51 protein-coding genes and 1 riboswitch (2 of these 52 only partly in view) are annotated in these 56,827 nt (G+C 61.2%); of the genes, 23 read left to right on the top strand and 28 right to left on the bottom strand.

Annotated elements, in window-relative coordinates:
- Positions 1-719 carry the 5' portion of a phosphoribosylamine--glycine ligase gene (purD, locus tag AB6803_RS20630; RefSeq protein ID WP_371110643.1) on the bottom strand. It extends 553 nt beyond the left edge of the window, so 719 of the gene's 1,272 nt are visible here — the first part of the coding sequence; it begins with the start codon at positions 717-719; its stop codon lies beyond the left edge, outside the window.
- A gap of 245 nt (positions 720-964) precedes the next feature.
- On the opposite strand from purD, the gene AB6803_RS20625 reads away from it, so the two are divergent.
- On the top strand, positions 965-3,274 hold the full coding sequence (locus AB6803_RS20625) for a Tex family protein (RefSeq protein WP_371110642.1): 2,310 nt from the start codon (positions 965-967) through the stop codon (positions 3,272-3,274).
- A gap of 145 nt (positions 3,275-3,419) precedes the next feature.
- Complete coding sequence (locus tag AB6803_RS20620) at positions 3,420-4,679, top strand: class I SAM-dependent methyltransferase (protein WP_371110641.1); 1,260 nt, start codon at positions 3,420-3,422, stop codon at positions 4,677-4,679.
- A gap of 87 nt (positions 4,680-4,766) precedes the next feature.
- Here the strand turns inward: AB6803_RS20620 and AB6803_RS20615 are convergent, their stop codons facing one another.
- The gene (locus AB6803_RS20615) at positions 4,767-5,183 is read right to left on the bottom strand and encodes a hypothetical protein (protein WP_371110640.1); all 417 of its coding nucleotides are present in this window, start codon (positions 5,181-5,183) and stop codon (positions 4,767-4,769) included.
- A 106-nt stretch (positions 5,184-5,289) separates the two neighbouring features.
- Positions 5,290-5,724: an Ig-like domain-containing protein gene (locus AB6803_RS20610; RefSeq protein ID WP_371110639.1), complete on the bottom strand. Its 435-nt coding sequence runs from the start codon at positions 5,722-5,724 to the stop codon at positions 5,290-5,292.
- Between the two features lie 307 nt (positions 5,725-6,031).
- Here AB6803_RS20610 and AB6803_RS20605 point away from each other — a divergent pair, with 307 nt between their 5' ends.
- Together AB6803_RS20605 and ubiA are read left to right on the top strand one after the other, a co-directional pair.
- Positions 6,032-6,805: a MipA/OmpV family protein gene (locus AB6803_RS20605; protein WP_371110843.1), complete on the top strand. Its 774-nt coding sequence runs from the start codon at positions 6,032-6,034 to the stop codon at positions 6,803-6,805.
- A gap of 64 nt (positions 6,806-6,869) precedes the next feature.
- Positions 6,870-7,829, top strand: a complete 960-nt coding sequence (ubiA, locus tag AB6803_RS20600; RefSeq protein WP_371110638.1) for a 4-hydroxybenzoate octaprenyltransferase — start codon at positions 6,870-6,872, stop codon at positions 7,827-7,829.
- 65 nt (positions 7,830-7,894) lie between these two features.
- On the opposite strand, the gene AB6803_RS20595 is transcribed toward ubiA, so the two are convergent.
- Complete coding sequence (locus tag AB6803_RS20595) at positions 7,895-8,461, bottom strand: DUF6101 family protein (protein WP_007703751.1); 567 nt, start codon at positions 8,459-8,461, stop codon at positions 7,895-7,897.
- A gap of 319 nt (positions 8,462-8,780) precedes the next feature.
- Between AB6803_RS20595 and AB6803_RS20590 the strand changes: the two genes are divergently transcribed.
- The gene (locus AB6803_RS20590; protein ID WP_371110637.1) at positions 8,781-11,291 is read left to right on the top strand and encodes a DUF1217 domain-containing protein; all 2,511 of its coding nucleotides are present in this window, start codon (positions 8,781-8,783) and stop codon (positions 11,289-11,291) included.
- 219 nt (positions 11,292-11,510) lie between these two features.
- Positions 11,511-14,498, top strand: a complete 2,988-nt coding sequence (locus tag AB6803_RS20585) for a DNA translocase FtsK (RefSeq protein ID WP_371110636.1) — start codon at positions 11,511-11,513, stop codon at positions 14,496-14,498.
- A gap of 154 nt (positions 14,499-14,652) precedes the next feature.
- Here AB6803_RS20585 and AB6803_RS20580 read toward each other — a convergent pair whose 3' ends face one another.
- Genes AB6803_RS20580 through AB6803_RS20570 form a run of 3 tightly spaced genes read right to left on the bottom strand, consistent with a single transcriptional unit; the run spans position 14,653 to position 17,762 of the window.
- Positions 14,653-16,083, bottom strand: a complete 1,431-nt coding sequence (locus tag AB6803_RS20580) for an FAD-binding oxidoreductase (RefSeq protein ID WP_371110635.1) — start codon at positions 16,081-16,083, stop codon at positions 14,653-14,655.
- A gap of 34 nt (positions 16,084-16,117) precedes the next feature.
- Positions 16,118-17,092: an L-threonylcarbamoyladenylate synthase gene (locus AB6803_RS20575; RefSeq protein WP_371110634.1), complete on the bottom strand. Its 975-nt coding sequence runs from the start codon at positions 17,090-17,092 to the stop codon at positions 16,118-16,120.
- A gap of 58 nt (positions 17,093-17,150) precedes the next feature.
- Positions 17,151-17,762: a DUF6656 family protein gene (locus tag AB6803_RS20570; protein WP_371110633.1), complete on the bottom strand. Its 612-nt coding sequence runs from the start codon at positions 17,760-17,762 to the stop codon at positions 17,151-17,153.
- 104 nt (positions 17,763-17,866) lie between these two features.
- Between AB6803_RS20570 and AB6803_RS20565 the strand changes: the two genes are divergently transcribed.
- The 3 genes from AB6803_RS20565 to AB6803_RS20555 all read left to right on the top strand — a co-directional run bounded on the left by AB6803_RS20565 (position 17,867) and on the right by AB6803_RS20555 (position 21,132).
- Complete coding sequence (locus tag AB6803_RS20565; RefSeq protein ID WP_371110632.1) at positions 17,867-18,280, top strand: ACT domain-containing protein; 414 nt, start codon at positions 17,867-17,869, stop codon at positions 18,278-18,280.
- 214 nt (positions 18,281-18,494) lie between these two features.
- A riboswitch (cobalamin riboswitch) is annotated at positions 18,495-18,698 on the top strand.
- Between the two features lie 97 nt (positions 18,699-18,795).
- Positions 18,796-20,040 carry an SRPBCC family protein gene (locus tag AB6803_RS20560; RefSeq protein ID WP_371110631.1) on the top strand — a complete coding sequence of 415 codons (1,245 nt, stop codon included), beginning with the start codon at positions 18,796-18,798 and terminating at the stop codon, positions 20,038-20,040.
- Positions 20,041-20,043: 3 nt separating this feature from the next.
- On the top strand, positions 20,044-21,132 hold the full coding sequence (locus AB6803_RS20555; protein WP_371110630.1) for a 2Fe-2S iron-sulfur cluster-binding protein: 1,089 nt from the start codon (positions 20,044-20,046) through the stop codon (positions 21,130-21,132).
- A gap of 74 nt (positions 21,133-21,206) precedes the next feature.
- Here AB6803_RS20555 and AB6803_RS20550 read toward each other — a convergent pair whose 3' ends face one another.
- Positions 21,207-22,166, bottom strand: coding sequence for a glycoside hydrolase family 25 protein (locus AB6803_RS20550; protein WP_371110629.1), 960 nt, complete (start codon positions 22,164-22,166; stop codon positions 21,207-21,209).
- A gap of 282 nt (positions 22,167-22,448) precedes the next feature.
- Between AB6803_RS20550 and AB6803_RS20545 the strand changes: the two genes are divergently transcribed.
- Positions 22,449-22,925, top strand: a complete 477-nt coding sequence (locus tag AB6803_RS20545) for a BA14K family protein (protein ID WP_371110628.1) — start codon at positions 22,449-22,451, stop codon at positions 22,923-22,925.
- A 76-nt stretch (positions 22,926-23,001) separates the two neighbouring features.
- Here the strand turns inward: AB6803_RS20545 and AB6803_RS20540 are convergent, their stop codons facing one another.
- A complete protein-coding gene (locus AB6803_RS20540) occupies positions 23,002-24,003 on the bottom strand; it encodes a transporter (RefSeq protein WP_371110627.1) in 1,002 nt (333 codons plus the stop codon).
- A gap of 318 nt (positions 24,004-24,321) precedes the next feature.
- Between AB6803_RS20540 and AB6803_RS20535 the strand changes: the two genes are divergently transcribed.
- Together AB6803_RS20535 and AB6803_RS20530 are read left to right on the top strand one after the other, a co-directional pair.
- Positions 24,322-26,100 (top strand): acyl-CoA dehydrogenase, encoded by a 1,779-nt coding sequence (locus tag AB6803_RS20535; protein ID WP_371110626.1) that lies wholly within the window; start codon positions 24,322-24,324, stop codon positions 26,098-26,100.
- 9 nt (positions 26,101-26,109) lie between these two features.
- Positions 26,110-26,862, top strand: coding sequence for a crotonase/enoyl-CoA hydratase family protein (locus AB6803_RS20530; protein ID WP_371110625.1), 753 nt, complete (start codon positions 26,110-26,112; stop codon positions 26,860-26,862).
- A gap of 9 nt (positions 26,863-26,871) precedes the next feature.
- On the opposite strand, the gene AB6803_RS20525 is transcribed toward AB6803_RS20530, so the two are convergent.
- Together AB6803_RS20525 and AB6803_RS20520 are read right to left on the bottom strand one after the other, a co-directional pair.
- The gene (locus tag AB6803_RS20525; protein ID WP_371110624.1) at positions 26,872-28,122 is read right to left on the bottom strand and encodes a class I SAM-dependent RNA methyltransferase; all 1,251 of its coding nucleotides are present in this window, start codon (positions 28,120-28,122) and stop codon (positions 26,872-26,874) included.
- A complete protein-coding gene (locus tag AB6803_RS20520; RefSeq protein WP_371110623.1) occupies positions 28,119-28,859 on the bottom strand; it encodes a TlyA family RNA methyltransferase in 741 nt (246 codons plus the stop codon). The genes AB6803_RS20525 and AB6803_RS20520 overlap by 4 nt, the downstream gene beginning before the upstream one ends.
- A 339-nt stretch (positions 28,860-29,198) precedes the next feature.
- Between AB6803_RS20520 and AB6803_RS20515 the strand changes: the two genes are divergently transcribed.
- Together AB6803_RS20515 and AB6803_RS20510 are read left to right on the top strand one after the other, a co-directional pair.
- Positions 29,199-31,133: a methyl-accepting chemotaxis protein gene (locus tag AB6803_RS20515; protein WP_371110622.1), complete on the top strand. Its 1,935-nt coding sequence runs from the start codon at positions 29,199-29,201 to the stop codon at positions 31,131-31,133.
- A gap of 243 nt (positions 31,134-31,376) precedes the next feature.
- Positions 31,377-32,405: a diguanylate cyclase domain-containing protein gene (locus tag AB6803_RS20510; protein ID WP_371110621.1), complete on the top strand. Its 1,029-nt coding sequence runs from the start codon at positions 31,377-31,379 to the stop codon at positions 32,403-32,405.
- Between the two features lie 55 nt (positions 32,406-32,460).
- Here the strand turns inward: AB6803_RS20510 and dxs are convergent, their stop codons facing one another.
- From dxs to AB6803_RS20490, 4 genes are all read right to left on the bottom strand, one after another.
- Positions 32,461-34,377, bottom strand: coding sequence for a 1-deoxy-D-xylulose-5-phosphate synthase (gene dxs / locus AB6803_RS20505; RefSeq protein ID WP_371110620.1), 1,917 nt, complete (start codon positions 34,375-34,377; stop codon positions 32,461-32,463).
- A 125-nt stretch (positions 34,378-34,502) separates the two neighbouring features.
- A complete protein-coding gene (locus AB6803_RS20500; protein WP_371110619.1) occupies positions 34,503-35,426 on the bottom strand; it encodes a pirin family protein in 924 nt (307 codons plus the stop codon).
- A gap of 74 nt (positions 35,427-35,500) precedes the next feature.
- Positions 35,501-35,752, bottom strand: coding sequence for an exodeoxyribonuclease VII small subunit (locus AB6803_RS20495; RefSeq protein WP_371110618.1), 252 nt, complete (start codon positions 35,750-35,752; stop codon positions 35,501-35,503).
- Positions 35,753-35,754: 2 nt separating this feature from the next.
- Positions 35,755-36,696, bottom strand: a complete 942-nt coding sequence (locus AB6803_RS20490) for a histone deacetylase family protein (protein WP_371110617.1) — start codon at positions 36,694-36,696, stop codon at positions 35,755-35,757.
- Between the two features lie 168 nt (positions 36,697-36,864).
- Between AB6803_RS20490 and AB6803_RS20485 the strand changes: the two genes are divergently transcribed.
- Positions 36,865-37,266 carry an acyl-CoA thioesterase gene (locus tag AB6803_RS20485; RefSeq protein ID WP_371110616.1) on the top strand — a complete coding sequence of 134 codons (402 nt, stop codon included), beginning with the start codon at positions 36,865-36,867 and terminating at the stop codon, positions 37,264-37,266.
- 68 nt (positions 37,267-37,334) lie between these two features.
- On the opposite strand, the gene AB6803_RS20480 is transcribed toward AB6803_RS20485, so the two are convergent.
- Genes AB6803_RS20480 through AB6803_RS20470 form a run of 3 tightly spaced genes read right to left on the bottom strand, consistent with a single transcriptional unit; the run spans position 37,335 to position 39,206 of the window.
- Complete coding sequence (locus AB6803_RS20480; protein WP_371110615.1) at positions 37,335-37,898, bottom strand: biotin transporter BioY; 564 nt, start codon at positions 37,896-37,898, stop codon at positions 37,335-37,337.
- A 28-nt stretch (positions 37,899-37,926) separates the two neighbouring features.
- Positions 37,927-38,529 carry an energy-coupling factor transporter transmembrane protein EcfT gene (locus AB6803_RS20475; protein ID WP_371110614.1) on the bottom strand — a complete coding sequence of 201 codons (603 nt, stop codon included), beginning with the start codon at positions 38,527-38,529 and terminating at the stop codon, positions 37,927-37,929.
- Positions 38,529-39,206, bottom strand: a complete 678-nt coding sequence (locus AB6803_RS20470) for an energy-coupling factor ABC transporter ATP-binding protein (protein WP_371110613.1) — start codon at positions 39,204-39,206, stop codon at positions 38,529-38,531. The genes AB6803_RS20475 and AB6803_RS20470 overlap by 1 nt, the downstream gene beginning before the upstream one ends.
- 108 nt (positions 39,207-39,314) lie before the next feature.
- On the opposite strand from AB6803_RS20470, the gene AB6803_RS20465 reads away from it, so the two are divergent.
- Complete coding sequence (locus AB6803_RS20465; RefSeq protein ID WP_371110612.1) at positions 39,315-40,508, top strand: winged helix-turn-helix domain-containing protein; 1,194 nt, start codon at positions 39,315-39,317, stop codon at positions 40,506-40,508.
- Between the two features lie 300 nt (positions 40,509-40,808).
- Here the strand turns inward: AB6803_RS20465 and ribB are convergent, their stop codons facing one another.
- Both ribB and aroC read right to left on the bottom strand, forming a co-directional pair.
- Complete coding sequence (gene ribB / locus AB6803_RS20460; protein ID WP_371110611.1) at positions 40,809-41,912, bottom strand: 3,4-dihydroxy-2-butanone-4-phosphate synthase; 1,104 nt, start codon at positions 41,910-41,912, stop codon at positions 40,809-40,811.
- Between the two features lie 10 nt (positions 41,913-41,922).
- Positions 41,923-43,020, bottom strand: a complete 1,098-nt coding sequence (gene aroC, locus AB6803_RS20455) for a chorismate synthase (protein WP_371110610.1) — start codon at positions 43,018-43,020, stop codon at positions 41,923-41,925.
- Between the two features lie 310 nt (positions 43,021-43,330).
- On the opposite strand from aroC, the gene AB6803_RS20450 reads away from it, so the two are divergent.
- The gene (locus AB6803_RS20450) at positions 43,331-43,591 is read left to right on the top strand and encodes a DUF1344 domain-containing protein (RefSeq protein WP_007703658.1); all 261 of its coding nucleotides are present in this window, start codon (positions 43,331-43,333) and stop codon (positions 43,589-43,591) included.
- A 35-nt stretch (positions 43,592-43,626) separates the two neighbouring features.
- Here the strand turns inward: AB6803_RS20450 and AB6803_RS20445 are convergent, their stop codons facing one another.
- From AB6803_RS20445 to AB6803_RS20430, 4 genes are all read right to left on the bottom strand, one after another.
- Positions 43,627-44,223: a histidine phosphatase family protein gene (locus AB6803_RS20445; protein WP_371110609.1), complete on the bottom strand. Its 597-nt coding sequence runs from the start codon at positions 44,221-44,223 to the stop codon at positions 43,627-43,629.
- A 19-nt stretch (positions 44,224-44,242) separates the two neighbouring features.
- Complete coding sequence (gene fabI / locus AB6803_RS20440; RefSeq protein WP_371110608.1) at positions 44,243-45,061, bottom strand: enoyl-ACP reductase FabI; 819 nt, start codon at positions 45,059-45,061, stop codon at positions 44,243-44,245.
- Positions 45,062-45,182: 121 nt separating this feature from the next.
- The gene (locus AB6803_RS20435) at positions 45,183-46,334 is read right to left on the bottom strand and encodes a DnaJ C-terminal domain-containing protein (RefSeq protein WP_371110842.1); all 1,152 of its coding nucleotides are present in this window, start codon (positions 46,332-46,334) and stop codon (positions 45,183-45,185) included.
- 307 nt (positions 46,335-46,641) lie between these two features.
- A complete protein-coding gene (locus AB6803_RS20430; protein ID WP_371110607.1) occupies positions 46,642-47,100 on the bottom strand; it encodes an RT0821/Lpp0805 family surface protein in 459 nt (152 codons plus the stop codon).
- Positions 47,101-47,164: 64 nt separating this feature from the next.
- On the opposite strand from AB6803_RS20430, the gene pdxH reads away from it, so the two are divergent.
- Positions 47,165-47,785 carry a pyridoxamine 5'-phosphate oxidase gene (gene pdxH, locus AB6803_RS20425; RefSeq protein WP_371110606.1) on the top strand — a complete coding sequence of 207 codons (621 nt, stop codon included), beginning with the start codon at positions 47,165-47,167 and terminating at the stop codon, positions 47,783-47,785.
- Between the two features lie 5 nt (positions 47,786-47,790).
- Here pdxH and AB6803_RS20420 read toward each other — a convergent pair whose 3' ends face one another.
- Complete coding sequence (locus tag AB6803_RS20420; RefSeq protein ID WP_371110605.1) at positions 47,791-48,849, bottom strand: polysaccharide deacetylase family protein; 1,059 nt, start codon at positions 48,847-48,849, stop codon at positions 47,791-47,793.
- Between the two features lie 228 nt (positions 48,850-49,077).
- On the opposite strand from AB6803_RS20420, the gene AB6803_RS20415 reads away from it, so the two are divergent.
- Both AB6803_RS20415 and AB6803_RS20410 read left to right on the top strand, forming a co-directional pair.
- Entirely contained in the window at positions 49,078-50,373 is a 1,296-nt protein-coding gene (locus AB6803_RS20415; RefSeq protein WP_371110604.1) for a serine hydrolase, read from the top strand.
- Positions 50,374-50,483: 110 nt separating this feature from the next.
- Positions 50,484-50,792: a pyrophosphatase gene (locus AB6803_RS20410; RefSeq protein WP_371110603.1), complete on the top strand. Its 309-nt coding sequence runs from the start codon at positions 50,484-50,486 to the stop codon at positions 50,790-50,792.
- A 46-nt stretch (positions 50,793-50,838) separates the two neighbouring features.
- On the opposite strand, the gene maiA is transcribed toward AB6803_RS20410, so the two are convergent.
- From maiA to AB6803_RS20395, 3 genes are all read right to left on the bottom strand, one after another.
- On the bottom strand, positions 50,839-51,471 hold the full coding sequence (gene maiA / locus AB6803_RS20405; protein ID WP_371110602.1) for a maleylacetoacetate isomerase: 633 nt from the start codon (positions 51,469-51,471) through the stop codon (positions 50,839-50,841).
- A gap of 99 nt (positions 51,472-51,570) precedes the next feature.
- Positions 51,571-52,986 (bottom strand): metalloprotease TldD, encoded by a 1,416-nt coding sequence (gene tldD, locus AB6803_RS20400; RefSeq protein ID WP_371110601.1) that lies wholly within the window; start codon positions 52,984-52,986, stop codon positions 51,571-51,573.
- 64 nt (positions 52,987-53,050) lie between these two features.
- Positions 53,051-53,662 carry an invasion associated locus B family protein gene (locus tag AB6803_RS20395; protein ID WP_371110600.1) on the bottom strand — a complete coding sequence of 204 codons (612 nt, stop codon included), beginning with the start codon at positions 53,660-53,662 and terminating at the stop codon, positions 53,051-53,053.
- A gap of 338 nt (positions 53,663-54,000) precedes the next feature.
- On the opposite strand from AB6803_RS20395, the gene coxB reads away from it, so the two are divergent.
- The 3 genes in view from coxB to AB6803_RS20380 are tightly spaced (at most 59 nt apart) and all read left to right on the top strand, a layout consistent with a single transcriptional unit that may run on beyond the window.
- Complete coding sequence (gene coxB / locus AB6803_RS20390) at positions 54,001-54,891, top strand: cytochrome c oxidase subunit II (RefSeq protein WP_371110599.1); 891 nt, start codon at positions 54,001-54,003, stop codon at positions 54,889-54,891.
- Between the two features lie 15 nt (positions 54,892-54,906).
- Positions 54,907-56,601, top strand: coding sequence for a cytochrome c oxidase subunit I (gene ctaD, locus AB6803_RS20385; protein WP_371110598.1), 1,695 nt, complete (start codon positions 54,907-54,909; stop codon positions 56,599-56,601).
- 59 nt (positions 56,602-56,660) lie between these two features.
- Positions 56,661-56,827, top strand: partial view of a heme o synthase gene (locus AB6803_RS20380; RefSeq protein WP_371110597.1) — the 5' portion only. It continues 793 nt past the right edge of the window; 167 of the gene's 960 nt are visible here — the first part of the coding sequence; the start codon lies at positions 56,661-56,663; its stop codon lies off the right edge, out of view.

Raw genomic sequence — 56,827 nt, 5'->3', positions numbered from 1 at the left:
ATCTCTGCCGTCATCACAGGAGCGGGAGAATAGGCGCCCATGCCGCCGGTGTTCGGGCCGGTATCGCCGTCGCCGACGCGCTTGTGGTCTTGGGCGGTGGCAAGCGCCAGGGCATGCTTGCCGTCACTAAGGCAGAAGAAGCTGGCCTCCTCGCCATCGAGATAGGCTTCGATCACCACTTCGGCGCCGGCCTCGCCAAAAGCGCCTTCGAAGCAGTCATCGACGGCGGCAAGCGCCTCGTCGACCGTCATGGCGACAGTGACGCCCTTGCCGGCGGCAAGTCCGTCGGCTTTGACGACGATCGGGGCGCCTTGCTCGCGGATATAGGCTTTCGCCTTCGGCGCATTGTTGAAGCGCTGGTAGGCGCCGGTCGGGATATTGTAGCGAGCGCAGATATCCTTGGTGAAACCCTTGGAGCCCTCGAGCTGGGCGGCGGCCGTGGAGGGGCCGAAAACGGCAATGCCCTCCGCCCTCAGCCTGTCGGCAATTCCGGCGACCAGCGGCGCTTCCGGCCCGACGACGACAAAGTCGATGGCCTTTTCCTTGCAGAAGGCTGCGACCGCGCCATGGTCCTCGATATCGATCGCGGCAAGCGTCGCATATTCGGCAATGCCGGGATTGCCGGGCGCGGCATAGAGTTCCGTCATCAGCGGCGATTGCGCCAGTTTCCAGGCCAGCGCATGTTCGCGTCCGCCCGATCCGATCAACAGAACTTTCATGGCTTGCCCTCTTCATTAGGTTCTTCTGCGCGGTTAAGGGGGGAGAGCCCAAAGGTCAAGCGGCAAATCCTGTGGAGGCGCGGGCAGCAACATTGCCCTGCCTTTTTATGTCGCTAAAGCGAGATGCTGGTTTCGAGTCGCGATCCCCTCGGTTGCCGTGATTGGCGGGATCTCATCGGAAACCGCTTCGTACTTTCCGGGATCGCGCCTATGGTCCCGCCACCGAGTTCAGTTCAGAGAGACATATGGCCGCCGACATTCGTTCCCTTGCCGCAACCATCGCCAACGAGATCAATTCGCGCCCCGATCAGGCCAAGGCCGCGATCGAGCTTCTCGATGAAGGCGCGACGGTGCCGTTCATCGCCCGCTACCGCAAGGAGGTGACCGGCGGTCTCGATGATGGGCAGTTGCGCACGCTGGCCGAACGCCTCGTTTACCTGCGCGAGCTGGAAGCCCGCCGCGCCGCCATCGTCGAGTCGATCAACGGCCAGGGTAAGATGACCGACGAGCTGATGCACAAGATCGCCGTGGTTGCCACCAAGGCCGAGCTGGAAGACCTGTACCTGCCCTATAAGCAGAAGCGCCGCACCCGCGCCGAAATCGCCAGGGAACGCGGCCTCGGTCCGCTTGCCGATACCATTCTTGCCGATCGCTCCAAGGAGCCGGCTACTCTGGCCGAGGGCTTCCTCACCGCCGACGTGCCCGATGTGAAGACGGCGCTTGAAGGCGCGCGCGACATCATCGCCGAAGGCATTGCCGAAAATGCCGACCTGCTCGGCAAGCTGCGTACCTACATGAAGGCGAATGCCGCGCTCAAAGCCAAGGTCGTCGACGGCAAGCAGGAAGCGGGCGCGAAATTCTCCGACTATTTCGACCATCAGGAACGCTGGGCAACCGCCCCCGGCCACCGCGCGCTCGCCATGCTGCGCGGCTGGAACGAGGAGGTGCTGACGCTGACCATCGAGATCGACGTCGATGCCGTCTCGCCGAACAAGCCGGTGGAGCGGATGGTGGCCGCGGCCTATGAGATCGGCTCGAGCCGCCCCGGTGACCGCTGGTTGACGGAGGTCGCGAGCTGGACCTGGCGTGTAAAGCTCTCCATGTCGCTGTCGCTCGACCTGATGCGGGAGCTGCGCGAGCGCGCCGAAGAGGAGGCGATCCACGTCTTCGCCCGCAATCTGAAAGATCTGCTGCTGGCGGCACCCGCCGGCTCGCGCGCGACCATGGGCCTCGATCCGGGCATCCGCACCGGCGTCAAGGTCGCCGTGGTCGACGGCACCGGTAAGCTGCTGGAAACGACGACGGTCTATCCGTTCCCGCCGAGAAACGACGTGCGCGGCACGCAGGCGACCCTGGCGGCGCTGGTCCGCAAGCACAATGTCGAGCTGATCTCCATCGGTAACGGCACCGGCAGCCGCGAGACGGAGAAACTGGTGGCGGATATGCTGGCCGACCTGCCGGCGCCGAAACCGACCAAGGTCATTGTTTCCGAAGCGGGCGCCTCCGTCTATTCCGCCTCCGAGACCGCGGCGCTGGAATTCCCTGGCCTCGACGTCTCGCTACGCGGTGCGGTTTCCATCGCCCGCCGATTGCAGGATCCGCTGGCCGAGCTCGTCAAGATCGAGCCGAAATCGATCGGCGTCGGCCAATACCAGCACGATGTCGATCAGCTGAAGCTGTCGCGCTCGCTGGATGCCGTCGTCGAAGACGCGGTGAACGCCGTCGGCGTCGATCTGAATACGGCATCCGCGCCGCTGCTCGCCCGGGTCTCCGGCCTCGGGCCTTCGATTGCCGATGCGATCGTCAAGCATCGCGACGGCGAGGGGCGCTTCGAGACGCGGCGTGATCTCCTCAAGGTCGCGCGTCTCGGCCAGCGCACCTTCGAACAATGCGCCGGCTTCCTGCGCATCCCCAATGGCAAGGAGCCGCTCGACGCCTCCTCGGTGCATCCGGAGGCCTATGGCGTCGCCAAGAAAATCGTTGCTGCCTGCGGCCGCGATCTGCGCAGCCTGATGGGTGACGCAACAGCGCTGAAGGCGGTAGATCCGCGCCAGTTCATCGATGAGAAATTCGGCCTGCCGACGGTGCGCGACATCATCGCCGAGCTGGAAAAACCCGGCCGCGATCCGCGCCCAAGCTTCAAAACCGCGACCTTCGCCGAGGGGATCAACGAGATCAGCGACCTCAAGCCCGGCATGGCTCTGGAGGGGACTGTAACCAACGTCGCCGCCTTCGGCGCTTTCGTCGATATCGGCGTTCACCAGGACGGCCTTGTGCATGTCTCGCAGCTTGCCGATCGCTTCGTGAAAGACCCGCACGAGATCGTCAAGGCGGGCGATGTCGTGAAAGTGAAGGTTGTGGACGTCGACGCCAAGCGGAAGCGAATCAGTCTGACGATGCGCAAGGATGGCGGCGCCGAGGCGGCCCCGGCTGCGCGTGAGTCGCGAGAGCAAAATGGCGCGCGCAACGCTGGCGGTAAGAACAATAGCCGTCCGAATACCCCTCAGCAGGGTAGTTTCGGTGCCGCCCTGGCGGACGCATTCAAGCGAAAATAAGTACTTAGCACGAATTATTGCAAGAATATCACACTCCGGCGGCGTTGTTGCCGGAGTGCCACAGAGTGCAAAAAGCTGCGCTTGCCACAATGTTCTGAGGCGCTAAAGTTAGCGCTATTGTCATGTCATAACATTCGAGGCGTCCATGGCGTCGGCACTGTTCTCTCTTGTCAAAAAACTGGTCCGTAAAGGCTCCCTGAAACTTACGCTTGCTTCCGGCGAGACGCACATGATCGGCGATGGATCCGGCGAAACAGTCGCCGTCCGCATCGCCGACCAACAGGCGGAAGACGCGGTTGCTCGCGATCCGACGCTGAAGCTCGGCGAAATGTATATGGAAGGGCGCTTCATTCTTGAGCAGGGGGATATCTATGATTTCCTCGCACTGGTGAAGCAGAATACCACCAACGAAATCTTTGATATGCGCATGGCGACGCTGCTGATTGGCCGCATCGTCTGGCAGCAACTCAAGAGCCGTTCGCCGATCAACCGCAACAAATACAATGTTGCGCATCACTATGATCTGTCGGCCAAGCTGTTCGATCTGTTCCTCGACGAGGATTGGCAATATTCCTGCGCCTATTTCGTGCCACCGGGCATCAGCCTGGACGAGGCACAGGTGGCCAAGAAGCGCCATATCGCCGCCAAGCTGCTGGTCGAGCCCGGCCAGCGCGTTCTGGAGATCGGCTCCGGCTGGGGAGGCATGGGCATGTATCTCGCCGAAGCCAATCCCGGCCTCGATTTCACCGGTATTACGCTGAGCGAAGAGCAGCTCAAGGTCTCGCGCGAACGCGCCGCCAAGCGCGGCTTGTCCGATCGGGTCCGCTTCGAGCTGCAGGATTACCGCTATCTGAAGGACAGGAAGTTCGACCGCATCGTCTCGGTCGGCATGTTCGAGCATGTCGGCATCGGCGATTACCGCAAATATTTCAACAAGGTTTCGGAGCTGCTCGACGACAACGGCGTCATGCTGCTGCATTCCATCGCCCGTCCGAAGCCAAGCTTTGCGACCAACGCCTTCATCGAGAAGTATATCTTCCCGGGCGGCTATATTCCCTCGGTCGGCGAGACCCTGCCGCCGCTGGAAAAGGCCGGGCTTCTGGTCAAGGATGTCGAAATCCTGCCGATGCACTATGCCCATACGCTAAGGCACTGGCGCAACCGTTTCGTGGCGCGCAAGGCCGAGGCCGTGGCGCTTTACGACGAGAACTTCTTCCGTATGTGGGAGTTCTACCTGGCCGGCTCCGAAATGGGCTTCCGCTGGGATGAGCTCTTCATCATGCAGATCCAGATCACCAAGAACCAGTTCGCCGTTCCCGACAACCGCAACTATATCGGCGAGCGGGAGACGAAGCTCAAGGGGTTCGAGGCGACCCGCGCGCCGCTTGAGAAGATCGTGTTCTGAAGGTTTGCCATCGTTTGGAAGGCTGCGCCGGCCGCATGGAGAACATGGGGCCGGCGTTTTGTCTCTGCGTGGCCGAACATCGAGGTGCTATTTGACCACCTTGATCGCAATATCAGTCGTCAGCCCCGATATGTGAAAGATTGCCCGGTCGGAGCCGACGAACCCTGGATCGGATCGGTAGAAAACGACGGCGCCTTGAACCGATTTGTCGCTACACACTCGATTGAAGCCCTCTTTGATTGTGTTGGCGCGACCAGAGCGTACTTCAAAACTGACGTTACCATGCTCCGGGTATCTGACGGTTTCCGGATAGGTGTAGGATACAAATTTACATTCCTTGGTTCCTGCGAACATTATGAGGAGTGATGTCTTCTTACCTGAGACGGCCGTTACCGCATGCTGCTCGTGCCTCCCTCCGCCAAACGGCGCGCTGACGCAGCCTGAAAGTGCTGCGCCGGCAATGGCGAGCAGGATGCCGCCGCGGACCAGATAGCTGTTTTGCATTTCGCCCCTTTCAAAATCGCACCGAACCATGACCTCATGGTTCGTCGTTCGATTCTTGACCTCGTAGCCGATTTGCTACTGCTGCAGTGATGCGACGATGGTCCGGTTACTTGCCGACATGAACCACGAATGTTCCGTCTTGCACCGTGCCGTCCGTATTCAGCCCTGTGAGACGTACCGTGAATTGATCGGTCCCGACAAAGCCGGGATTGGGGGTGTAGAAGATGATATTGCCTTGAACAGTTCTGCCGCTGCACATGTATGCGGTGCTGTCCTTGGAAAACTTCGAGGCAACCGGTCCATGCTCGATATCGATCTTGCCACGGGCAGGCTGCTTGATAATGCCGGTGTAGGGAAAGCTTGCAAATGTACAATCCTGCTTCACCAGCGAAGCGCTCGTAATTCGCGTTTTCTTGCCGGGCGCAACTTTGCCTGAAAACTGGATTTGCTTGGCGCCGCCGATTGGCGCGGATACGCAGCCTGAAAGCGCCATGACGACACTGAGAAATGCGCCGAGATAAATCAAGGATCTGGGTTTCATTCCACTCTCTCGTTTAATTTTTATATTGGAAATTCATTGTCTGTGCCTGAGCCCTAGGGGACACCCTTGATTGAGTAGCGCATGCCAAAATTAAATCGCTGCGACAGATCGGCGCAAGCCGGATACTGGCGTAAGTTGCATCGAAAATTTTGTCCCTAATCCCGAATTCAATCATGCTTGGTTAAGGGAGCGGTAATGCGATCCGGATAATTTGAGGCAACTCTCGGGGCGCGTGTATAGCCCCGCTGTATTGCGTATTAAGGAGTTGTATGTGTTTGCAAAATCGCGTCTATTTTTTACTCTCGGTCTGTTCGTCGCGTCCACCGGCGCTGCTTCGGCCGGAGACGGCCAGTACTTCTGGTCGGGTAACTGGTACCTAAGCGTCGGTGCGGCCGGTTTCTCGGCGCCCAAGTTCGAAGGTAGCAAGCACAACAAATTGCAATGGTCGCCGCTGATCTCTGTCGGCAAGCAGGGGCCGGGACCACGCTTCTCCTCGCGCAACGACAATCCGTCCTTTGCCTTGATCGAGAGCGACGCCTTCCGCGCCGGTATCGTCGGCAAGTTCGTGCCGAGCCGCGACAGCAGCGATGGTCACGAGCTGAGGGGCCTCAAGAAGGTAAAGTGGGGCCTTGAGGCCGGCGGCTTTGCCGAGGTGTATCCGACCGACTGGCTGCGCGCCCGCGTTGAAGTCCGCCAGGGCATTCGTGCCCATAGTGGCATCGTTGCCGATGCCGCCGTCGACGCCTTCACCGACATCACACCGGAACTGCGCCTGTCCGGTGGCCCGCGCATGACGCTCGCCTCCAACGACTATTTCAACACCTATTACGGCGTCGATGCACGGACGGCGGCGGCATCCGGCCTCAGCCGCTACAATCCGGGCGGCGGTGTGAAATCCGTCGGTGCCGGCGGCGCATTGACGTGGAAGCCGTCCGAGAACTGGACCACCAGCACTTTCCTGGAATATACGCGTCTTACCGGCCCGGCGGGTGACAGCAGCCTTGTGCGCGAGCGTGGCGATCGCAATCAGTTACTGATCGGCGTCTCCGCCAGCTACAAGTTCAACTTCACGATGAACTGAGAAAAGCGCGGGGCTATGGCCCCACCGCTTGACCGCGGGCGCCCGATATCACTACTACTCGCCTATGCAAAAGACAGGCGACATCAACGGGCGCGTCGCGGACGCGCCGTCCGGCAACTGGGTTTACCGAATCCTGCCTCCGACGCTTTGGCCCTATGCGCAGCTTGCGCGCTGGGACAGGCCGATCGGCTGGGAGCTTTTGATGTGGCCGTGCTTCTGGTCGACGGCACTTGCCGCCAATGCCGCCGCCGCAATGGGTCAGTCGCCAGGATTTTTGTTGATCTACCACCTCATTCTCTATTTCATCGGCGCGGTCGCCATGCGCGGCGCCGGCTGCACCTATAATGATCTGGTCGATCACAAGATCGACATGGAAGTGGCCCGCACGCGCTCGCGCCCGCTGCCTTCCGGCCGGGTGACGCGCCTCCAGGCCAAGGTTTTCATAGCGCTACAGGCTTTGATCGGGCTGCTGGTGCTTCTGCAGTTCAACTGGTTCGCCGTCATTCTCGGCATTCTGTCGCTCGCCATCGTCGCGCTCTATCCCTTCGCCAAGCGTTTCACCGACTGGCCGCAGTTTTTCTTAGGCCTTGCCTTTTCCTGGGGTGCGCTGATGGGCTGGGCCGGGCTGTTCGGCAGTCTGTCGCTTGCGCCCATCCTGCTCTATGCCGCCGCCATCCTTTGGACGATTGGCTACGATACGCTCTATGCCCATCAGGACAAGGAGGATGACGAGCTGATCGGCGTCCGCTCCACCGCCCGGCTCTTCGGCGATCAGACCCGCCTCTGGCTGGTCGGCCTCTATGGCGCGGCACTTGTGCTGATGCTGCTATCCTTCGCGCTGGCGGGGGCGGGATGGCTCTCTTATGTCGGCCTTCTCGTCGCTGGCGGCATGTTTGCCTATCAGATCGCCGTGCTCGACATCAACGATGGGGCGCAGTGCCATGCGCTGTTCAAATCCAACGGCAAGGTCGGCCTCATCATCTTCGCCGGTCTCTTTTTGTCGTTCCTGCTTCTTGTTGCCTAGCAGGAATCACAAAACCCGGCACCTGTGGGTACCGAGTTTTGATCCAATCAATATCGATTAGTTTTTCAGCGCCGCGCGATGATCTCGCGGCCTTCGATCTTCATCTTGAGGCCGAGCGAACCGGTCGAGCGGCGCACGAGGAAGCGCGGGCGGCGCTCGGCGAAATAGGAATGGCGGCGGCGCGGTTGGGTATCGCGGGCAGCGACCCCGCCCAGATGCTCTTCCAGCGGCCGGGCGACGCCATCGGCTTCGATCATCAGCATCGGGATGCGGAAGGCTTCCGACCACGAGCGCCAGTCGGCGGCGATGTCGCTGAGGTCGTGGGCAACCAGGAGCGGGATGCAGAGATCCGGATCAGAGTGATGCAGTTCCAATGTTACGGTAACTTCGCCGTCGCCATGGTCGATGGCGCGGGCGGCAACGCCCATGAAAGCGCGTTTCGGCAGAGCGACGGACAACGGCAGGCCGCTGGACGGCAGGATCTTGCGCAGCACCGCGCCGCGCTCGTCGATCGTGATGGTGACGTCACCCTCGGCACCCCGCATGGCGTAGCTGACCTGTTGCGGGAAGCGCGCCGGATCAAGCCGCAGTGTGTTTCCAGCCCAATCGGGCTTCAGGACGGTATTTGTCATCTAATCTCTACCCTTGCTTTACCTGAGAGCCGGTTTTCCGGTCTTCTTACGGAGAACGTCATGTCCTCTCGTTGGGTTCAGATTAGGCGGCGTCCCTTCCAGACAGCTTAAAAATTGCGGTTAAGAAAACTTTGCGTCCTCAAATGGTTAGCAAAACCGAATCGATCAGGGTTTCCATAAAGTGAATGCACGGCGCAAGCGGCCCGTACCGATCCGGCACACGCAATAGATGAAGTATTGTAAGTCTCGGGTAAGGTTTATCTGCAATAATGTGGAGAGATTCGCTGGCTTATATTAGAGAATTATTGAGGTCGCGCTGATGATATCCACCTATCTTGGTTACACGGTCGCGACCAGAAGTATGGCGACGACGCTCAATCAGGTAGCGTCCCAGTCGCAGAACAAGCGTCAGATCGACTACTACAATGCCAATATTGGCAAGGTAACCAATGTCGATGACTTCATGGGTGACTATCAGCTCTATAGCTATGCGATGGAAGCCTACGGCCTGTCGGACATGACCTATGCCAAGGCCTTTATGAAACAGGTGCTGACCAGCGACCTCAGCGATTCCACCAGTTTTGCCAATAAGCTGACCGATCCGCGCTACAAGGAATTCGCCGCCGCGTTCAATTTTGGCACGGGCAGCTCTTCGACGGCGCAATCCAGCACCCAGGAAGACGATCTGATCGGCCTTTACAATCAGTCCTTTACGACTGAGGCGACGAATGCGCAGACCGAAACGACCTATTTCAGCCAGAATATCAGCAGCGTTAAGACCGTCGACGACCTCCTGGGCAACAGCCGCCTCAAAAATTACGTGCTGCAGGCCTATGGCCTCGATCCGACCTATACATCGAATTCATTCCTGAAGCAGATGCTGACGAGCGATCTCAGCGATCCCGACAGCTTCGTCAATCAGAACGGCAGTGCCGCCGACAAGGCGATCGTCGCGGAATTCAATTTCAACGCCGACGGAACGGTGAAGACGTCGACGGCTGACGCCGATACGACCTACTACGAAGACCACATCAGCGCGATCACCTCCGTCAGCCAGCTCACGGCCGATCCCAAGCTGTTCGACTATGTCAAAACCGCCTTCGACATTCCGGCCTATATCACCGCGACCCAATTTAACGCCGCAGCCAAGGACACCGGTGTTGCTGCGGCGAAGGGATTGACCGATGTCATGGCGCAATTCAATTTCCAGAGCGACGGCACCGTCGCGAGTGGCTCGCAAGCACAGACGTCGGATCAGATAAGCACCACGACGGGCGCCTATGCGACGAATTACAAGGGCGGTCCGCAGACGCTCGGCCAGACGGCCGATGTCATGAGCGCTTACAATTCCGCGGTTCCTTCGTACACAACCGATGTCGGTGCCGCCGACAACGACCTCTACTACAAGGAACATATCGGCTCCATCACCACGGTCGACGAACTGACGTCGGATACTCGCCTGTTCGACTATATCAAGACGGCCTATGGGATCGACGCGGATACGCCTGCGGTCGTGCTCAAGAATGCTTTTTCGAGTTCTTCGACCGCAGCCATCTTCGGTCTCACCGATGTCGTCTCGCAGTTCAATTTCCAGTCGGACGGCACCCTTGCCTCGGGTGACACGGCGCAATCCCAGACGGCGATCGATGCCGCGTCGACGGCCTATATGAAGAACTACCAGACCTCGCAGACGTCCTTGACCACCAAAGCCGTCAGCAACTACCAGACACGCATCGCCGCCGTGAAGACCATTGACGATTTCTTCGCCACAAATGCCACGGCCGATAGCGATACCAGCAACGACAGTCTTCCCGAACTCTACCAGATGGCGATGCGCGCTTATGGCATCAGCCCGGACGAGATGACGAAGACGCAGATGAAGAAGATCCTCGAAAGTGATCCCTACGATCCGAAGAGCTATGTCAATTCGCTCAAGGACACGCGCTTCACCAATCTCGCCAAGGCTTTCAACTTCGACAGCGACGGCAAACTGAAACCGCCGGTCCAGGCCTTGTCGCAGACGCAGATCAACAGCTATGTCTCGGAATATTCCAGCCGTAGCAAGATCGGCCTCACGGGCGCCGAGCTGACCAAGGCCATCAGCGACGCCAAGGATGCCGGCACCTATTTCGCGACCAATATCGTCAAGGTCACCAGCGTCACCGATCTTCTCGCCGACAGCAAGCTCACCGACTACATTCTGAAGGCCAACGGCATCGATCCGAAGACGGTCAACACCGCGACGCTGAAAAAGGCTTTCGCCTCCGATCCGAGCGATTCGAAGAGCTTCATCAACACGGATGACGGCGCGCAGTTCAAGAGCATCGTCAATGCCTTCAATTTCGACACGGACGGTAATCTGACCAACACGAAATTGGGGACGGCGCAAAATCAGGGCACGATTGCCGATACGAACGACCTCTTCCTGCATCAGACCCTTGAGGACCAGGAGGGAGACACCAATGCGGGCGTGCGCTTGGCGCTCTATTTCCAGCGCAAGGCTCCGGATATCAGCTCCATCTACGATATCATGGGCGACACCGCCCTCTATCAGGTCATCACCACGACCTACAGCCTGCCGAGCTCGATGTCCTCGATGGATGTCGATACCCAGGCCAAGCTGCTTGCCAAATTCGTCGATGTCAGCGATCTGCAGGATCCGACCAAGGTCAACAAGCTCCTGCAGCGATTCTCGGCGATGTACGATCTGGCGAACAACACCACCTCGTCGACATCACCCGCGCTTTCGATCCTGACGAGTTCCTCTTCAAGCGTCGGCATCAGTGCCGATACGCTGCTGTCGATCGCACAGCTTTCCTCCGCCAAGTGATCAATCTCACAAAGGGTCATCGTCGATTCGCGTCGCCTTCCCGCGCGACGTGAAGCCGATCGGCGTGCCTGTTGCCGCCGTGCCGCTATGGGGCGCTCCCTTGGGCCGGGGATGCGGAATAAGTGCATTCTACGACGATCAGAAGGAACTTATTAACCGTCTTTGCCCTATTCGATTTGAGAAGCCATCGGCAATATCAATGACTGGGTTGCAGGTCTCATGCGTCTTTCCCGAACGAACATTTCGAATGCTGCAAATGGCTCCCAGCCTGAAGGCGAGCTTGACCCGGAACAGGTCGCGGAAGAAGCCCGCCGTGCCGAGCAGATCGCTGCCCGCCGCGCATTCCTGGAAGAAAAAATCCGCACCGTCCGCGAAGCCAAGCGTCAGGCCGAAGAGCGCCGCCACGCCGAAGAGCGGCGGGTTGCCGAAGAGGCACGCTTGCGAATCGCAGCCGCGCCAAAGCCGGTCGTGGAGGCTCTGCAGGCGAGCACTGTGGCGGCTAACGGCCCGATCATGCCCGTCACGCCGCAAGGCATCTCGGCCGAGGAGCTTGCCTCGCCCGGCTGGCAGAACGCCTTTCTGATGGGGCCGAATGTCCGCTTTACCCGAACGCGGGAGAACGAGATCGTCAGCCGGCGCGCGCCAGCGGAGCCCGTGCCTGTCCCCATGCCGCCGGCCGCGATCCATGCCGCGATGCGGGTCATGGAACCGCCGGTGGTTGAATCACCGGCGCCTGTTGTCGCTCGCCCGGCGGGACCGTCGGTCGAATTCGATCTGCCGCCATGGGAGGGCGCGCCGTTTGCGGCTGAAGCCTACCAGCCCACCGTAATTCAGAACTCTCCGGCGACTGCGCCGGACGCATTGGAGATGACTGTCATCGCTACCGCATTTTATAAGGCTCCCGCGACCGCGCTGGATGCTTCTCCGTCATTGCCGAAAATTGCAGAATTCGTTGCCGCGCCTGTCGTCGAGTCGCGGCTCGCCCATCTCTCCGATTTCGCCTTCTGGGACGCCATGCCCTTCGAGGGGGAATTCGTGTCCGCCATCAAGGGGACGCTGGCCCAGCCGGCGCTTGTTCCCGAGATCCAGGCCGAGGTCGAATCGATCGTCGCGAAATTCCGCGTCGTCGAGTGCCGTCGTCCGTCGTTGGTTGTTGAAGCGCCGCAGGAGGCTATGGTCTCACCGGTTGCGGCCGCCGTTGCTCCGATCGAATGCCAGCCAATCCCGGTCGGCACCTCCGTCATGGACGAACTTGCCGCGCTGGAGGCCATCGCCCTGGCGCCTGTCATGCCGGCAGTAACCGTAGCGGTCGCTCCAGTTGTCGTGAAACCGGAAACGATCGAGCCCGCCGCCTTTGTGCCGCCCGCTTTCGTCACAGCCGTCTTCGCCAACGAGCCCGAGATCGTTGCCGCACCGCAGGTCGCTTCAGTCCCGAGTAAGCCGGCTCCGGTCATGGTCGTCGCTCCGATGCCGGTCAAGGCATCGGTGCCGCCTGTCGTGGCCCCTGTTGTCGAAGCAGCGCCGGTCATTCCCGCCGTCGAGGCCGCCAAGCAGCGCCTGATCGATCCGCCGCCGTCGCAGATCACGCCGCGCAGGCCGAATGCCATGACCCCGCCGGAATGGCGGCCGATCGCCCGCAGCGGCGAAGGCGAATACGAACTGCCGCCACGCGAGCTGCTGCAGGAGCCGGTCGCCAGACCCGGCGTGATCATGACGCAGGAGACGCTGGAGCAGAATGCCGGCCTGCTGGAAAGCGTGCTCGAGGACTTCGGCGTCAAGGGTGAGATCATCCATGTCCGTCCCGGCCCGGTGGTCACCCTTTACGAATTCGAGCCGGCTCCCGGCGTCAAATCCTCGCGCGTCATCAATCTCGCCGACGATATCGCCCGCTCCATGTCGGCGCTCTCCGCCCGCGTCGCCGTCGTTCCCGGCCGCAACGTCATCGGCATCGAACTGCCGAACGTCATTCGCGAGACCGTCTATTTCCGCGAGATGATCGAATCCGCCGATTTCGAGAAGAGCGGCTACAAGCTGGCGCTCGGCCTTGGCAAGACCATTGGCGGCGAACCTGTTATCGCTGAGCTCGCCAAGATGCCGCATCTGCTGGTCGCCGGCACCACCGGCTCGGGCAAGTCCGTCGCCATCAACACGATGATCCTGTCGCTGCTCTACCGCATGACGCCGGAACAGTGCCGCCTGATCATGGTCGATCCGAAGATGCTCGAACTCTCTGTCTATGACGGCATCCCGCATCTGCTGACCCCGGTCGTCACCGATCCCAAGAAGGCCGTGATGGCGCTGAAATGGGCCGTGCGCGAGATGGAGGACCGCTATCGCAAGATGTCGCGCCTCGGCGTGCGCAATATCGACGGCTACAACAGCCGCGTCGCCCTGGCCCGCGAAAAAGGCGAGACGATCCACGTCATGGTCCAGACCGGTTTTGACAAGGGCACCGGCGCTCCGATCGAGGAGAGCCAGGAAATGGACCTGACGCCGATGCCCTATATCGTCGTCATCGTCGACGAAATGGCCGACTTGATGATGGTCGCCGGCAAGGAGATCGAAGGCGCGATCCAGCGTCTGGCGCAGATGGCGCGCGCCGCCGGTATTCACCTGATCATGGCAACGCAGCGTCCCTCCGTCGATGTCATCACCGGCACGATCAAGGCGAACTTCCCGACGCGCATTTCCTTCCAGGTGACGTCGAAGATCGACAGCCGTACTATTCTGGGTGAACAGGGTGCCGAACAGCTCCTCGGCCAGGGCGACATGCTGCATATGGCCGGCGGCGGCCGCATCTCCCGTGTCCACGGTCCCTTCGTTTCGGATGAAGAAGTCGAAAAGGTCGTCGCACACCTGAAGACCCAGGGCCGTCCGGAGTATCTCGACACGGTCACGGCCGACGAGGATGAGGAAGAAGACGAAGAGGATACCGCAGTCTTCGACAAGGGCGCGATCGCCTCTGAAGACGGCGACGATCTCTACGAACAGGCCATCAAGGTCGTCATGCGCGACAAGAAGTGCTCCACCTCCTACATCCAGCGCCGCCTCGGCATCGGCTACAACCGCGCCGCCTCGCTCGTCGAACGCATGGAAAAGGATGGCCTCGTCGGTCCGGCCAACCATGTCGGCAAGCGCGAGATTATCTCGGGAAACCGGAACGGTGGCGGGCAGGCATCGCAGCCGAGCAATGAGGATTATGATTGATGAAATACCTTCTCCCCATCGGGGAGAAGGTGCCCGACAGGGCGGATGAGGGGGCTCGAAGCAAAGCTTCGAGCGTCGCGAGCGGCATCCTTACGGTGCAACGTCCCCTCAACCTGCGCTACGCGCGTCCTTCTCCCCGCTGGGGAGAAGGTGTTTAAACCTTCAAAACCTTCCCCGGGTTCATAATTCCTGCCGGATCGAACGCCGTCTTGATGCGGCGCATCAGGTCCATCTCGATGTCGGAGCGGATCGAGGCCAGCTCATCGCGCTTCAATTGTCCGATGCCGTGCTCTGCGGAGATCGAGCCACCGTATTTCAGCACTAGGCCGTGCACGATCTTGTTCATGTCGTGCCAACGGCCGATGAAGTCTTCCTTGTCGGCGCCGACGGGCTGGGAGATGTTGTAGTGGATATTGCCGTCGCCCATATGGCCGAAGGCGCAGATGCGGGCGCCGGGCAGGGCGGCCATCACGGCCGTCTCCGCCTCGGCCATGAACTGCGGCACCTGCGCCACCGGAACAGAAACGTCGTGCTTGATCGAGCCGCCCTCGGGCTTCTGCGCATCCGACATGCTTTCGCGCATGTGCCACAGTGCCTTCTGCTGCGCCTCGGAGCTGCCGATGGTCGCGTCCTGGATCAGGCCCGCCTCATAACCCTCTTCCAGAAGTGTCGTCATCATCCGCTCGGCGGTCTCGGCCGAATCCGAAGTTGAGACGTCGATCAGCACATACCAGGGATGCGCCGTTTCCAGCGGATCGCGCACGCCGGGAATGTTGCGCACGGTGAATTCGACGCCGATGCGCGGCATCAGTTCGAATCCGGTCAGCGCCGTGCCGCAAAGCCCGGACGCGTTCTTGAACAAGGTCAGCGCATCGTCGACCGACTGGATGCCGGCTAAGGCTACCTGATGGCCGAGCGGCTGTGGGAAAAGCTTCAGCACCGCGCCGGTGATGACGCCAAGCGTGCCTTCGGCGCCGATGAAGAGATCGCGCAGGTCATAGCCGGTATTGTCCTTCTTCAGGCGCCGCAGCCCGTTCCAGATCTCGCCGGTGGGCAGCACGACTTCAAGGCCGAGGCAAAGCTGGCGCATGTTGCCATAGGCGAGAACGGCGGTGCCGCCCGCATTGGTGGAGAGGTTTCCGGCGATGCGGCACGAGCCTTCCGAGCCGAGCGATAGCGGAAACATGCGGCCATGCTCCGCGGCTGCCTTGTGCACGTCGGCGAGGATGCAGCCGCCATCGACGACCATGGTGTTGCCGACCGGATCGACATCGCGGATGCGGTTCATCCGTTCCAGCGACAGGATGATGTCGGAGCCACCCTCGCGTGGCGTCTGGCCGCCGACAAGGCCGGTATTGCCGGTCTGCGGCACGATTGCCGTGCCGGTCTCGCTGGCAAGCTTCAGGATGGCCGAAACCTCCTCCACGGAGCCCGGCTTCAAGAGCAGCGGCGATGCGCCATGATAGAGCCCGCGGTTTTCGATCAGATGCGGGGCGATATCCGCCGCCTCCCGCAGCACGTGCTTTTCGCCGACGATGGCGGCAAAGCGATCGAGAAGGGCGGAGGAGGGGGGGGCGCTGCTCATGGCGTATCCTTTGCCGAATTGCGTGTGGTCGGATTTACTCTCTTGGCGCGGCTGCGCGTTGCAGCCGGTCGTTGATGGCCTCGCCGAGGCCCTCGTCGGGAATGCTGGAAAAGGCGATGGTCGCAGCACCGCTGGCATCGGCGCGCTTCATGAAGTCGAAGAGATTGGCGGCGGCCTCAGCGAGGTCGCCGGACGGGCTGAGGTCGAGCACGACCGCTGCCCTCTCGATGCCGGCAATATCGGGCCTGCCGAAGCGGATCAACGCTTCGCCGGCGGAAACAGAGGTCGCATCGAGCCGCACGGCGGCACCCGGCGCATAATGTGAGGCGAGCATCCCCGGCGCTTCGATGGCCGCCGACGCGCCGTTCTTGCGCTTCAGCGATTGGCCCGCGACCTGCTCGATCTCGTCTGCCGCGAGCCCGCCCGGCCTCAGCAAGCGCATCTCGCCGCTCTCCACCTTGACGATGGTCGACTCGACGCCGACGACGGAGGCGCCGGCATCGAGGATCAGCGAAATCCGCTCGCCGAGATCGTCTTGGACATGATCGGCGCTGGTGGCGCTGATCTTGCCGGAGGTATTGGCGCTGGGGGCAGCAAGCGGCCGGCCGAAGGCGCGGATCAGTTCACCGGCAAAGCCTTGCGGCACGCGGATACCGACCGTATCGAGCCCGGCGGTCGCCAGCGGATGAATGTCGCTTTCCGGGCGCAGTGGCAGCACCAGCGTCAGCGGCCCCGGCCAGAAGGCTTCCGCCAGCTTTCGCGAAACAGGGTCAAAGATCGCATAGCGCTCGGCCATGGCGAGGTCGCTCATGTGGCAGATCAGCGGATTGAAGCGCGGCCGACCCTTGGTCTCGTAGATACGGGTGATGGCGGCGGGATTGGTGGCGTCGGCGGCAAGCCCGTAGACCGTCTCGGTCGGCAGCCCGATCGGCAGACCTTCGGCGAGAGTTGCCGTTGCCGCCGCTATTGCCGCCTCGGGGTGCTGGAGAATGTCTATATGTCGCGCCATGGCCTGACCGGTTGCCGTTCAGGCCGTTCTTATGCTTTTCGAGTTTAGGGATCAATGATCAAAGCTGGCGAATAATGTCGCGAAGCTGTTCGTTGCGCGCGCCGAGCAACAGCACATTGCGGATGGCGATCTGCGGATCATGAGTGTGGAAAAGCACGCCGTTGCCGCGCACCTCGCGATTGATCGTCAGCTTCTTCTTCGAAGCGTCCTCATCCGGCCTTATGGCGACGGCGAAATACATCCGCGAATATTTCAGGCTGATGTCTTCGAAGAAGGCGTCATTCTGGCCGAGGCGGGCAAAGAAATTGGCGATGTAGAAGGCCCAGCTCACCTCCTCATATTGCGCGAATTGCGTCCGCGCCGCGGTGACATGGCAATAGCCGAGATGTGGCGTGTCCCTGAGCGTGTGATGGAAGATCAGTTTCGGAAAGCGGATCGACTGGTGAAAACTGTTGAGCCGGCCATGGGTCGTCTCGCCGGCGTTTCTGAGCTTGATTGCCGTGCGTTCGGCTACTTCCTCGAATGTGAGGTAACGTCGCTCCTCGGCGAGCCAATGCGTCTTGTCGCGATTGATGCGGCCGGTGCGCAGGAATTCCGTATATCCGGGCACCGGCAGCGTCGGCTCCGGGTCGGCGGTTTTCTTGGCATCGAAATATCTGAGCTTTGCCATGCCGGCTCGCCATGGAGGTCTGGATGCTGAATGATAGATCGCCTAGCTTGAGCCGGGCTGAAGCGCATGCTTTTGCAAGGGGATTGCTGAAGAGGGAGAGAACCATGCCCGGCATTACCGATCTGAAGCTGCTGCTTGCCGGCATGAAGCCTGATCTCGTCGAGGGCGAATTCGTCTATTGCAGCGTGCCGGTCTCGTCGCTGGCGGATTATGTCCATATGAATCCGGTTGGACTGTTTCAGGAAAAGGAAGGCGTGACGCTGATCCTGCCGGTCGAGGCGGCCCGGCAAGCAGGGCTCCCTACCGAGCCGGCGATGCGGATGATTACCCTCGAAATCCACTCCTCGCTGGAGGCTGTGGGTCTCACGGCCGCCTTTGCGACGGCGCTGGGAAACGAGGAGATCAGCGCCAATGTCGTCGCCGGCTATTACCATGATCATATCTTCGTGCCAGCGGCCGATGCCGGGCGGGCAATGGCGGCACTACGGGCTCTCTCTGCGGCGCAATATCCGCCTTGAAGCCCGCCCGCTCATGGCTCTGTCGCAATTAAGACAAAGCGCCATCGGCGTAGAGTAGCGGGCGTGGGAAACGATACTCTTGGCGGGAGCATAACGATTTGAATTGTCTTTCGATATTTCGACTGCACAAACTTTCCAAAAGTCTTCTTTGGTCTGTCGTCAATTTCGAAGCCGATGTCGCATTGCAGCAGAGCGGCGGGCGGGGCGAGGATTATGATGACCTCAATCTCAAGGTGCCGCCTGCTAGGGAGGCGGAGAATTGGGAAGCCGGTCAAAATCCGGCGCTGCCCCCGCAACGGTGGTGGAGTAAGGCATGGCGGATAAAGCCACTGGGCTGAGATAGCCTGGGAAGGTGCCATGGGGTCCTTTAGGGGACCGCTCCAGAGCCCGGAAACCAGCCTTGGGGAGATTGATTTACTGACCGCGGCGGGCGGTCGGGACATTGCGTTGCGGTCGGTTACGGCCGATCGTGCATGTCCTCTGCCTGCTGACCGCTACTGCGCAAGGATAGGCAAATGGACATCAGCAGCAATGTTTTGCGGCAATTGAAGAACCGCCGCGAGGGCTTCAGCCTGGAGCAGCCCTTCTACACCGACCCGGATTATTTCAAGCTCGATATGGAGACGATCTATTATCGCGACTGGCTGTTCATCGGCCATGATTGCGAAGTGCCGCGTGCTGGCAACTATTTCACCGTCCAGATCGGCGATTATCCCGTCGTTATCGTTCGCGGCCGCGATCAGGTGATCCGCGCCTTCCACAATAGCTGTCGCCATCGCGGCTCGCGTGTTTGTTCCTCCGAGCGCGGTTCTTCGGCAAAGCTCGTCTGCCCCTATCACCAGTGGACCTATGAGCTTGACGGCTCGCTGCTCTTTGCCCGTCAGATGGCGGAGGATTTCGACAAGAGCCAGTTCTCGCTGAAGCCGGTTCATTGCGAAAGCGTCGGCGGCTATATCTTCATCTGCCTCGCGCAGAATGCCCCGGACTTCGCCCCCGTCCGCGCCACGATCGAGCCTTACATGGCGCCGCATCGCATGAGCGAGGCCAAGATCGCCTTCCAGAGCACCATCATCGAAAAGGGCAACTGGAAGCTCGTCTGGGAAAACAACCGCGAGTGCTATCACTGCGCAGCCAATCATCCCGAACTTTGCCGCACCTTCCCGGAAGCGCCGACCGTCACCGGCGTGCAGGGCGCGATGAGCGATCCTGTCATCCTCGAGCACTGGGGTCGCTGCGAAGCCGCAGGCTTGCCGAGCGAGTTCAAGATCTCGCCGGACGGTCAGTTCCGCGCTGCCCGCATGCCGCTGATCGAAGGCGCCGAAAGCTACACAATGTCCGGCCAGAATGCCGTCAAGCGGCCGCTGTCCTCCGACGTGACGATCAACAACATCGGCACGATGCTGTTGTTCCACTACCCGACGACATGGAACCATCTTCTCGGCGACCATGCCATTTCCTTCCGCGTGCTGCCGATCAGTGCCGAGGAAACCGCCGTCACCACCAAGTGGCTGGTGCACAAGGATGCCGTCGAAGGCGTCGATTACGACCTCGAGGAACTGACCCACGTCTGGACGGAAACCAACGACCAGGACCGTCGTATCGTCGAGGAAAATGCCTTCGGCATCCGCTCGCCGGCCTATGAGCCCGGTCCCTATTCGGAAATCCATGAGGGCGGCGTCATGCAGTTCGTCGAATGGTACACCAATTTCATGATCAACCGGCTGCAGGGCGATCAGGCCAAGCTGTCGGCGGTTGCCTGAGCCATGAACATGACCGTCTCCCTCCGCCATCAGCACCTGGACCAGATGAAGCCCTGGAGCGACAGGCAGCATCTGCTCGAATGCCTCTCGGCAACGCCGGAAGCACCCGATGTGATGACCTTCACCTTCCGCTCCGACAAGGATAACTGGTTCCGCTATCTGCCGGGCCAGTTCGTCACCCTGGAGCTGCCGGCGGCTGCGGAGCCGGTCATGCGGACCTACACGCTGTCCTCGACCCCGTCGCGGCCTCTCTCGGTCGCCATTACGGTCAAGGCGCAGAAGGACAGCATCGGCACGCGCTGGATGTTCGAGAACCTGAAGCCCGGCATGCGCGTCAAGGCTTTCGGTCCGCTCGGCGACTTCAGCCATATCCGTCATCCCGGCGAGAAATATCTCTTCGTCTCCGCCGGCTCCGGCGTTACACCGATGATGGCGATGACGCGCTACATGGCCGACACCGCGCCGCTATCCGATATCACCTTCATCAATTGCTCGCGCAGCCCCGCCGACATCATCTTCCGCTCGGAGCTGGAATATCTGGCCCGTTTCATGCCGAACCTCGATCTCGGCTTCATCGTCGAGGGCTGCGGCCGCACCGATCTCTGGTCGGGGCTGAAAGGCCGGATCGACAAGGCGAAGATCGGGCTGCTGGCGCCCGATTTCATGGACCGCACGATCTTCTGCTGCGGTCCGGAAGTCTTCATGGATGCCGTCCGTTCCATGCTGGTAGCTCACGGCTTCGACATGACACGCTATCATCAGGAAAGCTTCCAGCCGGCGCAGGCAGCAACGCCGCTGGCAGAAGTCAGCGATGACGCCTCGACGGAAGCGGCGACCTCGATCAGCTTCACCATGGCCGGCAAGGATGTTCCCTGTGCTCCTGGCCAGACGATCCTGCAGGCCGCGCGCGGCGCCGGTGTGCGCATCGGTGCTGCCTGCGAATCGGGCCTCTGCGGCACATGCCGGGTGATGAAGCTCTCGGGTGAGGTCGAGATGAGCCACAATGGTGGTATTCTCGACGACGAGATCGAGGAAGGCTACATCCTGGCCTGCTGTTCGCGTCCGAAGACGGATGTGCAGATAGAGGCCTAGAGTCATTCCAGGAAAAGTGCGTAGCGGTTTTCCGTCCGGGATTGCGTCAAAAAAGGCTAGAGCGGTGAAGCGCTCTAGAAGTCCTGGTAGTTCAGCTCGTTGATCTCGACCGGTTTTGCTTGCTGGGTCGAGGCGGTGACGACCGGGTCCACCATCAGCGACACGAGTGTCTGTCGTGGTTCGACACAGCTTGGCGCCTTGGCGATCATCATGTCGGGCGCCGGCATCGGCTTGGCGGGCAGGAGATCGCCCTGCGGCCAGACCCTGGCAAGCTGTATCTTCGTCATCGGCACGACGTTGACGTCGATGTCCGTCAGTGTCCCCGGCACCCGGTAAGGGCAGCTCTTGTCCGAACAATTGTCGGACGAGGCGAACTGCCAGAGGGCATATGTGTCCCAGTTGCCGAGTGGGAAAGTGCCCCTCACGTCAGATTTATAACGCGCATACCATAGCGGCAGCCGCGCCAGGATCGGGTAGTCCTGGCGGTGGTCGGCGATGTATTGAGCGGTGTTGTGGTTGGTATAGAGGATCGGATAGCGCCCGGTCCTCACCTTGATATGGCCGACGAAGACTTGCGCGTCGGAGAGCGACATATATCGCAGGACGTCCAGGCCCTCGATATCGAGCACCATCAGCTCGTCCGGCTTCGGATCGGCGTAGTCGAGAAAGTGATTGGCCTGGTCGACCGGATTGCCGGGGCGCCCGAGATGATATGCCCCCCAGAGCAGTCCGTTCATTTTCGCCAGCATCCGCCGCGTCTGATAGAGCTCGCGGCTGACCGCATATTTGCGCCACATCGTCTTGCAGTGCGCAAAGGTGTCGCCAGCATGGTCGCCGGTGCAGCTAAAACTCTCGGGCAGGCCGTCGGAAGCCTTGGAGATGAAGGCGGCGATACGCTTGTCCTGCAAAAGCTGCTCCCAATCGATGGTGTTCAGCTCATAGGCGTCGACGATGAGGGCGTTTTGCGGATTGGTCCAGAGTTGGCTTTCACCGGCCGCAAGCCTGGAGGCCAGTCCCAGCAGCGCCAGGACCATCAGGAGACTGCAAATCAGAGGGTGAGTCTGCGGGTATCCCTTCATGAAATAATGGTAAGGATAGCTGGTTAATCTTGGGTTAAGGATGAGATCGCTATAAAATTACAGTGGGCCTGCGCATAACACCTTAAATTGGTTCCGATTTAAGAGAAGGCTTATGCGCCGCTGCGTCGAATGGGATGATGTGACGCAGCCGGCAGTTCGAACCCTGTTTCGGGGAACTTTTCCCGACGCGGGGCATTATTTGCGTAGCACTAAATAAGCCAAGGAATGGAGATATAAATGCTTGGTTTCCGTGCGAGAATTGCGACCATCGCTCTTTCGGCGGCCGTGGCTCTGACGAGCTTCACGCCGTCCTTCGCAATGCAGATGCCTGCCGCACCCGTTGCTGCGGCGGACAAGGCCGCGCCTACCGATGTACAGCAGATTCAGTGGCGTGAGTATGGCGGTTACGGTGGTTACCGTGGCGGTTATTATCGTCGCGGCTGGCACGGCGGTTATCGTGGTTATTCCGGTTATCGTCGTGGCTATCGTTATCACGATGGCTACTGGTTCCCGCTGGCAGCCTTCGGGGCTGGGGCTCTCATCGGCGGCGCGATCGCCAGCCAGCCGCGCTATGCCGCTCCACCGCGAGCTGCGGGCATCAACCCGCGCCATGTCGATTGGTGCTATGCGCGTTACCGGTCCTACCGGTCTTACGACAACACGTTCCAGCCCAATTACGGCCCACGTCGGCAATGCTACTCGCCTTACTTCTGAGCGAGAAATCAAGGTCTGCCTAAACAAGCCGTCCGGTCATCCACCGGGCGGCTTTTCTTGTTGGCCGATACCCTTTTCAGAGAATGTTTGTCCGCTTCAGCAGCCACCAGGCGAGCAGCATGGAGGCGATGATCAGGGCGACGGCATATTCCGTCCCGGAGCCGCCCTCGGAAAACGGCAGATGCGATGTATTCATGCCGAAAAAGCCGGTCACCAGTGTCGGCGGCAGCAACAGAGCCGTCATGATCGACAGGATGTAGAGGTGGCGATTGATCTCGGAGGAAAGCTTCGAGTCGATTTCTTCGTGCAGAAGTCGCGCGCGCTCCTGCAGGGCGTAGACGTCATGGTCGACCGATTCCAGCCGCCCGGTCAGCCGCCCCGCGACTTCCTCGAAGCCGAGTGGCATTTCCTCATCATCGGAGGCGCCCGCCCGCCGCATCAGCGTCAACACGGTGCGCAGATGCCGATGAAGGCGCACGATTGTCCGTCGCACCGGCGCCAGCCGCCGCCGTTCGTCGCGCGGGGCGTTGTCATAGACGAAATCCTCGATGAGGTTCAACTCCTCGGTAATCTCGATGACCAGCGAGATCAGCGTGCGCTGGAACTCGACGACCAGCAGTTCGAAGAGGTCGATCGGGTTTGCGAATTTCGCGGCATTCTTCTCCACCGCCATGCGTACCCGTTCGACGCTGCGCAGTGGCTGCAGCCGCGTCGTGATGAGGAAGCGGTCGGTGAACACGAAATGCAGCCAGCCGATGTCGCTCGTCTCCTGATCGAAGTCGCGCTGGAAATCGACCAGCGTGCCGAACAGCATCTGCTCGTCGACGGTGATCGTCGCGTGCGTCTCATGCGTGGTCAGTGCCGTGCGGGTGGGGTCGTTTAGCCCTGGGACTTCTTCGAGGAATGCGGCGACGCGCGCGTCGACCAGGTTCAAATGCAGCCAGACGAAGCCGTCTCCGTCGAAAAATCCGGCGCGTTGCGTCTCGTCGGATAACCGCTCGGCCTTGCCCGCGCCGGGACGGAAGCGATAGGCCCAGACAAAACCCGGGATCCTGTTGGCTGTCGTGATCGTGTTCATGGCCAGAGGTTTCGCATTATCAAATGAGTTGCCATAGTCATTGTTCATGACGATTGTTTATGCAAGTGCGGATGACAGCGGGACAAGCGCGCAGAATGGCGAAAATACCGCAGCTTTTTATCATCAGGACCGTCGGGTAGTTCGAAATTCTTCCCGTCGACTGGAGCTGGAGATATCAGTTCGAGCCGGTCGCAATTTTAACGCAACATTCGCTTCCTAAAATTGACGCTTACGTAAAAATCAATTAGCTATAGATAACAAGCGGCCGATGATCTGGGTGAGGTAGACTGTCGGCATCATCACTGCGGAGGAGATACCATGTACAAGGCGCCTGTCGAAGAAATCGCGTTCACTCTGAAGCATGTCACCGGCATGGGGCAGGCGATGGAGGAAGGACGTCTCGGCGACCTGAGCGGCGATGTCCTCGATGCCATCCTGACGGAGGCCGGCCGTTTCGCCGGCGACGAGATGGAGCCGCTAGCCGAGATCGGCGACCGGCAGGGCGCCAGGCTTGTCGACGGCAAGGTGGTGTTGCCCGATGGCTGGGAGAAACTCTATCGCGACTGGATCGCCGGCGGCTGGAACGGCCTGACCGCGCCGGAAGAATATGGCGGGCAAGGCCTGCCGCATATGCTGAACGTCGCGACGCTGGAAATGTGGAATTCCGCCTCGATGGCCTTCGGTCTCGCGCCGACGCTGACGATGGGCGCCGTTGAAGCGCTGGTCGCCCATGGCAGCACAGACCTCAAGAGCAAATATCTTGCAAAGCTGGTGACCGGCGAATGGTCTGGCACCATGAACCTGACCGAGCCGCACGCAGGCTCCGATGTCGGTGCCCTGCGCACTCGCGCTGACCGCCACGACGACGGCACCTATCGCCTCTTCGGCCAGAAGATCTTCATCACCTGGGGCGACCACGAGGCAGCCGAGAACATCATCCATTTCGTACTCGCCCGCCTTCCGGACGCTCCGGCCGGCACGCGTGGCATTTCGCTGTTCCTCGTGCCGAAATTCCTCGTCAACGATGACGGCTCACTTGGTGCCCGCAACGACTATTTCGCCCATTCGCTGGAACATAAGCTCGGCATCCACGGCTCGCCGACCTGCACGATGATCTATGGCGACGGCAAATACGGGGATGAGAGGGGCGCGGTTGCCTGGCTCGTCGGCGAGGAGAACAAGGGTCTCGCCTGCATGTTCACCATGATGAACAATGCCCGTCTTGCCGTCGGCATTCAGGGCGTGGCGATTGCCGAGGCCGCGACGCAGAAGGCCATCGCCTACGCAAAAGAGCGTACGCAGGGCAGGGCGCCGGGCACGACGGCTTTCGGCATGAGCCCGATCATCGAACATCCCGACATCGCCCGTATGCTGCTGACGATGAAGGCGCTGACGCAGGGCTCGCGCGCCATCTGCTATGCCTGCGCCGAGGCGATCGACATGTCGCATCGGGATGCCGGGAAGGCGCGCTATTGGCAGGAGCGTGCCGCGCTGCTGACGCCGATCGCCAAATCCTTCTCCACCGATGCCGGCGTTGACGTCGCCTCGCTCGGCATCCAGGTGCATGGTGGCATGGGCTTCATCGAGGAGACGGGTGCCGCCCGCCTGCTGCGCGATGCCCGCATCGCGCCGATCTATGAAGGCACCAACGGCATCCAGGCGATCGACCTCGTCACGCGCAAGCTGACTATCAGTAACGGCGACCAGGTGCGTGGTTTCATCACCGAATTGCGCGGGATCGCCGATGCCGTCGCCAAATCCAATCTCGACGGTTTCGGGCAAACGGCCGACCGGCTCAATGCCGCCATCACCGATCTGGAGACGGCAAGCGAATGGCTGCTGGCACAGCAGGCGGCGGGTCAAGTGGCCGAGGCTTTGGCGGGTGCTACGCCCTATCAGCGGCTCTTCGGCCTGGTGCTGACCGGCTGCTATCTTGCGAAGGGCGGCCTGGTGGACGTTGCGGATGGCGATAGCGAAAAGCGTATCGCGCTCTGCCGTTTCGCCGCTGAAAACATGCTTGCCGAAACCGCAGCACTCACCGATCGCGTCGTGACCGGCGCGTCCAGCCTTGAAGCTGCTCGTATCGCTCTTGCCTGAGGACACACTTTGACCGACCATATCCTGATCCAGCGCCCTGAGACCGCACCGCATGTGCAGGTCATCCGCTTCAATCGGCCGGAAAAGAAAAACGCGATTACCCGCGTCATGTATCAGACCATGACGGACGCACTGCGGGCGGCGGATGAGGACCCGGATATCCGCGTCACCGTCTTTCTCGGCACCGAAGGCTGCTTCTCCGCTGGCAACGACATGGGCGATTTTCTGGCCTTCGCCATGGGCGGCAGCATGGGCCGCGAAGTGCTGGATTTCCTGGGCGCGCTCGCCACGGCAAAAAAGCCTGTCGTCTCGGGCGTCGACGGCCTGGCGATCGGTATCGGCACGACCATCCACATGCATTGCGACCTGACGATTGCCTCCGACCGCAGCCTGTTCAAGACACCCTTCGTCGATCTCGCCCTCGTGCCGGAAGCCGCCTCCAGCCTGCTTGCTCCACGCCTGATGGGCCACCAGCGCGCCTTTGCCCTGCTCGCGCTCGGCGAAGGTCTTTCCGCCGCGGACGCAAAGGACGCCGGCCTGATCTGGAAGACAACCACACCGCAGGCGCTGGAAGCCGAAACCCTCTCGCTCGCCGTCAAGCTCGCGGCCAAACCACCCGAGGCACTGCGGATTGCCCGCAACCTGATCCGGGGCTCGACAGCGGACGTTCTCGCCCGCATCGACGAGGAAGCAACGCTGTTTGCGGCACAGCTGAAGAGCGCGGAGGCGAGGGCGGCGTTCGAGGCGTTTATGAAAAGGTGAGGCGAGGCTTCACTTCTCCAGTGCCACCACCACCTCGACATGCGAGGTCCAGAGAAACTGGTCGATCGGGGTCACCCTCGTGATCCGGTAGCCGGCCTCCGTCAGGATGGCGAGGTCGCGCGCCAGTGTCAGCGGGTTGCAGGAGACGGCGACGATCTTTTTGACAACCGAGCGGGCCAATTCCTTGGTCTGGAATTCCGCGCCGGCGCGGGGTGGGTCGAAGATGACGGCGTCGTAGTTCTTCAGCTCTTGCGCCATCAGCGGCCGGCGGAAGAGGTCTCGGCGCTCGATCGAGACTGGCTTCAGCCCTTGCGTGTTGCGGGCGGCATAGTCGAGGGCTGCCAGGGCCTTTTCCTCGCTTTCGACGGCATGCACACGGCCGATGCGCGCCAGACGCAGCGAGAAGGTACCGCTGCCGGCGAAGAGGTCGGCAATGCGTTTCGCCTTGCCGATATGGGTGGCGACCAGCTCGACCATCGCCTCTTCGGCGGCCTTCGTCGCCTGGGTGAAGGCGCCCGATGGCGGTGAGATCTGTACGCCACTGAAATCGATGATCGGCTTCATCGGCTCGACCAGGACTTCGCCATTCAGCGAAACACGGCCGACGCCACGAAGGGCAAGCACGGTCTCGATGGCGCTGCGCCGGTGCTTGTCGGAGAGGCCCTTGATGCCGTCGACTGCAAGGTCGAGGCCGGTGCGCGTTTCGAGCACGGAAATGCGGAATGCCTCGGCATTGATAGCAAGTGCTGCCCCGACCGCCCGGATCGCCGGCAGCTGCGCCATGATGCCGGGCGACGCGATGGGACATTCCTCGATGGCGACGATGTGGTGGCTTTCGGCCTGATTGAAGCCGATCAGCATGTCCTTCTCGGTCTTGCGCGCCGCAAAGACGACACGCCGGCGCTCACCGGGATGGGCTGCAATGAGGTCGTCGACCTCGGGCGTCAGCCCCTTGGAACGCAGCGCGTCGATCACCAGCTGGCGTTTGAAGGCGCGGTAGGGCGCGTCGGCATAGTGTTGCAGCGTGCAGCCGCCGCAGGTGCCATTGACCCCATCCGGGCCGAAGTGCCGACAGTGCGGCTCCTGACGGTCGGGCGAGGCCGATGCAATCGACATCAGCGTGCCTTCGCTCTTCACTTGGGCAATGGCGACGGTCTCGCCGGGCAGCGCGAAGGGTACGTAGATCGGTCCGTCCGCGCCTTGCGCAATGCCGTCGCCTTGGGCGCCGAGCTTCTGGATGGTGACGGTTTCGGTGCTCATGGCTTGATCCCCGCGAGAAGAAATTCGTTATTGCCGTCGCCGCCGGCGATTGGCGAGGGGATAAGGCCGAGGCTGCGCCAGCCCATATCCTCGACAAGCCAGCGCTCCAGCTCCGCCGCAACGGCCGGAGCAGAGGAGGGATCCTTCAGCAGACCCGCCTTGCCGACCGCATCGCGCCCGGCCTCGAACTGCGGCTTCACCAATAGGGCCGCGCGCGTGCCGGGCTCGGCAAGCTCAAGCGCTGGTGCCACTGCGAGCTTCAATGAGATGAAGGAAACGTCGGAAACGATAAAGGTGAAGGACCTGCCGACATCCTCAGCCGTCAGGTTACGGGCGTTCAGCCCTTCCATACTGGTCACGCGCGGATCGGCCGATATGCGCGGATGCATCTGTCCATGGCCGACATCGATCGACGTGACATGCTCGGCACCCCGCAGCAGCAGCACCTCGGTAAAGCCGCCGGTCGATGCGCCGACGTCAAGACAGTGATGTCCCTTGGGGTCGAGCTGGAAATGATCGAGCGCCGCCACCAGTTTCAGCGCCGCGCGCGAGACGTAATCCTGCGCCGGATCGTCGATGGCGATCTCGACATCGTCGGTAAACAGCGTGCCCGGCTTGGTCACGACCGTGCCGCCGACGGTCACCGTGCCGCGTTGAATGGCGTCACGCGCTCGCGATCGGCTGGCGAAAAGCGAGAGGGCGACAAGAAGTTGGTCTAGACGTTGTGGTTCGGACATGGGCAGTCCATGCAGGGCAATGGCCGAGGTTGCAAGCGTTTTATGCTGATGGCGGCGAAAGTAGACGTAGACGCTATACTGATCCTCGATATAGCGCGGTGGAATAGGGTATCCGTTTCGTTTCTTGCACCCCGCAAAATTAAATGAATTTAAAGCCGCGGCCTCTAACTATGCTTGTGATTGCGATTGTTCGGTTCGGGAATGATCGCCTGCCATGACGGCTTTGCGCCTTTTGCGCCCAATCATGCCTATTCTCTGAATTTTCGAGCATCCGGCCGCGCGCGTCTCCGCGGGTTCGTCGATGTTCGCCAGGACCGGCGCTCAAGGAGGCGCTCGCCCATGTTTGCGAAGAACCTTTCTTTGAATGGCAAGCTTGCTATAACCTTTGCCGCTCTTATCGCTATTTTCGCTGGTGTTTGTGCATTCGTTTACGCCAAGGAGGAAGTATCCGCCGGGGCTGCCGACGAACAGGCCCAGTCGCAGCAGCTCGTTAGCCTGATCGACGATTCGCTGCAGGCAATGCTGGAACAGGCCGTCAATCTGCGCGGCTTCCTGTTGTTGCGCAGCGACAGCACCTATGGCGGCATTTTCGAAAATCGCGACCGTATGCTGAAGAGTATCGACGCGGCCAAGGCGGCTGCGGCCGACGCGCCGGACCTGCTGCAGTCCATCGACAGCATGCGAAAGGCCGCCGACCTCTATTTTCATCAGCTTGCCGAGCCGCAGTCGAAGGCCCGCAAGGAAACCGAGATGCCGCTCGACCAGATCGTCAAGATCGGCCAGAACGAGACCAAGGGCCAGCTCGACGGTTTCCGCGAGGCAGCCGCCAAGATCAAGCAGGCTGCGCGCGCCAAAGCCAGCGAACTGGAGGCCATTCAGGATAACGCCAATGCCGACTTGCGCCTGACGCTGATCGTCGGCGGCATCGTGGCCTCGCTGGCTGCTGCCGTGCTGGCCTGGCTGCTTGGGCGCACTATCGTCCGCCCGATTGTCGGCATGACCGCCGCTATGGGCCGGCTCGCCGGTGGTGAGCACGCCATCGATGTTCCGGCCATCGGCCGCGGCGATGAAGTCGGTCGCATGGCTGATGCCGTTCTCGTCTTCAAGGAAGCGGCGATCGAGAAGCTGCGTCTTGCCGGCGAGACCGAGCGCATGCGCGGCGATGCCGAGCATCAGCGTCAGATGAGCGACGAGCAGAAGGCACGTGAAGACGGTGAAATCCGCTTTGCCATGGACGCCTTGGCCAACGGACTGGCCGGACTTGCCGCCGGCGATATCGCCGCACGTCTCGACCGCGCCTTCGCGCCGCAGTTCGACAGTGTTCGCGCCGACTTCAACAATGCCGTCGAAAAGCTCGAAGCAGCCCTGCAGTCGGTCGGCAGCAACGCTTCGGCGATCAATGCCGGCGCGACGGAAATCCGCTCAGCCGCTGACGACCTTGCCCGCCGTACCGAGCAGCAGGCCGCCGCCGTCGAAGAGACCGCCGCCGCCCTCGAAGAGGTGACGACGACGGTTCGCGATTCGGCCAAGCGCGCCGAGGATGTCGGCCATCTGGTCGAGCGTGCACGATTGGGTGCTGAGAAGTCCGGCGAAGTGGTGCGCAAGGCTGTCTCAGCCATGCAGCAGATCGAAAAGTCCTCGGGCGAGATCAGCAACATCATCAGCGTCATCGACGACATCGCCTTTCAGACCAATCTTCTGGCGCTGAACGCCGGCGTCGAAGCCGCCCGCGCCGGCGATGCCGGCAAGGGTTTTGCGGTCGTCGCCCAGGAAGTCCGCGAGCTGGCGCAGCGTTCAGCCAACGCCGCCAAGGAGATCAAGGCACTGATCACCACCTCGAGCGATCAGGTCAATACCGGCGTTTCCCTGGTCGGCGAGACCGGAAAGGCGCTGGAGCTGATCGTCTCCGAAGTGCAGGAAATCAACCGCCACGTCGGCGCGATTGTCACGGCCACCCGCGAACAGTCGACCGGCCTGCAGGAGATCAATACCGCCGTCAACAACATGGATCAGGGCACACAGCAGAATGCCGCCATGGTCGAGGAGCAGACGGCCGCAAGCCATGCGCTCGCCCGCGAGGCGGCATCCCTCAACGACCTCCTGCATCAGTTCCGCTTGAGCGGCCGGCCGGCGGAAGTCAAGCGCCCGGTGGCCGCTTCGACGCAGTCCAGGCCCGCAGCCTCGCCGGCACGAGCGCTTGGCCGCACAGTCGCCAAGGCCTTCGGTGGCAAGGCGACGGCAGCGGCTGCTCAGGATGAATGGGAAGAGTTTTGATCTATCACCCTTCCCGTGAAGGGGAGGGTCAACACGAAGTGTCGGGGCGGGGTGACGACGGCATACGCCGAAGCCTCGTCCTATTTCACGGGAGATCACCCCCGCCGCTTTGCGGTGACCTCCCCACGGGGGAGCGATCCGGCCACGCACCGGCGCCTTGTACGGCGTTCGTAACTTCAGGCTTGCACTGTGCGTCGAACCATTCTTTTCTACATCACAGCATGATCAGCGATGGAGAAAAGAATGGGACAGGTCGTCCGAATTCCAGTCAATGAGCCTCAAAGGTTATTGGCTGTGCGCTCCCTGAATTCCATTCACAGCAGTCCGACGCCCGAACTCGCTGTTCTGGCCGAACTCGCAAAGGGCGTTTTTGGCTCGTCCTACGCGGCAATCAATATTATCGATGAGGACTGGCAGCGTATTGCCGGCCAGGCCGGATTGAAGATTGGCGAATGTCCGCGTGACATGTCGATCTGTACGCGGGTGGTTTTCGACGATGCGCTGCTGATCATCCCGGATCTCGCCCAGGATTCCGAGTTGAAGGTCATGCCCTACGTCACCGGCGAGCCGCATTTCCGTTTCTACGCGGGAGCCCCGGTGCGGCTGGAGGGAGGGCCTGCCGTTGGCGCCCTCTGTATTCTCGATCACAAGCCCAGACAGTTTTCCAAGGATGAATCGGAGAACCTGACGCGCTTTGCGCAGGTGGCAAGCGCGCTTCTGCGCCTTCAGAAGACGAATCTGATGATGGGGATCGCTACAAGCGGCCTTCGCACCGCGGCGATGACCGATCCCCTGACCCTCTTTTTCAATCGATCGGCGCTGGTTTCGGTTGTCGATGACGCGCTCAACAACGCGGTCGCCGCTGGACGGAGTTTTGGCGCTCTCTACCTCGACATGGACGGTTTCAAGGCTATCAACGATAGTCTCGGCCATCATGTCGGTGACGAGGTTCTGTGCGAGGCTGCCCGGCGCATTCGCTCGGTTGTTCGCGCCGACGATATTGTTGTCCGCATGGGCGGAGACGAATTTGCAATATTCGTTCCCGATCCCCCCGATGCGGGTGCCCTGGTCTCGATGTCGGAGCGGCTGCTTGCCGCTTTCCGTGTGCCTTTCGAGATTGAGGGCAAATCCGTTGTTGCGCGGCTTAGCATCGGCGCCGCGATCGCGCCGCAGGACGGCACGACGCGAACGGAGCTGCTGAAGAACGTAGATAGCGCGCTCTATCGGGCAAAGGGAGCGGGCCGAGACCGCTTTGCAGTCTTCGCGCCCTGATGCGACGAACAGGAAATCCGGCGGATTGGTTGGTTCGGCAATGCCGAACCGATTCCTATCCAGCAGCCCCAACGATCAGGCTGCGTCCCAGCGCCTTGAACACCGTCTGAACGATGCCGGCACGGTCGAGGCCGGCCATGGCGTTCATGACTTCGGGCTTGGCTTGTTCCACCCAGATGTCGGGCATGACGAGCGTGCGGATCTTCAGGCCGTTGTCGAGCAGGCCCTCGCTGGCGAGGAACTGCATGACCTGGCTGCCGAAGCCGCCGACCGAGCCTTCCTCGATGGTGATCAGCACCTCATGGTGGCTGGCGAGCTGGCGGATGAGATCGTGGTCGAGCGGCTTGGCGAAACGGGCGTCGGCAACCGTCGTCGGCAGGCCGGCAGCATCGAGGTCTTCGGCGGCGGCCAGGCTGTCGGCTAGGCGCGTGCCGAAGGACAGCAGCGCCACTTTCGAGCCCTGCTTGACGACACGGCCCTTGCCGATCTCAAGAATCTGGCCACGTTCCGGCATCTCGATGCCGACACCTTCGCCGCGCGGATAGCGGAAGGAGATCGGGCCGAGGTCATAGGCGGCGGCCGTACGCACCATATGTTTCAGCTCCGCCTCATCGGCGGCGGCCATGACGACGAAACCGGGCAGGGTGGCAAGAAAGGTCGTGTCGAAGGAGCCGGCATGGGTCGGCCCATCGGCGCCGACGAAACCGGCGCGGTCGATCGGGAAGCGGACCGGCAGGCCCTGGATCGCCACATCATGCACGACCTGGTCGTAGGCGCGCTGCAGGAAGGTTGAATAGAGCGCGGCAAAGGGCTTGAAGCCTTCCGCGGCAAGGCCGGCGGCGAATGTGACGGCATGCTGCTCGGCGATGCCGACGTCGAAACAGCGCTTGGGGAAGAGTTCCTGCAATTTGTCGAGGCCGGTGCCGCTCGGCATGGCGGCGGTGATGCCGACGATCTTGTCGTCGAATGTCGCTTCCTGCACCAGGGCGTCGGCGAAGACGCTGGTGTAGCTCGGTGCATTCGGCTTCACCTTGGCCTGCGCGCCGGTGATGACATCGAACTTGTTGACACCGTGATACTTGTCCGCCGCCGCTTCGGCAGGCGCGTAGCCCTTGCCCTTTTGCGTGACGACATGGATCAGCACCGGACCCTGCGCATTGTCGCGGACATTGCGCAGGACGGGCAGCAGATGATCGAAGGAATGACCGTCGATCGGGCCGATATGGTAGAAACCCATCTCCTCGAACATCGTCCCGCCGGTGACATAACCCCGCGCATGTTCGACGGCGCGGGTGATCGCGCGGTCGACATTCTTGCCGAGATAGGCCGTCAGTTTCTTGCCGAGATCGCGGAAGCCCATATAGGTGCGGCCGGAGGCGAGGCGCGCCAGATAGGCGCTCATGGCGCCCGTCGGCGGCGCGATCGACATGTCGTTGTCGTTGAGGATAACAATCAGCCGGGCGTCGAGCGCGCCGGCATTGTTGAGTGCCTCATAGGCCATGCCGGCCGACATCGCGCCGTCGCCGATGACGGCAATGACGCGGCGGTCGGTCTTGTCGAGATCGGCGGCAACCGCCATGCCGAGACCGGCTGAGATCGACGTGGACGAATGCGCGGCACCGAAAGGATCGTATTCGCTCTCCGCCCGGCGGGTGAAGCCGGAAAGCCCGCCTTCCTGGCGCAGCGTGCGGATACGGTCGCGACGGCCGGTCAGGATCTTGTGCGGATAACATTGATGACCGACGTCGAAGATCAGGCGGTCGTTCGGCGTATCGAAGACGTTATGGATGGCGATGGTCAATTCGACGACGCCGAGGCCGGCGCCGAGATGTCCGCCCGTGCGCGATACCGCATCGATCATCTCGTCGCGGACTTCGCGGGCGAGTTGCGGCAAATCCCGGTCCTCCAGCTTTCGCAGGTCGGAGGGATAATGGACCTGATCCAGCAGGGGCGTCTCTGGCATGTGTGTCAAGGCTGGAGCCTCTTTCTTGCTATTCTTGGGCGGCCGCCCGCCTTTGCGTCAAAACAAATTGCGACAAAAGCCGACGAATTCAAGGAGTGGCCGAACAAGAAACATTTGGCACTGTTATGAACCCGTTAGCTCTCCGGCAAGGGAATGAACTCTTCCTCGTCTCCCGGTACAATATCGAAACGGCCGGTGCGCCATTCTTCCTTGGCCTTTTCGATGCGCTCCTTGGAAGACGACACGAAATTCCACCAGATATAGCGCTTCGAATTGAGCGCCGCACCACCAAAAAGCATCAAATGACAGTCTTTTTCGGCCGCTTCCAGCGTTATGGCGTCGCCGGGGCGGAATATCAGGAGTTGATCCTGTTCGAAACGATCGCCAGCGACGACGAGCGAGCCGGAGAGAATATAGACCGCGCGCTCCTCATGGCCCACCGCAAAAGGAAACTTTGCGCCGGGCCGGAGTTGAAGATCGACATGAAGCGTGTCCGAAAACACTTTCACGGGCGAGCTGACGCCCTCGAAGCTGCCGATCACCACCCGCCCGGTCGCACCGCCGTCATTGATCAGCGGCAGGTCGGTCTTTTCGGTGTGGGCGAAGGCCGGATCGATCTCTTCCTTGTCGTCGGGAAGCGCCAGCCAGGTCTGGAGGCCGGACATGGCCAGCGGATGGCCGCGCAGATTGTCCGGCGTGCGCTCCGAATGCACGATGCCGCGGCCTGCCGTCATCAGGTTGATATCGCCGGGGCGGATGACCTTCTCGGTGCCGAGGCTGTCCATGTGGCGGATTTCGCCATCGAACAGATAGGTGACGGTGGAGAGGCCGATATGCGGATGCGGCCGGACATCCAGCGCCTCGCCGGGGCGCAGAACCGCCGGTCCCATGCGGTCGAAAAAGATGAACGGCCCCACCAGCCGCCGCCGGCTGCTCGGCAGCGCGCGCCGCACGAAAAAGCCGCCGATATCGCTGGTGCGCGGAATGATCAGATGCTCGATCGCATCGCAGGCAAAGGCATCGCCGGGCTGCGGATCTTTTCCGGGAAAGAAGGACATGGCGGGCGCTCCATTCGGTTGAAACGCAACCTACCGGGAATAGGCGGGAAACTCAAATTTTCCCACGCGCCGCTTCACTGCCCGTCCAGCGGCTCCGTGCCTTGCGGCTTGCCGGCGCGGTCGAGCCTGATCTTTTCGATCCGGTTCTCCGCCGCCGAGAGCAGGGCTTCGCAATGCTTCTTCAGCGCCTCGCCGCGCTCATAGATGGCGATGGATTCGTCCAGTGCCACGTCGCCGCGTTCCAGCCGCGCAACGATGCTTTCGAGCTCCGCCACGGCCTTTTCAAAGGAATAGTCGGATACATCCACTTTGGTGCCTTCGCTCATCGTCAACCCTTCATCATGCGCAGAATATGCAGCCCGGCCGATTCGGCCAGACCTTCCAGATCATAGCCGCCTTCGAGCAGGCTGACGACCCGGTTCTTGGCACTGCGGTCGGCGGCCTCCAGAATCCGCCCGGTCGCCCAGTCGAAATCCTCGCCGGTGAGGTTCAGTTGCGCCAGCGGATCGCGGTGATGAGCGTCGAAACCGGCGGAGATGATGATGAGGTCGGGACGAAAATCATCGAGCGCCGGCAGCACGCGCGATTTGAACGCCTCGCGGAAATGATCGCCGCCGGTGTTGGGCGAGAGCGGCGCGTTGACGATGGTGTTATGCGCCCCGCGCTCATCCTTCTTGCCGGTGCCCGGATAGAGCGGCATCTGGTGGGTGGAACAGAAGAGTACGGACGGATCGTCCCAGAAGATGTCCTGCGTGCCGTTGCCGTGATGTACATCCCAGTCGACGATGGCGACGCGCTCGGCCCCATAAGTCTTCTGGGCATGGCGAGCAGCGATCGCGGCATTGTTGAAGAAGCAGAAGCCCATGGCCTTGTTCTTCTCGGCATGGTGGCCCGGTGGGCGGGCCGCGACGAAGACATTGTCGGCCGCGCCTGAGAACACGTCGTCTACCGCCGCCGTCGCGGCGCCGACGCCATGCAGGATCGCCTGCAACGTCTTCGGGCTGGCATAGGTGTCGGCTTCGATCTGGTTGATCTCGCCGTCGTCGCCCTTGTCGGGGATCGAGCGCAGGACGAAATCCAAATGCTCCTCGGGATGGGCGAGCAGCACCATGTCCTCATGCGCGAGCGGCGCCTTGCGCCGGTCCAGCCGCTCGAAATTCGGATGCTCGAGCGCGATATTCAGCGACCGCAGCCGGTCCGGCCGCTCCGGATGGCCCGGTGGGACGATGTGCTCGAGAAAGATCGGATGTTCGTAAAGACGTGTGCTCATGAAACCAATCTATAGAGGAGATATGACGGCTGCTACAGGACATGGGCGGTATCACCGCAATGTCAACAATTACCGGTAACGAGGGAAGGGCGCGCGCCGTTTACTTCCGGGGGCGCAGTGTTAAACTTTCAAAGAGGCGCGGGGAGCGCCGGCCAAGGTCTTTTCGTGATGACAAGTGCAGAACGATCCGATGTCGTCGAGATGCGGGTAGCGCCCCGCGATGTCGACAGGCATGGGCGGATGTTCATCGCATCCTACATCTCGCAGGCGGAAACGGCCCTGTCGAATTTCTGGCGAACCCGGCCGCTGGTCGACGACGAGCCGGCCTATATCGCCACCAAGGCGTCCTGCTCGTTGCATCGGGCGCTGCGCCATGACGATCTTGCTCGATTCTCGATCCGGGTCAGCAAGATCGGCGGCAAGTCCATCGGCTTCGTTGTCACGGTTGAAATCGGCAACGAACTGGCGGCCGAGGTGGAGATCTTCTGGCTCGCTGTGCGCGGCGAGGAGCAAGAGCCAGTGCCGCTGCCCGAAGACATCCGCGACTGGCTCTATAAATATCTCGACTAGAGCAATTCCAGGAAAAGTGTGCTGCGGTTTTCCGTCCGGAATTGCGTAAAAACAAAGAAATAGAGTGATCAGGTCCGCTGCGGCAGCAGCGGATAACCGGCCATGACGGCGCGGCCGACGAGAGCGGCGACCGCTGCCTTGACGATATCGCCGGGTACGAAAGCCATCGACCCGAAGAATGCCTTGCCGAAGTCGATATTGGCCACGAGGGCTAGCCAACCGATGCCGAAGGCATAGAGAACGACAACCCCACCGATCACCGAGGCGATGAAGAAGCCGATGCCCTGGGCGATGCCGGTCTGCTCGGCCTTGACCAGGCGTTCGGAGAAATAGCCGGTGGTGTAGGCGGCAAAGGCCCAGCCGACGAAGAAGCCGGCCGTCGGCCCCGCGAAGACGGAAAGTCCGCCGCGCCCGCCCGACAGCACCGGCAGGCCGATCGAGACCAGCACCACGACGATCAGCACCGCAATCGCACCGCGTTTCGCGCCGAGCACCACGCCGGCCAGCATGACGCCAAGCGACTGTGCGGTGATCGGCACAGGAATGATGCCGATCGGGATCGGCGGCAGCAGGCCGAGTGCCACGATGATGGCGGCAAAAAGTGCGGAGAGAACGAGGTCGCGGGTCGTCATGACGGCTCCATTCAAAAACAATCTCTGTTCAATGCCGCCGAATGCCGCGGGCGTCAATCGCAGCCGCGATATTATCGGCATCGCGCAGCGTCAGGATGATCAGCGGCACGAGCGTCGTGGCGATGCGGATCCTGATCCCGCGCGCCTCATGCGCCTCGCGGATGGCGCGGTAGCGGTCGAGAATTTCAGGCACGAAACGGACGACGAGGCCGACCGCAAGGCCGATATCGGCGGCCTTCAACAGGCCTAGCCTTTCCAGGGGAGCTGCGAGCGCCGTGATCTCGTCCATGAAAGCCGCGATCGAGGTCGTCGCTGTCACCGTCGCCGCGAAAAGCACCAGTGCGACCAGTCGCAGCACGGTGACAACAGCGACATGGAGCGGATTGAAGATCAGGCCGAACAGCGCCACGATGGCAATGGAGAGAAGGACCGGCCGCAGCCGTCTCAACGCTTCGGCCGCCGGCAGGCCGGTGCGGAAGTAGAGGGCGGCGCCGATGGCGACGGCGATGACGAGCGGCGCGATGGAATCGATCAGGAACAGGACGATGCCGAGCACCGCCAATATGCCAAGCTTCAGACGCGGCGATATCCGGTGCATCCATGTGTCGGCATCGACATGCAGCGTCTGCATCAGGCGGCCAGCTCCCTGTATCGGGTGATGGCTTCGGCAGGCGGCGCGTCGGCGACAAGGCGACCTTGATCGAATAGCAGCACGCGGTCGAAATCCTCGATCAACGGCAGGTCATGGCTGATGACGATGACGCTTTCCGGCAGGCTGGCGATGGTTTTCTGCACCAGCGCCCGGTTTTTCAGGTCGAGCTGGTTGGTCGGCTCGTCGAGGATGAGGATATCTGGCCCGGTGACGAGCACGGAGCAGAGGGCGGCCATCTGCAGCTCGCCGCCCGAAAGTTCGTGCGCTCGCCGCTCTGCCAGATGCCGCACGCCGAATCGGTCGAGAATACCGTCGACCGCCGCCTCGATTTCGGCTTTCCCAAGCCCGCGCGCCTTGAGACCGAAGGCGATGTCGTCGCGGATGATCGGCAGTATGATCTGGTTCTGCGGTGACTGGAAGATATACCCGACCTTGCCGAGCACGGCTTTCGCGTCACTGAGCGTGTCGAGGCCATCGACGGTGACATGGCCGGTGGTCGGCTTGGTCAGCCCGTTGATCAGCCGCGCGAATGTCGTCTTGCCGGAACCATTGAGCCCGATCACACCGATGCGCCGCTCGTTGAGCGTCAGGCTGAGCGGCAGAAGTGCGGGCCGTGTGCCGAAATCGACGCCGGCATTGTCGAAGCGGATATCCAAGCGGCTGGTCCCATTCCGTGGCGGTGTTGCGGTCCTATAGCCCATCATGGCGAATTATCAAATCAGTGCCCATTTGAAAGCATGGGAATTTATGCCTATGATCTCCTCATGACGAATCTGCTTTCAAACCGCGACGCCCGTCGGGTCTTCCTTGCCAAGCAGGGGCTTTCAAATCCGCCGAACCGCGCCTTGACCAAGGCGGGGCTGCTGCAACTGATCCACGACATCGGCTTTGTGCAGGTCGACAGCATCGGGACGGTCGAGCGCGCCCATCATCAGATCCTGTTTTCGCGCAATCAGACTTACCGGCGTGAACATCTGACCGAGCTGCTCGAAAAGGACGGCGCGCTGTTCGAACACTGGACGCACGATGCCTCGATCGTGCCGAGCGCCTTCTTCGTCTATTGGAAACACCGGTTCCGTCGCGAGGAATTGGCGCTGGTCGAGCGCTGGCGCAAGTGGCGCGGCGAGGGGTTCGAGTCCGCCTTCGAGGAGACCTATGAGCGCGTGCTGAAAAACGGCGCCATCATGGCCCGCGAGATCAAGGCGGAGAACCATGTTTCCGGCGGCTGGTGGAACTGGCATCCGAATAAGACGGCGCTCGAATATTTTTGGCGCACCGGCAAATTCGCCATCGCCGGCCGCACCAACTTCCAGAAGGTCTACGATCTGGTCGAGCGCGTCCTGCCGGATCATGTCCATACGCCGGAGGTCGGCCATGACGAATTCGTCGACTGGGCCTGCCGCGGCGCGTTGCAGCGTCTGGGCTTCGCAACTTCAGGCGAAATAGCCGCCTTCTGGAACCTGGTGACGCCGCAGGAGGCGAAGGCCTGGGTGGAAGCGCATCGTGATGAACTCACGGAAATGCTGATCGAGCCTGCGGGCGGGGGCAAGCCACGCCCTTCCTTCGCCTTCGCCGATTTCCAGACCACACTCGACAGTTTCCCCGAAGCGCCGGCCCGCATCCGCGTCCTCAGCCCCTTCGATCCGACGCTGCGCGACCGCAACCGAACCGAACGCCTCTTCGGCTTCTTCTACCGCATCGAAATCTTCGTGCCGGAGCCAAAGCGCGAATATGGCTACTACGTCTTTCCGCTGCTGGAAGGAGACCGTCTGATCGGACGGATCGACATGAAGGCCGACCGCAAGGCGGGGACTTTGGACGTCAAGCGCCTGTGGCTGGAGCCGGGCGTCAAGGCGTCCGCAGGAAGGCTGGAGAAGCTGGAGGCAGAGCTGGAGCGTGTTGCGCGCTTTGCCGGGGTCGAGAAGGTGGTGTTTCTGGAGGGATGGCGAGGAAGCTAACTTTTAACTGCAGAAGGCGCGGGGCATGTGGAGCCCTATCTCGCCCTTGGCGGGCGAGAAAGCAATTTCACTGGTTTAGGAATTGCGACACCGGAGGTTCAGCTTGTCTTAAACCTTAGCGCAATTTCTAAGCCATTGAAATTGCAAGAGCGGGGGTCCGTTTCTTGATCATGTCCCTCAGAGATTGGGTGCGTCCTTGCCTACCCCCTCTCTTGTAAAAACTAAGACTTAGACGAGGGACAAGCCCTCATCTAAGCCCAAGTTTTTACTTTCTCGCCCGCCAGGGGCGAGATAAATCTCTCAGCAAATCTCCGTCGTGGCGATCTTGATGCCAAACCCTTCAAGGCCGACATAGTGCCGTTCGCGGCTGGTGAGCAGCTTGATTGAGCTGACACCGAGATCTTTGAGGATCTGTGCGCCGAGGCCGATTTCCAGCCATTCACTGTCGCGGGCCTGCGCCTCGGCATGGCTTTCGCGCTCGGCCTGGCGTGCTTTGCGGCCATTGTCGAAGTGGCCGACGCCGACGGAGCCTTCGCGCAGATAGACGATGATCCCGCGGCCTTCGTCGGCGATCTTCTTCATGTAGAAATCGACCGGGCGGCGCTTGCCGAACAGGTCTTCGGCGACGCTTTCCGGATGTAGGCGCACCGGAATGTCGATGCCGTCGCGGATGTCACCGAAGACGACGGCGAGGTGCTGCATCGTGTCCCATGGCAGCGAATAGGTATGCGCGCGCGCCTTGCCGAACGGCGTGTCGATGTCGAAGCTGGTGCCGAGCTCGATCAGCGTTTCCTTGCGCTGGCGATAGGCGATGAGATCGGCGACCGAGACGAGCTTCAGCCCGTGCTGTTCGGCGAATTCGACCACCTGCGGGCCGCGCGTCACCGTGCCGTCGTCGTTGACGAGCTCGCTGATAACGCCGATCGGCGGCAGATTGGCGAGCCTGCAGAGGTCGACCGCCGCTTCCGTATGGCCCGAGCGCATCAGCACGCCGCCTTCGCGGGCGATCAGCGGGAAGATATGGCCGGGACGAACGAAATCGGTCGGGCCGACATTCGGATTGGCGAGATTGCGCACCGTCAGCGTCCGGTCGTCGGCGGAAATGCCGGTGGACGTGCCGTGCTTGAAGTCGACGGAGACGGTGAAGGCGGTCGTATGCGCCGAATCGTTTTCCGCCACCATGGCATTGAGGTTCAGGCGCTTGGCCTCCTCGCGCGGCATCGGCGTGCAGACGATGCCAGAGGTGTGGCGGACGATGAAAGCCATTTTTTCGGGCGTGCAATGAACGGCGGCAACGATCAGGTCGCCTTCGTTTTCGCGGTCATTGTCATCCATGACGACGACGATTTCGCCGGCTTCGAAAGCCCGAATAGCATCGACAACACGCTTCTGGTCGTAAGGCATGAGAAAGTCCTTATTTCAGCCGGCCTGTCTGGCCACGGTCTCTGAGGTAATGATCGGCAATGGCGCATGCAACCATCGCTTCGCCGATCGGCACGGCGCGGATGCCGACGCAGGGGTCATGGCGGCCCTTGGTGCGGATATCGACATTCTTGCCGTCGGCGTCGATCGACTGGCGCTCGGTCAGGATCGAGGAGGTCGGCTTGATGGCGAAGCGGGCGACGATGGGTTCGCCGGTGGAAATGCCGCCCAGAATGCCGCCGGCATGGTTGGACAGGAAGATGCGGTTGCCGTCATTGCCCATCCGCATCTCGTCGGCATTTTCCTCGCCGGTCAGTTCGGCGGATGCAAAGCCTTCCCCGATCTCCACGCCCTTGACCGCATTGATCGACATCAGCAGTGAGGCGATGTCCTGGTCGAGCTTGGCATAGATCGGTGCGCCGAGGCCGGCGGGCACGCCCTCGGCGATAACCTCGACCACCGCGCCGATCGAGGAGCCGGACTTGCGGATACCGTCGAGATATTCTTCCCACACCGGTACGATCGCCGGATCGGGGGCGAAGAATGGGTTCTGGTCGACCTGCGCCCAATCCCAGTTGGCGCGGTTGATCTTGTGCTTACCGATCTGCACCAGTGCGCCACGCACGGTGACACCGGGAACGACGAGGCGGGCAATACCGCCAGCGGCAACGCGCGCCGCGGTCTCGCGGGCAGAGGAGCGGCCGCCACCGCGATAGTCGCGGATGCCGTATTTGACGTCGTAGGTATAGTCGGCATGGCCGGGGCGATAGCTGCGAGCGATCTCGCCGTAGTCCTTGGAACGCTGGTCGGTATTTTCGATCAGCATCGAGATCGGGGTGCCGGTCGAAATCATCGTCTCGCCGTCCTCGTCCAGCATCACGCCGGAGAGCACCTTGACGAGATCGTCCTCGCGCCGCTGCGTCACGAACCGCGACTGGCCGGGCTTGCGCTTGTCGAGCCAGGTCTGGATGTCTTCCAGCTTGAAGCGTAGGCCGGGAGGGCAGCCATCGACGACGCAGCCGAGTGCCGGCCCGTGGCTTTCACCCCAGGTGGTGACGCGGAAGAGGTGACCGAAACTATTATGCGACATGGGAACAACCGGATTGCGGCGGCCCGGCGGCGGGTCGCGTCTTGTCTTTTGGAATTGCGGCACACTCATAGGCCAAAAAGTCGCCGAGGCAAATCTTTCTTTCCACATTAGCGGCGTAGGGACGGGCAAGGTGAAAGTCCGCCAAGCACCTGATATGGTAAACAAAGATCAGGCTATGCTGTGGATTGTGATGATATGTTCATCAATTGGGCCGCGAAAGCCATTGTTGCGGGCAACTTCTGCCATATTCAATGTATTATCTACGTCAGATCAAAAATTGGCACCGAAATGGAATAAAAGGGTCCCTCCCATGCGCTTCTTTGTTGCGACGCTCCTGGCCACGGCAAGTTTTCTTGCCCCTGTCGCCGGCTTTGCCGAAAGCGCCGACGTCCAGTCCACGATCAAGAAGGTCGACGCGAAGAATTTCAGCATTACGCTGGATGACGGCAAGAACTATCAGGCGCCGGAGGATTTCGATTTCAGCGGCCTGAAACCCGGCGTCAAGGTCGACGTTTTTTACACCGAAGTCGACGGCAAGCGCGTCATCAACGATCTCGATATCGTTCAGTGAGAATTGACAGCCGCTAGCCGAACACGCGGCTGCTCCTAGATCCAGCCGATGATCTTCATCTGCGGATCGATTTTCAGGATGCGGTCCTGCGGGATCTCCGCCTCCGAGGCATCCTCTTTCGAGACATCACCGACCAGCCGGAATAGCGAACGGATGACGCCGCCATGGGTGACGCAGACGGTCGGCTTGTCGACGGACGCCAGCCACGAGCCGACGCGCCAGGAGAGGATCTCGTAGCTCTCCGCATCCTCGCCGGGCGGAATGAAATCCCATTTGCCGGCATTGCGTTCGGCAAGGCGCACCGCTTCGGTCGCCTTTAATTCCTTAATGGTAAAGCCCTCCCAAGCCCCGAAGGAGACTTCGACCAGCCGCTCGTCGGTGCCATAATCCTTGGGCGGCAAGCCCATGGCTTCCCGCGCGATCTCCATGGTCTCGCGCGTGCGCCGCATTGGGCTGGCAACGAAGTCGAAGGGCTGGTTTTCGAAGGCGAGGATCTCGGCCAGCTCAATGCCATTCTGCCGCGCCTGCGCGCGACCGATGGCGTTGAGGTCGATGTCCTTCTGGCCTTGCAGCCGGCGCTCGGCATTCCAGTCGGTCTGACCGTGTCGGATCACATAGATGGTGGGCGGCACGGTTCAGACTTCCTGTTGATCAGTCCTTGAGGACCGACATGTCGGGCGCGTCCACAGCCTTCATGCCGACGGTGTGATAACCGGAATCGACATGATGGATTTCGCCGGTGACGGCGGTGGAAAGATCGGAGAGCAGGTAAAGTGCGGAATTGCCAACCTCATCGATCGTAACGCCGCGCTTCAGCGGCGCGTTGTATTCGTTCCACTTCAGGATATAGCGGAAATCGCCGATGCCGGAAGCGGCCAGCGTCTTGATCGGGCCGGCCGAAATCGCATTGACGCGAATGCCGCGGCCGCCGAGATCGACGGCGAGATAGCGAACGCTTGCTTCGAGAGCGGCCTTGGCAACACCCATGACGTTATAATGCGGCATAACCTTTTCCGCACCATAATAGGTGAGGGTGATCAGCGAGCCGCCGTCATTCATGATTCGCTCAGCGCGCTGGGCGACGGCGGTGAAGGAATAGACCGAGATGTCCATCGTGCGGGCGAAGTTATCGCGGCTGGTATCGACGTAGCGGCCGGTCAGTTCGTCCTTGTCGGAGAAGGCGATGGCGTGCACGACGAAATCGATCTTGCCCCATTTGGCTTCGAGCGTATCGATGACGGCATCGATCGTCGCGGGTTCCGTGACGTCACAATGGCCGGCCATGACGGCGCCGAGTTCCTGGGCGAGCGGCTCGACGCGCTTCTTCAAAGCGTCGCCCTGCCATGTCAATGCGATTTCGGCACCGGCGTCCGAACAGGCCTTGGCAATGCCCCACGCTATGGAACGGTTGTTTGCAACGCCGAGAATGACGCCGCGCTTGCCTGCCATGAGGCCAGTTGCTTGAGCCATATTATGCTCCCTTGAATTACAATTGAACCTGCCTATGGCATAGGCCGATCCCCTGTTCAAGCATCGTCAAGATCATCAACTGTTAGGGATCGTAACAAAGGGTGCGCTTGTCACTGAAATTTCACAGAAAAAAGCCCTCACGCATGCTGCGCATCAAATCGGTGACTTTGTCATCCGGCTTTTCCCAAAGCATCAGGCGTAGTTCCACCACCAAGTCGCCTCTTCCGCCCTGTCCGTCCGGAAGACCTTCGCCGGAGATTCGGATGACCTGATCCGAACCGGACCAGGCGGGAACCGTCAGCCGGACCTGACCATTCAACCCCTCGACCTCCGTCTCATAACCGAGCACGGCATTTTCGATAGTGACCGGAAGCGTCGTGCGGACGTCGAAGCCATCGAGCGTGAAGCGGCTGTCGGTGGAAAGATGGACGGTGATGGCCACATCGCCGCGCAGCATGCCCGGCAATTTCAGCCCTTGATTCTTCAGGTGCAGGACCTGCCCGTTGCTGATATCCGTCGTTGCCTGGAAGCGTGCTTCGCGCCCTTCGAGGAGCGGAACGGTGATCCACTGTCCCTTGAGCATGTCGTCGAGAGTAACGGTCGCCTCGGCGGCGATCTCCGGCGTTTTCTCCGGCGGCTTGTCCTGAACGACGCCGGTGATGCGGCGCACGAGCGAGCCGAGTATGCCGAACGGGGAGCGCGAGACGCTCGAACCGGTTCCGGTCGCAAGCTGCTCCTCGTCGGCAAGGGCTTCGTCGATCGCGGCGCTGTTTACCTTTTCCGCCTCCGTGGCACCGGTGTTGGCCGTGGCCTGGCCCGGGGCCGCGCGTGCGGTCTTCACGCCAAAAATACGCTCGACCATATCTTCGGGCGATTCGCTCGCGCCGACGGTTTGCGAATTGGCGGTCGCCGCTGCCTGTGCCTTGCGGGCATTGGCGCGGGCGAGTTCTTCCATGATCTTTTCGGCGTTGGCACGCGCTGCCTTGGCGCGCTCCTCGGCTTCGCGCGCCGCCTGGCGCTGCTGCATGATGGTCTGCTCGCGGCTCTGCGCCTTGGCTTCGGCCATGTGCGCTACCTGATCGTAACGGCTGCGCTTCTGCGGGTCCTTCAGCGTTTCGTATGCACGGCCGATTTCGGCAAAGCGCTCCGTTGCGGTGGGATCGCCAATATTATGGTCGGGATGGACAGCCTTCGCCAGGTTGCGCCACGCCGCCTTGATTTCGTCTGGTCCGGCATCCCTCTTAACGCCAAGTAGCTTGTACGGATCGCGCATCATCTCAACCACCAATTTGGACGGCGCCAGGTCTCGTTGGGGCGCCCAAAAGGAAACAATAGAATGGATCGCGCTCCCTCCGTGGTCCCCGGACGCGAAGAGGGTCGGCGCGCATGTGGTGTGATCCTGCGGGAACAGTTGCTAATCAGTTGTTACGTCGGGTGCGCCCCGCTCAGGCGATCTGCCGGAATGGTTAGCCGTTCGCTAAGCCCCGGCGCGAGACGACGTTGCCGACCGTCGCGCATTGCATCGCGCCCACCGGTCCAGGCGGGGTCGCTTGATGGGAATGACGAGGAGAACGAAGTGGTCAGCCGGCCTGCTGGAAGCTCAGCAATTGCCATTCGCCCTGGCCGAGAAGGCAGGTCCTGCCGGAGAAATTGGCGATACCCTGATAGGAATGCCGGGTGGTGCGGAACTGGCGGCAGACTTGGCCGGAGGCGTTGTTTTCGACGATCGTCTCGATGACGCCGGCGCTGCCCGTCGAGGCGTTTGCCCACGGCACCGGCTGTCCGTTGAGCTTGTGGAGGTCCGCCGATGTCACGGCATTGCGCACGGTGGTTTCGTCGGAAATGTTGTCGGTGGTGACGGGTGCTGTCGGAACCGTGCCGGTGGACACGCTTCGGTCCACTTTGGCTGAACTCAATATATCCATGCCGCCGCTGACACAGCCGCCAAGGGAGAAAAGGGAGAGAATGGCAACCGCCATCGCCGCGCCTTTTACAAGCTTGCGCTTTGTATGAACCGTCGACTTTGTTATGACTTCCACCCGAGTATCTTGGCCAGCATCAGGGACTGGCGATTTTTAGGAATTGCGGAGCATTTGAGCTAATATGTCGGAAAACGAGTTAACAAGCGGTGACTTCACCGAACAGAATGAACCTTTCGCGCTTTTCGCCACCTGGCTGCGCGAAGCAGAAGCCACTGAGCCGAACGATCCGAACGCGGTTGCCTTGGCAACGGTTGATAAGGATGGATTGCCAAATGTCCGCATGGTCCTTCTGAAAGGTTTCGATAGTCAGGGATTCGTATTCTATACAAATTTTGAGAGCCAGAAAGGCCAAGAAATTCTTTCCCAGAAGAAAGCGGCCATGTGCTTCCACTGGAAGTCGCTGCGGCGCCAGGTGCGGCTGCGCGGTCTGGTTGAAGTTGTGAGCGACAGGGAAGCCGACGAGTATTACAAGACGAGGGCGCGGGGCAGCCGCATCGGCGCCTGGGCCTCAAAGCAGTCACGCGCGCTCGAGGGCCGTTTCGCGCTGGAAAAGGCGGTTGCCGAATACACCGCGCGCTATGCCCTCGGCGACATTCCGCGCCCGCCTTATTGGTCCGGTTTCCGCATCCGGCCGCTGTCGATCGAATTCTGGCACGATCGCCAGTTCCGTCTGCACGATCGAATCGAGTTCCGCCGCGAGGTGCCGGAAGGTGCCTGGGAAAAGGTGCGAATGTATCCCTGACGGGATTATGCCGGCGCCCGGCGTCCCATCAACAGCGTGGGGATGCCGGAGGCAAGCGCCGAGGCGTAGCGCTCTTTCTGATAATGGCCGTTCAAGGACAGCCTGGGTAGCAGGGTGGCCGTAGCGGTGTTTGCGGCCGTGATCGTCCCCGGCCGGGTCGTGACGCCGACCGCAAAGCCGAGTTCCGCCGCAAGCCGCGCCTCGCGTGGTGAGGCTGCATCGGCCGTGCCATAGGGATAGGCGATTGCCGCCGGCCGCCGGCCGGTAATCTCGGCAACATAATCAGCCGACAGCGACATCTCCGCCACCGCTTCCGCCTCCGGCAGCCGGGCAAGCGCCCGGTGGCCGACCGTATGGGCGCCGAGCGCGGCGAGCGGATGAGCGGCAAGCTGCTTCAATTCCATCCGGTCCATGATTGCGGCACGCACGAGATCCAGCGGCTCCACGCCGTTCTGGCGCGCAAGCTCGTCGATCCGGCCGACGGCTTCCGTCTCGTTGTGGCCATGAACATAGGCTGCGAAGCGAGCAAATATGGCCCGTCGTTGGCCACCTCTATTGAGATCGAAGCTCTCCGGGCCAGCGCCGAAATCGAATGTCAGCCTGTCCAGCCTGTCCAGCAGCTCGGCCAGCGTTTCCCACCAGAGACTATGTGTCCGCTCGGAGAGGCCCTGGGCGACGAAGACCGTGAAGGGCGCGTTGTGGCGGGCAAAGACCGGCAGCGCATGGTCGAGATTGTCGCGATTGCCGTCGTCGAGGGTAAAGGCTGCGAAGGGTTGCCTGTCGTCTTTACGTGCCATCCGCTCCGGCAGCGCATCGAGGGCGATGAAATCGTAGCCGTCTCGTTTCAGCCGGGTGAGCGTACGATCGAGGAATTCGGGCGAAATTTCCAGATGCGCGTTCGGCGCGAAGCGGCGGAACAGCGGCGGGCGGACATGGTGCAGCGTGAAGATCACGCCGAGGCCGGCGGCATCGCGCATCAGCCCGACGCTCTTCAGAATTGTGGCGGTTTCCAGCCCGCCGGAGATCGCGGCGCGCTTGAGACGGTCTCTGATGGCCTGCTCCATGAGGATTGACCCGGTTGACGAAGACCTATGCTGTATCGGACCGCCGTTAACCCTTGCTGAATCTGCGCCATATTTTCAATATGTTAACCGTTATTTTACCAGCAAAGGCAAAATTGGGAATCTCTTGAGGGTGTTGCCTCAATATCGCACCGAATATCAGGTTTCTGTCGCAGAAGCGCACAACGGGTTGACGCGGTGTATTGGCATTTGTTTCGTTTGGGGACGAATATGAAAAAATTTCTGATGGCCCTCTCTGCGGCCGTCGTGCTGTTGGCAGCGCCCGTGGCGAGCTTTGCGGGCAGCGCCTATTTCATCATGGATGCGAAGACCGGCGCGGTGCTGGCTTCGAGCAACGCCGATGATCTCAATCATCCGGCATCGCTGACCAAGATGATGACGCTCTATATGACCTTCGAGGCGATCCATCGCGGCAAGCTGAGCTGGAACAGCAAGATACCGGTGTCGCGCAACGCCGCCGGCAAGAGCCCGACCAAACTCGGCCTCAAGGCAGGCAGTACCGTCACCGTGCGCGAGGCCGTCGACGGCATGATCATCAAGTCGGCCAACGATGCCGCCGCCGCCATGGGTGAGGCGCTCGGTGGCAGCGAGAACGGCTTTGCCCGCATGATGACGCAGAAGGCGCGCGAACTTGGCATGCGCCGCACCGTGTTCACCAATCCCTCGGGCCTGCCGAGCATGGCCCAGGTGACCACCGCCCGCGATATGTCGACGCTTGCCGTCGCGCTCATCAACAACTATCCCCAAGAATACCGGCTGTTCTCGCAGACGGGCTTCACCTATCGCGGCCAGCGTGTTCGCGGCCACAATAATCTGATGTATCGCTACGAGGGCATGGACGGCATCAAGACCGGCTATACCAACGCTTCCGGCTTCAATCTCGTCAGCGCCGTGCGCCAGGGCAATCGCCGCGTCATCGGCGTCGTCATGGGCGGCGCGACGGCACGCGGCCGCGACGCGCTGATGGCTTCGCTTCTCGATCGTTACGTGCCGAAGGCCGCATCCAGCTCGACATCGCGCCTGGTGGCGAGCATCGGTGGCGGCAAAGTCAAGCAGGTCGAGGTAGCCTCGGCATCGGATGATGTCGCCGTTGACGTCGACACGCAGACCACGGCGACCACCCGCAAGCGCGCCGAGTTCACTCCGGCTCAGACTGCGACACCGCTCGCCTTTGCCGCCGTTCCGAACGTGACCGTGCCGATGGACCGCCCGGTGGCGATGGATGAAATCATGAATGCCGGCAAGCCGGCCGCCGGCCGCTGGCAGGTGCAGATCGCCGCAACCCCGACCGCGCAGGCCGCCAAGGATCTGCTCTCCGCGGCCCAGTCCAAGGCTGGCAACGCGCTCGCCAATGCCTCGCCCTATACCGAAGCCGTCGGCAAGGGCAACAACACGGTCTATCGCGCCCGCTTCGTCGGCTTCGGCAGCCGTGACGACGCGAACTCCGCCTGCGCCGCGCTGAAGCGAAACGATTTCGACTGCATGCTGCTGCCAAGCAAGGGCTGAGCGAAAATCAAAATTTGGATCTACCGAGACGGCGGGGCGAAAGCTCCGCCGTCTCGACATTTTGGGAAGAATCGTTCATTGATGGCTGGAACATAAAGGGAACAATATCGATGCTTTCCGGCCTGATCCAGCAATTCGAAAAAGCCTCCGCCAACTACGCCACTGCTAATGGCGTCGAGCGTGACGACGATTGGTTCGTGCTCAAACTGCAGGAGGAGATGGGCGAGCTCACCCAGATATGGAATAGGACGACTGGCCGCGGCCGACGCAAGGGCATGACGGATGAGGAGCTGGCGACCGCGCTGGCGGATGAGACGGCCGATGTGCTCGGCCATATCCTGCTTTTCGCCCATCGCAACGGCCTCGATCTTGCCGCCGCCGTTGAGCGGAAATGGCAATTCCGGCCGGAGGAGGGATGATCTCCAGCCACGGATTTGCCTTGTAGCGCCATTGGCGCGCTGCAGCCTATGAAGGTGGGAAATCGACCTGCGCTTCCGGGCGGGCAAGACGAAAGGCTTCAAGCTCGGTGCAGCGCTCCTCCACCGCTGACAACAGCCCATAGCCGGATAGATCGATACCAAGACGACGGGCCGCACTCAATTGCGGCACCAGATGCAGATCGGCCCAGCCGGGTTCGGTGCCAAAGCAAAAAGGCCATTGAACCGGCCGGCGCCGCAGAGTTTCCTCCAGGGCATCGAGGCCGAGAACCAGCCAGTGATTGATCCAGGCCGCGACCTTGTCGTCATCTGCCCCCATGTCGGATTGCAGAAAGCGCCGCACGCGCTGAACGCTGAGGGAATGCATCTCGGAGGCGATGAGGGCGGCAAAAGCTCTTGCTTCCGCGCGAACGATCGGGTCGGCAGGCCGCAGGCTCGGTTCAGGATAGGTCTCTTCCAGATAATCGAGGATCGCCGAGGATTGGGCTATGATATGGCCATCGATGTCGAGGGCAGGCAGGAGACCCTGAGGGTTGAGACGGGCATATTCTCCCGGTGCCAACGAACTTACGGGAACATAGGCGAAGGATATGCCCTTGAGGTGAAGTGCTATGCGCACTCTTTCTCCCGCGGAATTCTGCCAGCGTGACAGCAAGCGCATCTGGAAAATCCCTCATCGGCCATCTGAAATTTCAACCGTCGCAGGCCGAACCAACCCCGTTCAGAGGGCGATGTTCCTGACAATCTCCGGAGGCAGATGTCAGGTCTTCGTCCCGCCGACGGTGACCTGATCCATCCTGAGATGCGGCTGGCCGACGCCGACGGGGACCCATTGGCCGGCCTTGCCGCAATTGCCGATGCCGGTGTCGAGTTTCATGTCGTTGCCGATCATCGAGACGCGCTTCATAGCGTCCGGACCGTTGCCGATCAGCATGGCGCCCTTGATCGGCGCGCCGATCTTGCCGTTTTCGATCAGATAGGCCTCGGTGCAGCCGAAGACGAATTTGCCGGAGGTGATGTCCACCTGGCCACCGCCGAAGGAAACGGCGTAGACGCCCTTCTTCACCGAGGCGATGATTTCGTCCGGCGTCTTGTCGCCGCCAAGCATGTAGGTGTTGGTCATGCGCGGCATCGGCGTACTGGCGTAGCCCTGGCGGCGGCCGTTGCCGGTTGCCTTCATGCCCATCAGGCGGGCATTCTGCCGGTCCTGCATGTAGCCGACCAGCTTGCCGTTTTCGATCAGCACATTATAGGCTGAAGGCGTGCCTTCGTCGTCGACCGTGATCGAGCCACGGCGGTTTTCGATTGTACCATCATCGACGACGGTGACGCCGGGTGCGGCAACCATCTGGCCCATCAGCCCAGCGAAGGCTGAGGTCTTCTTGCGGTTGAAATCGCCTTCCAGTCCATGGCCGACGGCTTCGTGCAGCATGACGCCCGGCCAGCCGGAGCCGAGAACGACATCCATTGTGCCAGCCGGCGCATCGATCGCTTCGAGATTGACGAGCGCCTGGCGCAGTGCCTCATCGGCACCACGGCGCCAGTTCTCTTCAATGACGAAATCGCCGAAGCCGACGCGGCCGCCGGTGCCGAAGGAGCCGGATTCCTGCCGGTCGCCGTCGCCGACCATGACGGAGATGTTGATACGAGTCATCGGCCTGATGTCACGGACGCGATGCCCGTCGGCGCGAAGAATGTCGACCACCTGCCAGCTTGCGGCGACCGAGGCCGTCACTTGACGCACCTTGCCGTCCTTGTCGCGCAGATAACTGTCGATCTGCTGCAGGAGCTTCGCTTTCTCCTCGAAGCTCGGCGCCCCGATCGGGTTCTCATCGCTATAGAGCACCTTGTTGGTGCGCTGCGGTGCCGCGGCATAGGAGCCGGCATAGCCGGAGGTAACGGCGCGCACGGCATCGGCGGCACGCTTCAGCGCTGCTTCCGAGAGATCGCCCGCATGCGCATAGCCGACCGCTTCGCCGGCGACGGCGCGCAGGCCAAAACCCTGCTCGGTGTTGAAGCTGCCGCCCTTCATCCGCCCGTTGTCGAAGGACAGTGATTCCGCCTGGACATGTTCGACGAAAAGTTCGCCGTCGTCCGCGCCGGCGAGCGCGTCGGCAACGATGGTGCGCAATTTGGCTTCGTCTGCATCGAACAGGGTAAGGAGATCGGTATTCATGGGTCAGGTGCTCCGTTCTGAACGGATGTAGGCGTCGCGCGAAGAGAGAGCAAGCCCTACCGATTTACGGAAGTGCGTCGTAGCCGTCGGCAAAGCCCTTGAGGTCGACGGGAATACCGACACCTTCCTCCGGCGACTGGAAGACGATGAAGGTGGCGGTGGCACCGCTACGCAGTGTCTTCAGGAGCTCGTCCTCAAGCACCACTTCGGCATAGCAGCCGTCGGAGAAGCAGCGCACGAAATAGGCGCGGCCGATATCCTTGCCGTCGATATTGAGGCCGAGGCCATTCGGCAGCAGCACGCCGAGCGGGGCGAGCACACGCAGGATCTTCGACTTGCGATCGGCGGTCTTCAGCACGACGACCGAGAGGCCGATTTCCGGCCGGTCCTCGGCGATGACGTTCTGCATCAGCGCGCATTGCTCGGTCGCGGCACCGGCGGGCTTGTCGCAGACGACGGACCATGCGCCATGGCTCGAGCGCACCGTGCCCGGCGGTTGTGGAACCTGGCTGGTCGGAAGCTGCTGGGTATGGGTCGGCTGCTGGCCCTGCTGCTGTGGCTGCAGTTGTTGGGCTTGCGGCGCCGGCTGTGCCTGCTGCGCCGAAACGGGCACGGCAACCGCGGCAGCGATGCTGGCGGTGACAAACCAAAGCCGGGCGAGGGAACGAAAACCCATGAAAACCTCTAGATTCGAATCAGTGCCGATATTGTTGAAGCCCAGCCTGGCAAATGAAAAGCCCCGCTTGCTGAATTCCAATCGAGTGCGGCGGAAATACGACCTCTATCCTATTTTGTCACGACGATGCGATAGACCCTCATGCAATTTTTCGTATGATGATGAAATGCTTGCCATGTTTAGTGGGGCCAAGGGAGTATAGTTCGCGCAAAAATGCCGCACGGACAAATGTCGGGAGTTGTTGCGGAGTGCCCCAAACTGTGGTTTGAAGCGCAGAGGACTGTAGGGATACTGCGTTTGAGGTTGATCTGGGATCAAACGCTGGAGGGAGAAACATCGTGATTAAGAGGGCTTACGCAGCTCTGACGGCTATCGTCTGTCTGCTTTTTGCGACCGGCAGCTATGCCGATCAGCCAAAACCATGGGAAACCGGTCTGCAGGAGGCGGCAACCGGCAACATGCATGAAATACGCTGGTTCGAAGCATACACGCTTTGGTTTATCGTTCCGGTTACCTTGCTGGTGCTCGTTCTCTTGATCGTCGTCATGGTCAAGTTTCGGGCCTCCAAGAATCCGGTGCCCTCGAAGACAAGCCACAACACGGTGATCGAGGTGATCTGGACCGTAGGTCCCGTCCTCGTTCTTCTCTTCCTGGCTGTCCCTTCTTTCGATCTTCTCACCGCGCAGCTGACTTTCCCGCAAAATCCCGACGTGACCGTCAAGGCGACAGCGACGCAGTGGCAGTGGAATTATGAGTATGAAAACAGCGGTAACAACCCGCTGGCTTTCGATTCCTTCCTCTTGAAGGAGCAGGACCGCACCGCCGCCGGCAAGGAAGACAAGTCGAAATATCCGCGGCTTCTCGCCGTCGACAACGAGCTGGTGCTGCCCGTCAACAAGGTCGTGCGTGTTCTCGTCACCGCCGCGCCGACAGACGTCATCCATTCCTTCGGCATGCCGTCCTTCGGCCTCAAGATCGACGCCGTTCCGGGTCGTCTGAATGAGACCTGGTTCAAGGCTGACCGCGAGGGCCTGTTCTACGGCCAGTGTTCCGAGCTCTGCGGCAAGGACCATGCGTTCATGCCGATCGCCATCCGCATCGTCTCCCAGGATCAGTACCAGCAGTGGCTCACCACCGCTGCCGGTGACCTGAGCAAGGCGAACAAGGCCCTGATGGCCGCCGTCGATCAGCCGGCTACCGTCAATGTTGCCGAAAACGTTGCGAAGTAAGAGGGATTAGGGACAATGGCTGGATCCACGGCACACGACGATCACTCGCACGATCATAACGACGCTCACGCGCATGACGATCATCATGCTCACAAGCCCAGCTTCGCAAACCGCTGGCTTTTCTCGACGAACCACAAGGACATCGGCACCCTCTATCTGATCTTCGCGATCTTCGCCGGCCTTATTGGCTTCCTGCTGTCGCTCGCCATCCGCATGGAATTGCAGGAACCTGGCATCCAGATCTTCAGCGGCCTGGCCTCCATGGTCTACGGCTATTCGGGCGATGCCTCCATCGATGGCGGCAAGCAGATGTACAACGTCTTCGTCACCGCCCATGCGCTGATCATGATCTTCTTCATGGTCATGCCGGCGATGATCGGCGGTTTCGCCAACTGGATGGTGCCGATCATGATCGGCGCGCCGGACATGGCGTTTCCGCGCCTGAACAACATCTCCTTCTGGCTGATCGTTCCGGCCTTCCTGCTGCTGATCCTGTCGATGTTCGTCGAAGGCCCGGCCGGTGCTTACGGCGCGGGCGGCGGCTGGACGATGTATCCGCCTCTATCCGGTGTGGTTGGTCATCCAGGACCTGCGGTCGATCTGGTGATCTTTGCGCTGCATATCGCCGGCGCATCCTCGATCCTCGGCGCGATCAACTTCATCACCACCATTCTCAACATGCGCGCTCCGGGCATGACGCTGCACAAGATGCCGCTCTTTGCCTGGTCGGTGCTGATCACCGCCTTCCTGCTGCTCCTGTCGCTGCCGGTTCTGGCGGGTGCAATCACCATGGTGCTGACCGACCGTAACTTCGGCACGACCTTCTTCGCCCCTGAAGGCGGCGGCGATCCGATCCTCTACCAGCACCTGTTCTGGTTCTTCGGTCACCCGGAAGTCTACATTCTGATCCTGCCCGGCTTCGGCATGGTCAGCCACATCATCTCGACCTTCTCGCGCAAGCCGATCTTCGGCTATCTCGGCATGGCCTACGCCATGGTCGCGATCGGCGCCGTCGGCTTCGTCGTCTGGGCGCACCACATGTACACGGTCGGCCTGTCGCTCGACACGCAGCGTTATTTCGTCTTCGCGACAATGGTCATCGCTGTTCCGACCGGCGTGAAGATCTTCTCCTGGATCGCGACGATGTGGGGCGGCTCGATCGAGTTCCGCACGCCGATGATCTGGGCGATCGGCTTCATCTTCCTGTTCACGGTCGGCGGCGTCACCGGTGTACAGCTCGCCAATGCCGGCCTCGACCGCGTATGGCACGACACCTACTACGTCGTGGCGCACTTCCATTACGTGCTGTCGCTCGGCGCCATCTTCGCCATCTTCGCCGCCTGGTACTACTGGTTCCCGAAGATGACCGGCTACATGTACAACGAGAAGATCGGCAACCTGCATTTCTGGGTCACCTTCATCGGCGTCAACATGGTGTTCTTCCCGCAGCACTTCCTTGGTCGTGCCGGCATGCCGCGCCGCTACATCGACTATCCGGATGCGTTCGCCGGCTGGAACTTCGTTTCCTCCATGGGCTCCTATGTCGCAGCCGTGGGTGTGGTCATCTTCCTCTATGGCGTTTATGACGCCTTCGCCAAGAAGCGCGTTGCCGGCGACAATCCTTGGGGCGAGGGCGCGACGACGCTCGAATGGCAGCTGTCATCGCCGCCGCCGTTCCATCAGTGGGAAGAGCTGCCGCGCATCAAGTAGCCTATTTCCGGACGCCGTGATAAGCGGCGTCCGGCTCAACTGACATTGGAAATGAAAGAATGACGGTCATCGACAATCACGAAGCGCTTGCGAAGGAAGGCGATAACGGCCTCTCGGAAGCGGGTGCGCGCGATTATTTCGAGCTTCTGAAGCCGCGCGTCATGTCGCTGGTCGTCTTCACCGCCTTTGCTGGCCTCGTTCTGGCGCCGGGGCATATCAATCCGGT

The organism is Rhizobium sp. RCC_161_2 (assembly GCF_041355235.1).
Classification (GTDB): Bacteria; Pseudomonadota; Alphaproteobacteria; order Rhizobiales; family Rhizobiaceae; genus Rhizobium.
This window is presented reverse-complemented; position numbering and strand designations above follow the sequence as displayed.

Coding starts and splice junctions, on each gene's coding strand:
- AB6803_RS20500 (WP_371110619.1), bottom strand. CDS start 35,426: ATGTCCTTCTTTCCCGGAAAAGATCCGCAGCCCGGCGATGCCTTTGCC.
- AB6803_RS20490 (WP_371110617.1), bottom strand. CDS start 36,696: ATGAGCACACGTCTTTACGAACATCCGATCTTTCTCGAGCACATCGTC.
- fabI (WP_371110608.1), bottom strand. CDS start 45,061: ATGGCTCAAGCAACTGGCCTCATGGCAGGCAAGCGCGGCGTCATTCTC.
- AB6803_RS20515 (WP_371110622.1), top strand. CDS start 29,199: ATGTTTGCGAAGAACCTTTCTTTGAATGGCAAGCTTGCTATAACCTTT.
- aroC (WP_371110610.1), bottom strand. CDS start 43,020: ATGTCGCATAATAGTTTCGGTCACCTCTTCCGCGTCACCACCTGGGGT.
- AB6803_RS20610 (WP_371110639.1), bottom strand. CDS start 5,724: ATGAAACCCAGATCCTTGATTTATCTCGGCGCATTTCTCAGTGTCGTC.
- AB6803_RS20595 (WP_007703751.1), bottom strand. CDS start 8,461: ATGACAAATACCGTCCTGAAGCCCGATTGGGCTGGAAACACACTGCGG.
- AB6803_RS20550 (WP_371110629.1), bottom strand. CDS start 22,166: ATGGTCCTGGCGCTGCTGGGACTGGCCTCCAGGCTTGCGGCCGGTGAA.
- AB6803_RS20415 (WP_371110604.1), top strand. CDS start 49,078: ATGAAAAAATTTCTGATGGCCCTCTCTGCGGCCGTCGTGCTGTTGGCA.
- AB6803_RS20525 (WP_371110624.1), bottom strand. CDS start 28,122: ATGAGCACCGAAACCGTCACCATCCAGAAGCTCGGCGCCCAAGGCGAC.
- AB6803_RS20480 (WP_371110615.1), bottom strand. CDS start 37,898: ATGACGACCCGCGACCTCGTTCTCTCCGCACTTTTTGCCGCCATCATC.
- AB6803_RS20475 (WP_371110614.1), bottom strand. CDS start 38,529: ATGCAGACGCTGCATGTCGATGCCGACACATGGATGCACCGGATATCG.
- tldD (WP_371110601.1), bottom strand. CDS start 52,986: ATGAATACCGATCTCCTTACCCTGTTCGATGCAGACGAAGCCAAATTG.
- AB6803_RS20555 (WP_371110630.1), top strand. CDS start 20,044: ATGAACATGACCGTCTCCCTCCGCCATCAGCACCTGGACCAGATGAAG.
- AB6803_RS20585 (WP_371110636.1), top strand. CDS start 11,511: ATGCGTCTTTCCCGAACGAACATTTCGAATGCTGCAAATGGCTCCCAG.
- AB6803_RS20495 (WP_371110618.1), bottom strand. CDS start 35,752: ATGAGCGAAGGCACCAAAGTGGATGTATCCGACTATTCCTTTGAAAAG.
- AB6803_RS20535 (WP_371110626.1), top strand. CDS start 24,322: ATGTACAAGGCGCCTGTCGAAGAAATCGCGTTCACTCTGAAGCATGTC.
- AB6803_RS20540 (WP_371110627.1), bottom strand. CDS start 24,003: ATGAACACGATCACGACAGCCAACAGGATCCCGGGTTTTGTCTGGGCC.
- AB6803_RS20575 (WP_371110634.1), bottom strand. CDS start 17,092: ATGGCGCGACATATAGACATTCTCCAGCACCCCGAGGCGGCAATAGCG.
- AB6803_RS20545 (WP_371110628.1), top strand. CDS start 22,449: ATGCTTGGTTTCCGTGCGAGAATTGCGACCATCGCTCTTTCGGCGGCC.
- AB6803_RS20485 (WP_371110616.1), top strand. CDS start 36,865: ATGACAAGTGCAGAACGATCCGATGTCGTCGAGATGCGGGTAGCGCCC.
- AB6803_RS20565 (WP_371110632.1), top strand. CDS start 17,867: ATGCCCGGCATTACCGATCTGAAGCTGCTGCTTGCCGGCATGAAGCCT.
- ctaD (WP_371110598.1), top strand. CDS start 54,907: ATGGCTGGATCCACGGCACACGACGATCACTCGCACGATCATAACGAC.
- AB6803_RS20435 (WP_371110842.1), bottom strand. CDS start 46,334: ATGCGCGATCCGTACAAGCTACTTGGCGTTAAGAGGGATGCCGGACCA.
- AB6803_RS20520 (WP_371110623.1), bottom strand. CDS start 28,859: ATGTCCGAACCACAACGTCTAGACCAACTTCTTGTCGCCCTCTCGCTT.
- AB6803_RS20620 (WP_371110641.1), top strand. CDS start 3,420: ATGGCGTCGGCACTGTTCTCTCTTGTCAAAAAACTGGTCCGTAAAGGC.
- AB6803_RS20395 (WP_371110600.1), bottom strand. CDS start 53,662: ATGGGTTTTCGTTCCCTCGCCCGGCTTTGGTTTGTCACCGCCAGCATC.
- maiA (WP_371110602.1), bottom strand. CDS start 51,471: ATGCGCTTGCTGTCACGCTGGCAGAATTCCGCGGGAGAAAGAGTGCGC.
- AB6803_RS20410 (WP_371110603.1), top strand. CDS start 50,484: ATGCTTTCCGGCCTGATCCAGCAATTCGAAAAAGCCTCCGCCAACTAC.
- pdxH (WP_371110606.1), top strand. CDS start 47,165: ATGTCGGAAAACGAGTTAACAAGCGGTGACTTCACCGAACAGAATGAA.
- ribB (WP_371110611.1), bottom strand. CDS start 41,912: ATGCCTTACGACCAGAAGCGTGTTGTCGATGCTATTCGGGCTTTCGAA.
- AB6803_RS20560 (WP_371110631.1), top strand. CDS start 18,796: ATGGACATCAGCAGCAATGTTTTGCGGCAATTGAAGAACCGCCGCGAG.
- AB6803_RS20625 (WP_371110642.1), top strand. CDS start 965: ATGGCCGCCGACATTCGTTCCCTTGCCGCAACCATCGCCAACGAGATC.
- AB6803_RS20465 (WP_371110612.1), top strand. CDS start 39,315: ATGACGAATCTGCTTTCAAACCGCGACGCCCGTCGGGTCTTCCTTGCC.
- AB6803_RS20615 (WP_371110640.1), bottom strand. CDS start 5,183: ATGCAAAACAGCTATCTGGTCCGCGGCGGCATCCTGCTCGCCATTGCC.
- AB6803_RS20420 (WP_371110605.1), bottom strand. CDS start 48,849: ATGGAGCAGGCCATCAGAGACCGTCTCAAGCGCGCCGCGATCTCCGGC.
- AB6803_RS20590 (WP_371110637.1), top strand. CDS start 8,781: ATGATATCCACCTATCTTGGTTACACGGTCGCGACCAGAAGTATGGCG.
- ubiA (WP_371110638.1), top strand. CDS start 6,870: ATGCAAAAGACAGGCGACATCAACGGGCGCGTCGCGGACGCGCCGTCC.
- AB6803_RS20510 (WP_371110621.1), top strand. CDS start 31,377: ATGGGACAGGTCGTCCGAATTCCAGTCAATGAGCCTCAAAGGTTATTG.
- AB6803_RS20570 (WP_371110633.1), bottom strand. CDS start 17,762: ATGGCAAAGCTCAGATATTTCGATGCCAAGAAAACCGCCGACCCGGAG.
- AB6803_RS20580 (WP_371110635.1), bottom strand. CDS start 16,083: ATGAGCAGCGCCCCCCCCTCCTCCGCCCTTCTCGATCGCTTTGCCGCC.
- AB6803_RS20450 (WP_007703658.1), top strand. CDS start 43,331: ATGCGCTTCTTTGTTGCGACGCTCCTGGCCACGGCAAGTTTTCTTGCC.